Source organism: Azospirillum formosense (assembly GCF_040500525.1).
Classification (GTDB): Bacteria; Pseudomonadota; Alphaproteobacteria; order Azospirillales; family Azospirillaceae; genus Azospirillum; species Azospirillum formosense_A.
On the sequence record NZ_CP159402.1, the window covers coordinates 2,184,174 to 2,239,387 of the forward strand.

Here is a 55,214-nt window from a genome sequence, read left to right on the forward strand (position 1 = left end):
GAGGCGTAAAGCCCGACCTTCGGATCGACGCCCGCGATGATGGAAAAGGCGATCGCTTCGGGGATGAGGGCGAGCGCCACGACGAGTCCGGCCAGGACGTCGCCGCGCGCGTTGCCCAACCACTCCGAGCGGAGTCGTTGCGCGTCGAAAGTCATCGGTTCCTACAGGGAATTCCGTTCGGGGAAAGGCATCGGAAGCCGCGCCCCGGCCGGCACAGGGCGGGGGCGTTCAAAGCCGCGTAGACTTTGCAGGATCAGGGGATCAAGGCGGCGTGTTGCGATGCAGCATGCAAGAACACTAACAAACGGGGCGGACGGGCGCAACCGGCTTGCCTCCTCCCTCCCCCGCCGCGCCGCACAGGGAGCTTTATCCCCTCCCCTGCGCAGCGGGGGAGGGTCAGAGAGGGGGCACGCGATGCATCGCCTTCACTCCCCCTCGGCGATCCACTCGTCGATCAGGCGGCGGGCGATGCTGTCGGGGCGGGCGAGGCGGAAGTCCTCGCTGGGGGCGAAGCTCCGCAGGAAGTCGCGGTCGAACCAGCGGGCCGTCTCCAGTTCCTCCAGGTCCGTCTGGATGTCCAGCGTCACCGCCCGCGCGCTGAAGCCCAGCATCAGCGAGGACGGGAAGGGCCAGGGCTGGGACGAGTGGTAGCGGATGTCCGTCACCTCCAACCCAACCTCCTCCAGCACCTCGCGCCTCACGCTGTCCTCCAGGCTTTCGCCCGGCTCGACGAAGCCGGCCAGCACCGAATGCATGCCCGGCGGAAAGCGGGAGTTGCGGCCCAGCACGACCCGCCCGGCCCCGTCATGGACCAGCATGATGACCGCCGGGTCGGTGCGCGGGAAATGGTGGGTGGCGCAGTCGGGGTTGGTGCAGACGCGCACGTGCCCGCCCTCCGCACCCGCCGCGACGGAGCCGCAGACGCCGCAGAAGCGGTGCCGAGCGTTCCACCAGGTGATGCCGCGGGCATAGGCGCAGAGCCCGGCCTCCGTCGCCTCCATCACCGGGCCGACGGCGCGCAGGTCCTCGAAGCGGCCGAGTCCGGCCAGGGCCGGATGCTCCTCCGGCGCCTCCAGGCCGGTCAGGTCCACGGTGAAGTGCGGAACGCCGTCCAGCAGGCCGAGGAAGACCGGTTCCACCCCCCAGTCGCCGCCGCAGGCCACGGCGACCGCGCGGGCCGAGTCGGCGTCGCCGGTCACGAAGTTGCGGGATTTCGCCACGGGCAGCAGGCGCGCGTCCGGTGAGGCCCAGGCGTCTTTCAGCCAGTCCTTGTCCTTGCGGCGCACGGCGGCGCGGTCGAGCGGAATGCCGGCATAGGCATTCGGGCGGTCGGGCGGGGAGGAGCGGTCGTGCATGGCGAAGAGGCTGCCACAAGCCCGCGGGTCGGGGAAGCGGCGTCCCGCGCAACCCTCCTCCTTCATTGCCCTCCCCCAGCATTGATGGTTTGCGCCGGGAGAGCAGCCGACTAGGATGCCGCCCTCGTCCCAACCACGCGCGATCCGGCGGAGCGACCATGACCGAACCCTGCCCCACCCCCCTGGTGACCCTGGCGGAGCGTCTGGCCGACGCCTCCGGCCCGGTCATCCGCCAGTATTTCCGCACGCCGGTGGCGGTGGACGACAAGGCCGACGCCTCCCCCGTCACCATCGCCGACCGCGAGGCGGAGCGGACCATCCGCGCCATCATCGAGGCCGAGCGCCCCGACGACGGCATCTATGGCGAGGAGTTCGGGACCAAGAACCTGGACGCCGAGTGGGTGTGGGTGATCGATCCCATCGACGGCACCAAGTCCTTCATCACCGGCCGCCCGATCTTCGGCACGCTGATCGCTCTGCTGCACCGCGGGCGGCCGGTGCTCGGCGTCATCGACCAGCCCATCGTCCGCGACCGCTGGCTGGGCGTCGAGGGCCGCCCCACCCTGTTCAACGGCCAGCCGGCCCGCGTGCGCGACTGCGCCGGGGGGCTGGCCGCGGCGACCCTGGGCACCACCTCCCCCGACCTGTTCCCCGGAGCGGACCAGGACGCCTTCCGCCGGGTGGCGGGGACGGCCAAGGTGTCGGTCTATGGCGGTGACTGCTACAGCTACGGCCTGCTGGCGGCGGGCTATTACGACCTCGTCGTCGAGTCGGGGCTGAAGCTCTACGACTTCGCGGCGCTGGTGCCGGTGGTGACCGGGGCCGGCGGGCTGATGACCGACTGGGACGGGCAGCCGCTCGACGCCAAGTCCAATGGGCGCGTGGTCGCCGCGGGAGACGCCCGCACCCACCGCGAGACGCTGGCCGCCCTCGCCGGCTGAGACAGGAGGACCACGCCCATGGCAACCATCGCCACGCCCGCCCGCTCCGTCTTCGAGACCTCGCCGGAGAAGCTGCGCCCCTTCCTGCACTCGCTGGCCGGCCGGGTGTCGGACGGGGCGAACTGGATGGTCCGCAAGAAGACGGTCTGCGACCTGCTGCTGGGGCTGGACGCCTTCTTCGCCCTGCCGGCGGAGGAGCGCCGCGCCCTGATGGGCGCCGGGGACGACGCCGCCCACGGCGGCCAGGACGGCACCGGGCCGGAGGACTTCCGCAACGTCCTGCCGCTCTATGTCGGGGCGATCCTGGAGGGGTTGCAGGAGAAAGCCGTGACGGGGCCGGAGCAGGCGGCGATCTACATGCTGTCGATCCATCCGGAGCACCAGATGGCCGCGGAGGAATGGATGCTGGCCGATCCGCGCAACGGCAAGGCGGTGCGCCGGATGATGCGGTCCGACCGCCGCTACCGTCAGCTCATGGAGCGCATGGCCGACCACTGGAAGAAGGCCCGCGCCGGTCAGGGCAGCAGCGAGACGGCTAGCAGCCCCAGGTAGATGCCGATGAACAGGCCGAGGACGATCCCGTAATCCTCGTCGGTCATCGGGTTTGAATCGGGGTCGAACTGCCGCATGATCTACTCCCTGTGCGTCAACGGATGCCCAGAATAACCGTTGACGCCCGCGAGCCTCCCGCGACAAGGCCGTGACTTCCATCGGGCCGGGGTGACCATCCCCATAAAAAACGGACCGCGCCGGAGGGGCACGGTCCGCTGAGTCGGGAGGGACCCGAAGGGAAAGGGTCAGGAAGGACTCGGGTGGCCAGAACTCAGGTGGCCAGAACTCAGGTGGATGGCCGGGCCTCGCCGGTGATGGCCGGTTTAGGCGGCATCTCCTCGGCCAGCGCGCGGTAGGCCAGCCCGCCGAGCAGCCCGCCCACCAGCGGCGCCACCCAGAAGGCCCAGAGCTGCTGCAGCGCCCAGCCGCCGACGACCAGCGCCGGCCCCGTGCTGCGCGCCGGGTTCACCGAGGTGTTGGTGACCGGGATGCTGATGAGGTGGATCAGGGTCAGCGCCAGACCGATGGCCAGCGGCGCGAAGCCCGCGGGCGCCCGCCGGTCGGTGGAGCCCAGGATGACGATCAGGAACATGAAGGTCAGAACCACCTCGGCCAGCAGGCCGGAGGTGAGGTTGTACGCGCCCGGCGAATGCTCCCCGTACCCGTTGGCGGCCAGCCCCTTGGCGGCCAGCGACCAGTCGGCCTTGCCGGTGGCGATGACGTACAGCACCATCGCCGCCAGGAAGGCGCCGACCACCTGCGCGATGACGTAGGGAAGGATGTCCTTCGCCGGGAAGCGCCCGCCGGCCCACAGCCCCACCGTCACCGCCGGGTTCAGGTGGCAGCCGGAGATGTGGCCGACCGAATAGGCCATGGTCAGCACCGTCAGCCCGAAGGCCAGGGAGACGCCGGTCAGCCCGATCCCGACCTCCGGGAAGGTGGCGGACAGCACGGCGCTGCCGCAGCCGCCGAACACCAGCCAGAAGGTGCCGAGAAACTCCGCGCTCGTGCGCCGGAACATCGACATGTCACCACCTCGTCGGGCTTGCCGCATTTCCGCCTTTTTTGCGCCCCCGGACGGGCCGGCGCCAGCGGACGGGCGTAAGATACCGTTGCGTACGCGGACTTGACGCGCGGCAAGGCGCGTACATGCTAGGGCTGACCCGCCCTATCATCTCAGGCCGACCCCATCAGGCCAAACCACATCAGGACCGACGATGCGCCGAGTTCTCGCTGCCGCCCGGACCACCGCCGTTTTGGCCCTCCTCGCGCTTGCGGCGCCGATCCAGGCGAAGGGGGTCCAAGCGGAAACGGTCACCGTCCCCGCCCTGAAGCAGTTCGGCGAGCCGGAGTTCAAGCCGGGCTTCACCCATTTCCCCCACGCCAATCCCGAGGCCCCCAAGGGCGGACAGATCACCCTGGCCGCGCAGGGCAGCTTCGACAGCCTGAACCCGATCATCCTGCGCGGCGTCACCCCGCGCACGCTGGGGCTGATCGCCGACTCGCTGATGGCCGGCTCCGGCTGGGAGATGGACGCCGCCTACGGGTCGCTGGCGGAAAGCGTGGAGCTGCCCGACGACAGGAGCTGGGCCATCTTCCGCCTTCGCAAGGAGGCGCGCTGGCACGACGGCGTGCCGGTGACCGCCGGCGACGTGGTCTTCGCCTGGGATTCCATCCAGGCGCACGGCAACCCCTTCCTGAAATCCTTCCTCGACCGCGTGGCGACGGTGGAGGCGCTGGACGAGCACCAGCTGAAGATCACCCTGAAGACCACCGGGGAGATGAAGCCGATCATCGACTTCGCCACCAGCATCGCCCCGCAGCCCGAGCATTGGTGGACCGCCAACGGGCGCGACATTTCCAAGACGACGCTGGAGCCGGTGCTGGGCAGCGGCCCCTACCGCATCAGGACCGTCGATCCCGGCCGTTCCATCACCTACGAGCGGGTGGCCGACTGGTGGGGCCGCGACCTGCCCACGGCGCGCGGCTTCTACAACTTCGACACGGTCAAGGTCGATTACTACCGCGACGACGACGTGATGTTCGAGGCCTTCAAGGCCGGCGCCTACGACTTCCGCACCGAGCACCGGGCGCAGCGCTGGACCACCGGCTACGATTTCCCCGCCGCCAAGGACGGCCGGGTGAACCGCGTGGAGGTGAAGAGCGACCTGCCGCTGGGCGCCCAGGGCTTCCGCCTGAACACCCGCCGCGCCAAGTTCGCCGACCCGCGGGTGCGCGAGGCGCTGGGCTATCTGTTCGACTTCGAATGGATCCAGAAGAACATCCTGTACGGCCAGTATCTCCGCACCACCTCCAACTTCCCCAACTCCGACTTCGGCGCCAAGGGGCCGCCGACGCCGGAGGAGCTGGCCCTGCTGGAGCCCTTCCGCGCCCAGCTGCCGGAGCGCGTCTTCACCACCCCCTTCGAGCCGCCGAAGACGGACGGCAGCGGCAACAACCGCAACAACCTGCGCGAGGCCATGCGCCTGTTCCGCGAGGCCGGGTGGGAGCTGAAGAACGGCCGGATGACCAGCGCGAAGACCGGCGAGGTGCTGAGCATCGAGTTCCTCGACGGCACCGGCGCGCTGACCCGCGTGATCCAGCCCTATGTGGAGGCGCTGCGCAAGGCGGGCATCGACGCGGTCCTGCGGGTGGTCGACACCGCCCAGTTCCAGGCGCGCACCGACGAGTTCGACTTCGACGTGGTGGTGGCGAACTTCAACTTCTTCACCCCGCCGGGGACGGAGCTGCGCAGCTATTTCGGCTCCGCCGCCGCGGATGTCCGGGGATCGGCCAACTACGCCGGCATCAAGGAACCGGCGGCCGACGCGATGATCGAAAAGGCGCTGGCGGCGAAGGATCTCGCCTCGGTCCAAGCGGCGACCCGCGCGCTCGACCGCGTGCTGCTGTGGGGCTTCTACATGGTGCCGCACTGGTACAACCCGGACAACTGGATCGCCTATCGGACGACGCTCGGCTTTCCGGAGACGACGCCGAAATACGATCTGGGCTTCCGCAACAGCGGCTTCCCCGAGGCGTGGTGGGTGAAACCCTGATCGCCCGCCTAGCCCCTTAAAGCCGAGGCTCCGCCTTGATTGTGACACAAGGGAGACCCTACCTTACCGGAAACAATAAGGACCGAGAGGGGCATGAGGAAGACCGGTAAAGCGATCCTGGCCGCGGTCATGTGCCTGTATCTGGCGGAGCCCTTCGCCACGGCCCATGCCCAATCCACCCAGCCGGAGGCCGCTCCGGCAACCGGGGGGCACGCCGTCACGGCCCATGGGACGCCCAAATACGGGCCGGACTTCCAGCATTTCGACTACGTCAACCCCGACGCCCCGAAGGGCGGCGAGATCAAGCTGGCGACCTACGGCGGCTTCGACAGCCTGAACCCCTTCATCCTGCGCGGGTCGGTCGCCGCCGGAGCCAGCCTGCCCTTCGACACGCTGACGGTGGAGAGCGGGGACGAGATACTGACCCGCTACGGGCTGCTGGCCGAGACCATCACGGTCGCCGAGGACCGGAGCTGGGTGCGCTTCACGCTGCGCCCGCAGGCGCGCTTCCACGACGGCGCCCCGGTGACCGCCGACGACGTGGTGTGGAGCTTCGAGACGCTGCGCGACAAGGGCCACCCGCTCTACCGCACCTACTACGCCGACGTCGTTAAGGCGGAGAAGACCGGCGAGCGCGCGGTCACTTTCACCTTCCGCGACGGCGGCAACCCCGAGCTGCCGGTCATCATGGGCCAGCTGCCGGTGCTGCCCAAGCACGTCTTCGAGGGTGACGGCAACGGGGTGCGCGACTTCGCCAGCACGACGCTGGACCCCATCGTCGGCAGCGGCCCCTACCGGATCGTCGAGGTGCAGCCCGGCCGCTCCCTCGTCTTCGAGCGGGTGACGGACTGGTGGGCCAAGGACCTGCCGGTCAACCGGGGGCGCTACAATTTCGACCGCATCCGCTTCGACTATTACCGCGACCTCGACGTGGTGTTCGAAGCCTTCAAGGCCGGAGCCATCGATTTCCGGGTGGAGCATTCGTCGAAGAACTGGGTGACCGGCTACGACGTGCCTGCGGTCCGCGACGGCCACATCGTCCGCGAGGAGATCAAGCACCAGGACCCGCAGGGCATGCAGGCCTTCGTCTTCAACAGCCGCCGCCCGGTCTTCGCCGACCGCAAGGTGCGCGAGGCGCTGAATCACCTGTTCGACTACGAATGGACACGGGCGAACCTGTCCTACGGGCTGTTCCAGCGCACCAAGAGCTTCTTCTCCAATTCCGAACTGGCCTCCGCCGGCCTGCCCTCGCCGGAGGAGCTGAAACTGCTGGAGCCGTTTCGGGGCAAGGTGCCGGAGGAGGTCTTCACCAAGCCCTTCGCGCCACCGCAGACCGACGGGTCCGGCAACATCCGCCCGAACCTGCGCACGGCGCTGTCCCTGCTCAAGGAGGCCGGGTGGGAGCTGAAGGGCAACAAGCTGCTGAACGCGAAGACCGGCGAGCCGATGCGCTTCGAGATCCTGCTGGTGCAGCCGGACATGGACCGCATCGTCCAGCCCTTCGTCCGCAACCTGGAGCGCGCCGGGATCGAGGCGGCCATCCGCGTGGTGGACACCGCCCAGTACCAGAACCGGATCGACCGCTACGACTTCGACATGGTCATCCAGCGCATCCTGCAATCGACCTCGCCCGGCAACGAGCAGCGCGACTACTGGCAGTCGGCCCGCGCCGACCAGCCGGGCAGCCGCAATCTGGCCGGCATCAAGGACCCGGTGGTGGACGCGCTGATCGACACGATCATCCAGGCCCCCGACCGCGAGAGCCTGATCACCGCGACCCGTGCGCTCGACCGCGTGCTGCTGTGGGGCTGGTACGTCATCCCGCAATGGCACGACGACGTGCGGCGCGTTGCCTATTGGAACCGTTTCTCCCATCCGGCGGTTGCGCCCAAATACGGCTTGGCCTTCACCGACACCTGGTGGGTCGATCCCGAGAAGAACGCGAAGCTCGCCAACACGGCCCGCCGCGCGGCTCCCTGAGACGGTTGGACTAAGAAAGGCGAACCCGCGCGATGCTGGCCTACATCATCCGCCGTCTGCTGCTGATCATCCCGACGCTTTTCGGGATCATGGTCATCAATTTCCTGATCGTTCAGATCGCCCCCGGCGGTCCCATCGAGCAGATGATCGCCCGCGTCCAGGGCACCGCCGTGGAGGCGACCGCCCGCATCGGCGGCACCGGCGGCGGCGAGACCGGCGGCCCGGCGGCGCAGCAGGCCCAGGGCGGCGACACCGGCAGCCGCTACCGCGGCGCCCAGGGGCTCGACCCGGAGTTCATCAAGCAGCTCGAACGCGAGTTCGGCTTCGACAAGCCGCTGCACGAGCGCTTCATCCACATGATGTCGAACTACCTGATGTTCGACTTCGGCAAGAGCTACTTCCGCGACCGCAGCGTCGTCGATCTGGTGATCGAGAAGATGCCGGTGTCGATCTCGCTGGGCATCTGGACGACGCTGATCGTCTATCTGGTGTCGATCCCGCTGGGCATCGCCAAGGCGGTGCGCGACGGCCAGCCCTTCGACGTCTGGACCTCCGGCGTGGTCATCGTCGGCTACGCCATCCCCAGCTTCCTGTTCGCCGTGCTGCTGATCGTCGTCTTCGCCGGCGGGCGCTATTTCGACCTGTTCCCGCTGAGGGGGCTGGTGTCGGACAACTGGGCGAGCCTGCCCTGGTGGCAACAGGTCCTCGACTACCTGTGGCACATGGTGCTGCCGGTGCTGTCCATGGTGATCGGCGGCTTCGCCGGCCTGACCATGCTGACCAAGAACTCCTTCCTGGAGGAGATCAACAAGCAGTACGTCGTCACCGCCCGCGCCAAGGGTCTGGCGGAGCGGCGGGTGCTCTACGGCCACATTTTCCGCAATGCCATGCTGATCGTCATCGCCGGCTTCCCGGGCGCCTTCATCGGCATCCTGTTCACCGGCGCCCTGCTGATCGAGGTGATCTTCTCGCTGGACGGTCTGGGGCTGCTGGGCTTCGAGGCGGCGATCAACCGCGACTATCCGGTGATGTTCGGCACGCTGTACTTCTTCACGCTGCTGGGGCTCATCATGAACCTCGTCGGCGACGTGACCTATGTCGCCGTCGATCCCCGCATCGACTTCGAAGCGCGGAGGGTGTGATGGCGAGCGCCGCGAACCAGCCCCGCTTCCTCGGCCTGCGCGTCACGCCGCTCACCCGGCGGCGGCTGGCGAATTTCCGGGCGAACCGGCGGGGCTTCTGGTCCTTCTGGATCTTCCTGGTGCTGTTCACCCTGTCGCTGGGCGCGGAGTTCATCGCGAACGACCGCCCGCTGCTCATCAAATACGACAACGCGCTCTACTGGCCCGTCTTCACCGCCTACCCGGAGACCACCTTCGGCGGCGAGTTCGAGACGGAGACCGACTACCGCGACCCCTATGTGCGCCAGCTGATCGAGGAGAAGGGCTGGATCGTCTGGCCGCCGATCCCCTACGGCTACCGCACCATCAACTACAACCTGCCGGTCCCCGCCCCGGCCCCGCCGTCGGCCGACAACTGGCTGGGCACCGACGACCAGGGGCGCGACGTGGTGGCGCGGCTGATCTACGGCTTCCGCATCTCCGTGCTGTTCGGGCTGGTGCTGACCGCCTTCTCCTCGGTCGTCGGCATCATGGCGGGGGCGGTCCAGGGCTACTTCGGCGGCATCACCGACCTGCTGTTCCAGCGCTTCATCGAGATCTGGCAGGGCCTGCCCACGCTGTTCCTGCTCATCATCCTGTCCAGCGTGGTGACGCCGAACTTCTGGTGGCTGCTCGGGCTGCTGCTGCTGTTCTCCTGGACCTCGCTCGTCCATGTGGTGCGGGCGGAGTTCCTGCGGGCGCGCAACTTCGACTATGTGCGCGCCGCCCGCGCGCTGGGCGCCACCGACGCGACGATCATGGTGCGCCATGTGCTGCCCAACGCCATGGTGGCGACGCTGACCTTCCTGCCCTTCATCCTGAACGGCTCCATCACCACCCTGACGGCGCTCGACTTCCTGGGTTTCGGCCTGCCGCCCGGCTCCCCCTCGCTGGGCGAGCTGCTGGCCCAGGGCAAGGCCAACCTCCAGGCGCCCTGGCTGGGCCTGACCGCCTTCTTCGTGCTGGCGATCATGCTGAGCCTGCTGATCTTCATCGGCGAGGCGGTGCGCGACGCCTTCGACCCGCGCAAGACCATCGGCCAGCTCTCCACCGCCACCGGAACCGCCAACGAGGCGGGCGCGGTGGCGCAGAAGGCCGCGGAATGATGTCCCCGACGACCACCAGCCCAAGAAGGCGGAACCGCCCATGACCGACATGATGACCGACATGACGACCAATGGGACCGACGATCTCCTCCAGGTCCGCAACCTCCATGTCGAGTTCCGCTCGGGCGGCGGGGCGATGCACGCGGTGAAGGGCGTGTCCTTCGACATCGCCAAGGGAGAGACCCTGGCGTTGGTCGGCGAGTCCGGCTCGGGCAAGTCGGTCACCGCCCTGTCGATCCTGCAACTGCTGCCCTACCCCATGGCGCGCCACCCGCAGGGCTCCATCCGCTTCCGCGGGACCGAGCTGGTGGGGGCGGAGGAGAAGGTGCTGCGCGACGTGCGCGGCAACCGCATCGCCATGATCTTCCAGGAGCCGATGACCTCGCTGAACCCGCTGCACAGCATCGAGCGGCAGATCAACGAGACGCTGTTCCTGCACAAGGGCCTGTCCCGCGCCGCCGCGCGCAAGCGCACGCTGGAGTTGCTGCGGCTGGTCGGGCTGCCCAACCCGGAAAAGCGGCTGAACGCCTACCCGCACGAGCTGTCGGGCGGCCAGCGCCAGCGCGTGATGATCGCCATGGCGCTGGCCAACGAGCCCGACCTGCTGATCGCCGACGAGCCGACCACCGCGCTGGACGTCACCATCCAGGCGCAGATCCTGGAGCTGCTGAAGGACCTTCAGCGCCGCTTCGGCATGGCGCTGCTGCTCATCACCCACGACCTGGGCGTGGTGCGCAAGATGGCCGACCGGGTCTGCGTGATGAACCAGGGCGAGATCGTCGAGCAGGCCGCCGTCGCCGACATCTTCGCCCGCCCGCAGCACCCCTACACGCGCAAGCTGCTGGCCGCCGAGCCGAAGGGCGACCCGCTGACCCCGCCCGCCGACGCGCCGGAGGTCATGGCCGCCGACAACCTCAAGGTGTGGTTCCCCATCAAGAAGGGCCTGCTGCGCCGCACCGTCGATCACGTCCGCGCCGTGGACGGCGTGTCGGTCAACGTTCGGCAGGGGCACACGGTCGGGGTGGTCGGCGAGTCCGGCTCCGGCAAGACGACGCTTGGGCTGGCCCTGCTGCGCCTGCACGCCAGCGAGGGGGCGATCCGCTTCGACGGCAAGGACATCCAGGGCTGGCAGGCCAAGAAGCTGCGCGGGCTGCGGCGGGAGATGCAGGTGGTCTTCCAGGACCCCTACGGCAGCCTGTCGCCCCGCCTGTCGGTCGGCCAGATCATCGGGGAAGGGCTGACGATCCACGGCATCGGCTCCGGCGCCGAACGCGACGCCATGGTGGCCAAGGCGCTGGAGGAGGTGGGGCTCGACCCGTCCAGCCGCCACCGCTACCCGCACGAGTTCTCCGGCGGTCAGCGCCAGCGCATCGCCATCGCCCGCGCCCTGGTGCTGAAGCCGAAATTCGTCGTCCTGGACGAACCGACCAGCGCGCTCGACATGTCGGTGCAGGCGCAGATCGTGGACCTGCTGCGCGACATCCAGGCGCGCAACAACCTCGCCTACCTCTTCATCAGCCACGACCTGCGGGTGGTGCGGGCGCTCAGCAGCCACGTCATCGTCATGAAGGACGGCAAGGTCGTCGAGCAGGGCCCCACCCGCCGCATCTTCGAGGAGCCGCGGGAGGACTACACCCGCGCCCTGCTCGCCGCCGCGCTGAACCTGGAAGCCGTCAAGTCCGACGCCGTGCGGATGTAGCGGCCCGCGGGCGCTTCGCCTTCGCATTGCCGGGCGGCGCCTTCGGCCGATGCGGCGGCGCCTTCGGGGTTTCCCGCCCCGGCACCGTCACCTCGCGCCATTGGCCCGGCGCCAGACCGTCCAGCGTCCATTCGCCGATGGACCAGCGGATCAGCCTCAGGGTCGGGAAGCCGACCGCGGCGGTCATGCGGCGCACCTGACGGTTCCGCCCCTCCCGCAGGGTCAGGGCGATCCAGCCCGTCGGGATGGCGGCGCGGAAGCGCACGGGCGGGTCGCGCGGCCACAGGCCGTCCGGCTCCTCCATCCGGCGGGCCTCGGCGGGCAGGGTCGGGCCGTCGTTGAGCGTCACCCCGTCGCGCAGGCGCTGCAACGCCTCCTCGGTCGGGACACCCTCCACCTGCACCCAGTAGGTCTTGAGCAGCTTGTGCTTGGGCGAGGCGATGCGGGCGATCAGCGCGCCGTCGTCGCTCAGCGCCAGCAGCCCCTCGCTGTCGCGGTCCAGCCGCCCGGCGGCATAGACTCCCTTCACCGGCACATGGTCGGCCAGCGTCGGACGCCCCTGCTCATCGGTAAACTGGGGCAGCACGCCATAGGGCTTGTTCAGCAGGATCAGACGGGGCACGGTTGGCTCGAACGGGTTTGAGACGAACAACGACAACATTACAGGGGTTTGCGCCGTGACGCTGCTTTTCTGCTCCACCACCGACCGCTCCGACCGCTGGCTGAGCGAGTTGGATGCCCGCCTGCCCGGGCTGGAGGTGCGGGTGTGGCCCGAGATGGGGGACCCGGCGGACATCGAGATGGCGCTGGTGTGGAAGCCGCCGCACGGGCTGCTCGCCACCCTGCCGAACCTGAAGCTGATCGTGTCGCTGGGCGCCGGTGTGGAATCGCTGCTGCTCGACCCCACCCTGCCCGAGGTGCCGCTGGTCCGCATGGTGTCGGAGGGGCTGACGGTGGACATGGCCGGCTATGTGGCGCTCCAGGTTCTGCGCTGGCACCGGCTCCTTGACGAGTACAAGGCGCTCCAGCAGGCCGGGCGGTGGGAGCCGCTGGACCCCTGCCCGGCGTCGGAGGTGAGTGTCGGCATCCTGGGCATGGGCGAGCTGGGCATGGCCTCGGCCAAGACGCTGCTGAGCATGGATTACCGCGTGCTGGGCTGGAGCCGGACGCCGAAGACGCTGCCGGGGGTGGAGAGCTTCTCCGGACCCGACGGGCTGGCGGCGATGCTCGGGCAATGCAACCTGCTGGTCTGCCTGCTGCCGCTGACGGCGGAAACGCGCGGCCTGCTGAACCGCAAGCTGTTCGCCGCCCTGCCCAAGGGTGCGGTGGTCGTCAACGCCGCGCGCGGCGGGCATCTGGTGGAGGAGGACCTGCTGGCGGCGCTGGAGAGCGGGCACATCGCCGGGGCCAGCCTGGACGTGTTCGCGGAGGAGCCGCTGCCCGCCGGCCATCCCTTCTGGACCCACCCGAAGGTTCATGTGACGCCGCACGTCGCCGCCGTCACCCACCCGTCGCGCTCCGCCGCGGTGGTGGCCGAGGCGATCACCGCCTTCCGCGAGGGCCGTCCGCTGCCGAACCTCGTGGACCGCAGCCAGGGCTACTGAGAGAGGCGGCTGAAGGAAGCGGCGGTCAGGCGGGCACCGCCACGGGGCCGGAGGCGCTCAACTGCGCCTCCAGCCGCGCCTTGGCGGAGGCGGCCACCTCCTCCTCGGCGCGGATGACCGCCATGTCCTCCGGCGCCACGGCGCCCGCCGCGACGACCAGCTCGGCGAAGTCGGACAGGAAGACGCTGCCCTTCACGGTGCGCTGGACGAGCACGCTGCGCTTGTCCTCGGCGTCGCGCTTGCGCTTGATGAAGCCGAGCAGCGACAGCCGGTCGAGCGCGCGGGTCACCGCGGGTTTGGAGATGTTGAGCGCCGCCGCCAGCCCGCGCACGGTGTGCGGCGGATCGGTCAGATAGACTTGGAGCATGATGGCCATCTGCCGCGCCGACAGATCCGGCCCGTCCTGCCGGACGCTGGCGATCAACGCCGTCCGCCACAGGCCGAGCGCTTTCAGGTTCCGTGCCATGTTTCCCCCCGCGTGCCGCGCTCCTCGTCCCCGAAGCCCCCGCTTCCGGGACGCGCGGCGAAGGAGTGTCCCCCAACCCGGCCCGGACAGGCAAGCGTTTCGCAGCCGGATCGATCGGTCAGGGTGTCGCGGGGGGAGGAATGCATCGCGGGATGGCGGGGCTTTGCCCCCACCCTGACCCTCCCCCGCTATCGCAGGGGAGGGAACTCCACCGGCTTCGGGAAACGCCCTCCCCTGCGTAGCGGGGAAGGGAGGGGATCCATGCGGCAGCATGGGGAGGGTGGGGGCACCCCCTCCAGGCGCCCGCTCAGTAAATCAACTCGTTCTCGCCGCTGCCTTCGGAGATGACGATCTCGCCGCGGGCGGCCAGATCCTTGGCGAGCTGGACCATGTACATCTGGGATTCGTCCACCTCGCGGACGCGGACCGGACCCATGGCGGCCATGTCCTCGCGCAGGATCTTCGCCGCGCGCTCGGACATGTTGGAGAAGAACAGGTCCTTCAGCGTCTCCGACGCGCCCTTCAGCGCGGTGGCGAGCTTCTGCTTGTCGACGCTGCGCAGCAGGGCCTGGACGCCGGAGGGGTCGAGCTTCGACAGGTCCTCGAAGGTGAACATCAGCGACTTGATGCGCTCGGCGCTGTCGCGGTTGCGCTCCTCCAGGGCGGCCATGAAGCGGTGCTCGGTCGTGCGGTCCAGGCCGTTGAAGATTTCCGCCAGCATCTCGTGGCTGTCGCGGCGGCTGGTGCGGGCGAGGTTGGTCATGAACTCGGTGCGCAGCGTGCGCTCCACATCGTCCAGAACCTCCTTCTGCACGGCCTCCATGCGCAGCATGCGCATGATGACCTCCATCGCGAAGCTCTCCGGAAGCTGGGTCAGCACGCGGCCGGCGTGCTCCGGGCGGATCTTCGACAGCACCACCGCCACGGTCTGCGGGTATTCGTTCTTCAGGTAGTTGGACAGGACCGACTCGTTGACGTTGGCCAGCTTGTCCCACATGGTGCGGCCGGCGGGACCGCGGATCTCCTCCATGATGGAGTCGACCTTGTCCTTGGGCAGAGTCTTCAGCAGCAGGCGCTCGGTGGAGTCGAAGGAGCCGACCAGCGAGCCGGTGGCCGACATCTGCTCGGCGAATTCGACGAACAGGCGCTCGATGATGTTGGCGGAGACGGTGCCGAGGTTCGCCATCACCTGCGACAGCTCCTTGATCTCCTCGTCGTCCATCATCGCGAACAGCTTGGACGAATGCTCGTCGCCCAGCGCCAGCATCAGAATGGCCGCCTTTTCCGGACCAGTGAGGGTGCGATAATCCTCACGAACCTTCAGCGCCATGTATCCGCCTCCAAAAACCCGGCCGGCACCCGAGTCCACCGGTCCTACCCGAAGGTTTTAATCCTTTCCGAATCGGCACGCCACCCCCGCGACGCCCGCGGGGGTGACAATTTTAACCATATGCCGGATGCAGGACCGCTCGATCACCCGAACCGCTTGGCGATGACGGCATAGGCCGCGCGCAGGCCCAGCGCCTCGCCGCCTTCCGGGCGTCCGGGGCGGGCGCCGCTGTTCCAGGCGAAGGTGTCGAGATGCGCCCAGGGCGTGTCCTTCGACACGAATTCCTGGAGGAACAGCCCGGCGGTGATCGCCCCGGCCATGCCGTTGCTGGTCACGTTGCTGAGGTCGGCGACCTTGCTGTCCAGCCCCTTGCGGTAGGGCGCCCACAGCGGCAGGCGCCACAGCGGGTCGCTCTGTTCCTCCCCGGCGGCCAGCAGGTCGTTGGCGAGACCGTCGTCGTTGGCGAACAGCGCCGGCAGGTCCGGCCCCAGCGCGACGCGGGCGGCCCCGGTCAGGGTGGCGAAGTCGATCAGCAGGGCGGGCTTCTCCGAATCCGCCTCGGCCAGCGCGTCGCACAGGATCAGCCGGCCCTCTGCGTCGGTGTTGCCGACCTCGACCGTCAGCCCCTTGCGCGTCTTCAGCACGTCCATCGGCTTGAAGGCGTTGCCGGAGATCACGTTCTCCACCGCCGGCACCAGCACGCGCAACCGCACCGGCAGCCCGGCCATCATCACCATGCGGCCCAGCGCCAGCGCGTGCGCGGCGCCGCCCATGTCCTTCTTCATAAGCAGCATGCCCGACGACGGCTTGATGTCCAGCCCGCCGCTGTCGAAGCAGACGCCCTTGCCGACGATGGTCACCTTCGGGTGCGTCGGGTTGCCCCAGCGCAGGTCGATCAGCCGCGGCGCCCGCGGGCTGGCCCGGCCCACCGCGTGGATGGCCGGATAGTCGCGGTCGAGCAGCCCGTCGCCGACGATGACGTCCAGCCCGGCCTCGAACTCCGACGCCAGAGCGGCGGCGGCGGCGGCCAGCTCCGCCGGGCCGAGGTCGTTGGCCGGCGTGTTGACGAGGTCGCGCAGCAGATAGGTCGCGGTGGCGGTGCGCTGCACCTCGCCCTGGTCGGCGTGCTTCGGCCAGACGAGGTTGGCGAAGGTCTTCTCCGACGCCTTATAGCGCCCGAAGCGGTAGCTGCCGAGCGCCCAGCCCAGCGCCAGACGGGTGGCGGCGCGGCGGTCGAGCGCGGCGTCCACCGCCTCGTCCAGCTGGTAGTTCCCCGGCGGCAGGCCGGAGGGCAGCCCGGCGAGGCCCCACAGGTCGTCCAGCGCCGACACGCCGGCCAGCACGCGGGCGACCGCCCCGCCCTCCCCCGGAAGGAAGGCGCCCGGCAAGAAGGCAATGGAGCCGGCCTCCGCCGTGAAGTTCACGGCCTTCACCCAGGCCGCGGCGGCGGGCGGCTGGCCTTCCAGCCATGTGGCGAGGCCGGCCTTGTTCAGCGGGGTGATGGTCACGGTGCCGGGGCCGGCCGTGGCGAGCAGGGTGGCGAGCAAGGCGGGCGTCCTTCGTCAGGAAACGGAAACGGTGAAGGAAAGCATGGCGCGCCGGGGCGCCCCTGAAAAGGGGGATTGCGGGCCGGCTTGCCGGATCGGCGCGGGGCAGGCATGCTCCGCCACCCTCCCTTCGCAACCGAGGCGCACCCATGGACGACCTGACCCTGGTCATCGGCAACAAGGCCTTCTCCTCCTGGTCCCTGCGGCCCTGGCTGGCGCTGAAGCGGATCGGCCGGCCGTTCCGGGAGATCGTCATCCCGCTGCGCCAGCCCGACACCGCGGCCCGCATCGCGGAGCATTCGCCCTCGGGCCGGGTGCCCTGCCTGCGGCACGGCGACCGGGTGATCTGGGATTCGCTGGCGATCGCCGAGTATCTGGCGGAGACCTTTCCCGAGGCCGCCCTCTGGCCGGCGGACGCCCACGCCCGCGCGGTGGCGCGGTCGGTCTCGGCGGAGATGCATTCGGGCTTCGTCGCCCTGCGCACCCACATGTCGATGGACCTGAAGGCCTTCCGCCCCGGCGTGGGCCGCAACGCCGAGAGCGAGGCCGACATCGCCCGCGTCTTCGCGCTGTGGCGCGACGCGCGGTCCCGCTTCGGGGCGGGCGGCCCCTTCCTGTTCGGCGACTTCTCCATCGCCGACGCCATGTACGCGCCGGTGGTGACGCGCCTCCTCACCTACGGGGTGGAGATGGACGGGCCGTGCGGCGACTACGCGCGGGCGGTGATGGAGTTGCCGGCCATGGTGGAGTGGGTGGCGGCCGCCAAGGCCGAGCCGTGGGACCTCTACGCCGACGAGCGGGACCCCCAATAGTCCGTCAGGGCGTCGCCCCGCCCGTCGGCTCGTTGGCGGCGTTGCCGATCAGCCCGACCTCGCGGTAGTAGCGCTCGGCGCCCGGATGCAGAGGGACGGAGACGTTGGCGACCGCCTTGGTGGCGTCGAAGCTGCGCCCCTTGGGGTGGCCCTCGATCAGCAGACGGCGGGTGTTCTCGTGCCACAGCGCCTTGGTGACGCCGTAGATCAGGGCGGGATCGCGGTCGGCACGGACCAGCAGCTCCGCGCCCACCCCCAGCGTGTGGATCTCCGGCACGCCGGGGTAGGTGTCGGCGGGGATGACCTGGTCCATGTAGAAGCGCTGGCGGATGCGCAGCCGGTCGGCCATCGCGCCGTCGAGCGGGATCAGGCGGATCGGCTCGCGGTTCGCCACGTCGGTGACCGCCGCCACCGGGAAGCCGCCGACCATGAAGAAGGCGTCCAGTTCCTTCTTGGCCAGCCGGTCCGCCGCGGTGCCGGGCTTCAGGTAGGCCGGGGGCCGCAGCTCCCCCTCCTTCACGCCGAAGGCGTCGAGGATGGCCCGCGCCTCCACCAGCACGCCGGAGCCCTCCTCGCCCAGCGAGACGGCCTTGCCCTTCAGGTCGGCCACGCTGTGCAGGTCGCTGTCGGCGCGCACGACGAGCTGGATCGCCTCCGCGTAGAGCATGCCGATGGAGCGCAGCCCCTCGAAGGGCGCCTTGCCATGGAAGATGCCGGAGCCGGTGTAGGCCCAGAAGGCGATGTCGGCCTGGGACATCCCGGCCTCGACCGCGCCGGAGCGCAGCAGCTCGATGTTCTCCACCGAGCCGAGCGTGGCCTGGGCCACCGCGATCAGCCCCGGCACGCCGCAGCTTCCCCCGCGGTCGCAGGGGCGGGAGCCGGGCGGGTTGGAGATGGCGTTGGCGATCAGCCCGCCGATCGGGAAGTAGGTGCCCGACGTGGTGCCCGTGCCGATCCGGAAATAGCGGATGTCCTGCGCCGCCCCGCCCCGCGGCAGCAGCCCCAGCAGCGCGGCCCCCGCCGCACCGGCGAGAACATGGCGGCGGCTGGGCGAACGGCCGGCGTGGCCTTCGGCGGAAAGGCGGGGGTTGGCTCCTGCGCGCGGCACCGGCGGGTCCACCTTTCCTGCTGGCCAGCCGTCCCGGCGGCGTGTGTTGGACACGCTCCTACAAGAATACCCGCAGCCGGGCTTTTTCAAGGCGTCGGGGGCTTAAAAGACGCCCGCCAGATCAAGAACCCCGGCGAGTGCTACCGCGCCGCCACACATTTGCACCACGCGGCCCGACACCGCCTGCCCCAGCACCGCCGACAGGCCCAGCCCGGCGCAGATGACCAGCAGCACGCCGGACGACAGCCCCGCCCAGAACAGCGGCCCGCCCATGTGCACATAGCCGTGGAAGGCCCCCGCCGCGGCGACCGTCAGCACACCCAGGGCCAGGGGAGCCTTCAGCGCGACGGCGACCAGCCCGCCCATCACGATCAGCGACGCCGACAGCCCTTCCGCGGCGTAGGGGAGGCGGATGCCGATCTGCGCGGCCAGCCCGGCGGCCAGCACCGCGGTCAGCGCCGCCACCGGAAGCTGCCAGACGGCGGCGCAGCCGTTCTGCCCGCTCCACAGCCCGATGGCGAGGAAGCCGAGCAGATGCTGCAGCACCCACACGGGTTCGGTCAGGCCGGTGCCGAACGGCCCGGTCACCGTCATCCGCGCCAGCGCGGGCGCGGCCCCGGCGCCCATCAGCAGAATAGCCAGAAGAACCGACCGGATCGCCACCATCCCCTACCCCTTTTCCCCAACGCCTCGCGCGGCACCGGGCCGGTATGGCCGCTGCGCGGGGTGGGGTCAAGTGACCAGGGCGGGGGGCTTGCGGACGCCGGGCGTCAGTACCCCAGCGGGCCGGGTCCGTACTGGCGGAGGTCCTGCTGCTTGCGGAGCAGGTCGCGCTGCTGCAGCGGGTCGAGCCGGCCCATGGCGTCTTCGGTGCGCAGCCGGTCGACCTCCGGGCTCATCAGGTCGCGCTTGGCGCGGTCGGTCAGCCCCTGGGTGGAGCCCGGCGCCGGCAGGGCGGGCGTGGCCGGCTGGTCGATGGCCGGCGGCGGCGGGGACGAGCTGCCGCGGCGGCGGACCGGCGGCGGCTGGTTGGGCTGCTGCGAGGCGTCGGAGAGTTTTTGCGGCGGGGCGGGCGCCGGCTGCGGCCGTGGCGGGGGGATCGGGCGGGCGTTCTCCTCCGCCTGGATCTGGCGCAGCGTCTTCAGTTCCCCGCTTTGAGCGGACGCCGGCGGCGCCGCCTGGGCCCGCCCCGGCATTTCGTCGTGCACCTCCGTCGCGCAGGCCCCCAGCGCGAGAGCGGCGAGCGCGAGGGCGGCGGGCAGAATGGTGGCGGTGGGGCGGAGCGGTCTCATACCAACCATGTCGTGCCCCACGAGGGCGTGACAAGGCCCTCCCCCCATCTCCCCCTTTTTGGCGAGGCCGCAAGGGGACTCCCGCCCGCCGGATTTTGCCGCTAGAATGTTCTTGTTTTGTTCGATGTGGGACGATTGAGGCGGCGAGCGGTGAAGGGAGGGTCGGGCATGGCGGGAGACGGGGCGGAACGGACGGCGCGGCGCATCCTCTCCCTGTGGCTGCCGCGGCTGCCCACCGACGCCCATGGCCGCCACCATCCCGAGCGGCGCGGCCATCCCGAGCGGCGCGGCCATCCCCTGGCCGCCATTCTGGCCGAGCGCGGGCGGCTGGGCGTGGCCGCCGTCAACCGTGCGGCTGAGGAGGCCGGGGTGCGGCCCGGCATGAGTCTGGCCGACGCCCGCGCCATCGAACCCGCTTTGGCCGTCTTCGACGCCGATCCCGAGTCGGACGCCCGCCTGCTGGAGCGGATCGCCGGCTGGTGCACGCGCTACACCCCCTGGACCACCCCGGACGGCCCCGACGGGGTGGCGCTGGACATCACCGGCTGCGCCCATCTGTTCGGCGGCGAGGAGGCCATGGCCGCCGATCTGGCCACCCGCCTGGGTGCGGCGGGCTTCGAGTCGCGGCTGGCGGTGGCGGACACGCCCGCGGCGGCCTGGGCGCTGGCGCGGTTCGGGCGGGAGGCCCCCACCCTCCCGCTTCGCGGGTCCCTCCCTCCCCCGCTCCGCAGGGGAGGGACAGACGGCTCCCTCCCCTGCGGAGCGGGGGAGGGTCGGGGTGGGGGCAACCGGACGGACGCCCTCCTCTCCCCCCTCCCCGTCGCCGCGCTGCGCCTGCCCGCCGCCACGGTGGACGGTCTGGCCGCGGTGGGGCTGCGGCGGATCGGCGACCTGCACGCCGTCCCCCGCGCCACGCTGGCCGCCCGCTTCGGGCCGGGGCTTCTGCGGCGGCTCGACCAGGCCTACGGACGGCTGGACGAGCCGCTGTCCCCCCGCCTGCCGGTGCCGCCGCACAGCGTCCGCCTCGCCCTGCCCGAGCCGATCACCACCGCCGAGGCCATCGCCGAGGCGCTGCGCCGCCTGCTGGCCTCCCTCTGCGCCGGGCTGGAGAAAACCGGCGAGGGCGCCCGCCGGCTGCGGCTGGACCTGCACCGGGTGGACCGCCGGCTGGAGGACGCTCCCCAGACGCTGGCCATCGGCACCGGCCGCCCGGTGCGCCGCCCGGACGCGCTGATGCGGCTGTTCGCCCAGAAGCTCGACCGGGTGGAGCCCGGCCCCGGCCTGGAGCTGATGGTGCTGTCGGCCACCGAGGCCGGCCCGCTCGCCGCCGCGCAGGCCGCGCTGGATGGCACGACGGATGGGGGCATGGGCGGGCAGCCGGAGCTGGGCGAGCTGATGGACCGGCTGGGCAACCGGCTGGGCGAGCGGGCGGTGCTGCGGCTGGTCCCGCGGCAGAGCTGGCTGCCGGAGCGCAGCGTGGCCCCCGCCCCCGCCTTCGCGGATGCCCCCGGCGGTGCGCTGTGGCCCGCCGACCGCCCGCGCCCGGTGCGGCTGCTCGCCCCGCCGGAGCCCATCGAGGCCATGGCCCTGCTTCCCGACGACCCGCCGGCGATGTTCCTCTGGCGCGGCGCCCGGCACCGCGTCCGACGGGCCGACGGGCCGGAGCGGATCGAAGCCGAGTGGTGGCGGCGCGATGGCGAGCCCCGCGACTATTACCGCGTCGAGGACGAGGCCGGCCGGCGCTTCTGGGTCTTCCGCCAGGGCTTGTACCGGCCCGGCGCGACGGCGCTGTGGTTCCTGCACGGCTTCTTCGGGTGACGGGGCCGCGATGATCCCCTACGCCGAACTCCAGGTCTCCACCAGCTTCACCTTCCTGGAGGGCGCGTCCCACCCGGACGAGCTGGCGCTGACCGCCGCCAGCCTCGGCCACGCCGCCGTCGCGGTGACCGACCGCAACTCGCTGGCCGGGGTGGTGCAGGCGCACGCCGCCGCCCGCAAGCACGGGCTGCGGCTGATCGTCGGTTGCCGGCTCGACCTGACCGACGCGGACAGCCTGCTCGCCTACCCCACCGACCGGACGGCCTACGCGCGGCTGTCGCGGCTGCTGACGCTGGGCAAGCGGCGGGCGCCCAAGGGGGCCTGCTTCATCGCCCGTGCCGATGTGCTGGACCATGCGGCGGGGATGCTGTTCCTGCTGGTGCCGCCGGACAACCGCGATCCCGCCTTCGTCCACGCGCTGCGCGGCTGGCGCAACGATCTGGGGGACCGCCTGCACCTCGCCGCCAGCCACCGCTACCGCGGCGACGACCAGCGGCGGCTGTCCTGGCTGGCCGGGCTGGCCGAGGCGGAGCGGGTGCCTCTGGTGGCGACCAACGACGTGCTCTACCACACGCCCGCCCGCCGCCCGCTGGCCGACGTGATGACCTGCATCCGCAGCGGCACGACCATCGACGAGGCGGGCTGGCGCCTGTCCGCCAACGCCGAGCGGCACCTGAAGGCCGGGGTGGAGATGGCCCGCCTGTTCCACCGCCACCCCGAGGCCGTCGCCCGTACGGTGGAGATCGCCGCCGCCTGCCGCTTCTCGCTGGAGGAGCTGCGCTACGAGTATCCGGACGAGGTGGCCGAGGACGGGCGCAGCCCGCAGGAGACACTGACCCGCCTGACCTGGGCCGGCGCCGCCGGCCGCTACCCGGACGGCGTGCCGGACACCGTGACGAAGGCCCTGAACCACGAGTTGGCGCTGATCGGGCAGTTGGGCTACGCGCCCTATTTCCTGACGGTGCACGACATCGTGCGCTACGCCCGCTCGGAGGGCATCCTGTGCCAGGGGCGCGGCTCGGCGGCCAATTCGGTCGTCTGCTACTGCCTGGGCATCACCGCGGTCGATCCGGTGCATTTCGACCTGCTGTTCGAGCGCTTTATCTCCGCCGCCCGCAACGAGCCGCCGGACATCGACGTGGATTTCGAGCATGAGCGGCGCGAGGAGGTCATCCAGTACATCTATCGCAAGTACGGGCGCGGGCGGGCCGGGCTGACCGCCACCGTCATCCGCTACCGCGCGCGGGGCGCCATCCGCGAGGTCGGCAAGGCCATGGGCCTGTCCGCCGATCTAGTGGCGCGGCTGTCCGGCTCCGTCTGGGGGTGGAGCCGCCACGGCGTGGACGAGGAGCGCGCCCGGCAGTACGGCTTCGACCCCGACGACCCGCGGCTCCGCCGGACGCTGGAGCTGGCGCAGGAGCTGATCGGCTTTCCCCGCCACCTGTCGCAGCATGTCGGCGGCTTCGTCATCACCCGCGGCCCCTTGAGCGACCTGTGCCCCGTCGCCAACGCCGCCATGGAGGGCCGCACCACCATCGAATGGGACAAGGACGACATCGACGCGCTGGGCATCCTGAAGGTGGACGTGCTGGCGCTGGGGATGCTGACCTGCCTGCACCGCGGCTTCGATCTGCTGGAGCGGCATTACGGGCGCCCCCTGACGCTGGCGACGGTGCCGCAGGAGGACCCGGCGACCTACGCCATGCTGTGCCGGGCCGACAGTCTGGGCGTCTTCCAGGTGGAAAGCCGGGCACAGATGTCCATGCTGCCCCGCCTGCGGCCCAAGACCTTCTATGATCTGGTGATCGAGGTCGCCATCGTGCGCCCCGGCCCGATCCAGGGCGACATGGTCCACCCCTACCTGCGCCGCCGCACCGGCGAGGAACCGGTCAACTACCCCTCTCCCGAACTGCAAAAGGTGTTGAAGAAGACGCTGGGCGTGCCGCTGTTCCAGGAGCAGGCGATGAAGATCGCCATCGTCGGCGCCGGCTTCAGCCCGGAGGACGCCGACCGGCTGCGCCGCGCCATGGCAACCTTCCGCAAGACCGGGCTGGTCCACACCTTCCGCGACCGCTTCATCGAGGGCATGGTCGGGAAAGGCTACGACCGCGCCTTCGCCGAACGCTGCTTCCAGCAGATCGAAGGGTTCGGCGAGTACGGCTTCCCCGAGAGCCACGCGGCGAGCTTCGCCCTGCTGGCCTATGTGTCGGCCTGGATGAAGTGCCACCACCCGGACGTCTTCGCCGCGGCGCTGCTGAACAGCCAGCCCATGGGCTTCTACGCCCCGGCCCAGATCGTCCGCGACGCCCGCGAGCATGGGGTGACCGTGCTCCCCCCGGACGTGAACGCCTCCGACTGGGACTGCACGCTGGAGCCCCTGTCACCCTCTCCCGGGGCGGGAGAGGGAATAAGGTACGCCCTGCGCCTCGGCCTGCGGCTGGTCCGGGGAATGGACGAGGAGGACGCCCGCCGCATGGTGCTGTGCCGCGGGGCGGGCTACCGCGACCCCTACGACCTGTGGCGCCGCGCGCTCATGCCGGTCGCCGGGCTGGAGCGGCTGGCCAGGGCCGACGCCTTCCGCTCCGTCGGGCTGGACCGGCGGGCCGCGCTGTGGGCGGTGAGGGCGCTGGGGGCGCAGCCGCTGCCGCTGTTCGCCGGCCTTGCCGACTCCGCCCAGGACGAGCCGCAAGCGCTCCTGCCCGCCATGGCGCTGGGCGAGCATGTGGTGATGGATTACGGCAGCCTGTGCCTGTCGCTGAAGGCGCATCCCATGGCGCTGCTGCGCGACGGCTTCGCCGGGGTGGTCCCGACCGACCGGTTGGGAAGGGTGCGGGCCGGCACGCGGCTGACCGTCGCGGGGCTGGCGTTGGTCCGGCAAAGGCCCGGCAGCGCCGAGGGCGTGGTCTTCATCACGCTGGAGGACGAGACCGGCATCGCCAACCTCGTCATCATGCCCGACGTGTTCGAAAAATTCCGCAAGACGATCCTCGGCGCCCGGCTGATCGCCGCCGCCGGCCGGGTGGAGCGCAACGGCAAGCCCAACCCCGAGGGCGGCGAGGTCATCCACCTGCGCGTCGAGCGGCTAACCGACCTGACGCACCGGCTGCGCGACCTGACCGACCCCGACGCGCTCCCCGACCGCTCCGCCGCCGCGGTCTTCCCGGAAGGCCGGAATTTCCGCTGAGGGACGGGGCGGTGCGGCGGTTCAGTCGATCAGGTCCGCGACCTCGCGCACCCGGCCGTTGTCGATCATGAACTGGACCAGATCGGGACGCTCCCGGCCGTAGCTGCGGTGCCGGGCGCGGACGGCGGCCACCAGTTCGCCCCGGCGCCCCAGGATCTCGTCGGCGAACTCGATCATGCGCAGGTTCGGCCACGCCTTGTGGCGGATGTTGACCACGGCCGCCATCGCCTCGGCGGCGGGACGGTCGGGGCTGGCCTGGGCCAGGATCATGGTCAGGGCGGCGGTCGAGCGCGAGATGCCGGCGTGGCAATGGACCAGCAGCCCGCCCACCCCGGTCGGCTCGGTCATCAGGTCGCGCCCGAAGGCCAGGATGCGCTCGACGTCCGCGCGCTCCGGAAGGGACTGCCCCATGTAGGGGTCGATGATGTCGTGGAAGCGCAGTTCCAGCCGCGTGTGCTCGCCGTAGGAGCCGAAGGCGGTCGGCTCCGGGTGGCCGGGGTCGAGGATCGACAGGACGTGGGTCACGCCGGCCTCGCAGAAGCCGTTCAGCTCCTCGATGCCGCAGACGGTCAGTCCGAAGGGAACGAAATCGCGAGCCATGATCCTCGTCTCTTGCCGTGCGCGCGGAGGGCGGCGCGGTTCGCATGTGGCGCCGCCGGTCCGTGCCGTCAAGCCGATCTGAGGCCCGATCAGAGGACGTTGAACAGATACAGCAGAAGAATGATCGGAATGGGAATCCCGACAAGCCACAGCAAAACGCCCTTCATGGATCGCTCCCTTGGTTGAGGCCCGCTTGCGTTGAGGCCCAAGCGGCCGATGCAATCCCAAACAGCGCAACAGCGCATTGGTTGCCACGGCCGCCCTGGTCGAGGGGGGCTTACCCGGAAAGGGCGATCCCGGAAGAGGCGCGGATTATTCCGCCCCGTTCTGACTCGGGGCTTGATCCGGAGCCGGCTCCGCAACCGGTTCGGCCGTCTCCGCGCGGGGCGGCGGGACGGGGCGCGGGCGCGGGGCGCGCAGCTTCTTCAGCAGCAGGGCGAAGGGCTTCAGCGCGCGGTCGAGGACCGCCGGTTCGGCCTCCAGCCGCGACAGCAGGAAGGCGGCGGCCTCCAGGGTCGACACGCTGTCGCGCCGCGGCTCCTTGCGCGCCTGCCCGTAGAGGGAGCGGAACTGCGGGTTCAGCACGATGCGGCGGCACTTCAGGAGCCACGGGTTGCGCCACCACAGCGTCTTGGCCTGGCTCCAGGTGCCGTCCAGGACGATGACGCCCTCCAGGTCGCCCAGCACCAGCTCGCTGTCCTTCTGCGGGACGCCGGCCTTGTCCACCACGGACACCTCCGGCAGCGGGGCGGCGCCCTGCTTGACCGGGCCGAGATAGAGCACGCCCCAGCGCTTGTAATCGACCTCGCGCCCCAGGATGCGCTTCAGGTTCGACCAGCTCAGCCCCACCTTCAGCGCGGAGTTTTTGAACTGGAGATGGGCGATCTGCGCGGTGCCCAGCGTCTCGCGCTTTTCCTGCGGGTGCTGGAGGATGAGCAGGAAGACGGCGTTGTCGATCGGCTCCACCGCCTCGCAAACGCACAAATGCATAGGTTTTAGGCAGGTGGGGCAGGGTTCGGCGTGCATGGTCGGTCTCGGAAGAAGGAACATCGGCGGAAAAAGCGGGAGGCGGGGACTATGAGCTTCCCATCCGAAAAAAGAAACGGGGCCTGAAAAAGAAACCGGGCGCATTAAAGCGGATTGTCGCTGAGTATAGACGGAATTTTGGCTGGCCTGAGCGGTTGGAGGAAGACACAGCTGAAGGACCGCGCGCCATGGGCCAGCCATATTCCTCCGATCTGCGCGAACGGGTTCTGCTGGCTTATGAGCGCCACGAGGGCGGCCCCGAGTTGCTGGCGCGGCGCTTCCAGATCAGCCGAGCCTGCGCGTACAACTGGGTGCGGGCCGCACGCCTTGAGGGGCGGCGGGTCGCCAAGCCGCATGCCGGCGGCGTACCAGCCAAACTGGACGCGGAGGGCGTGAGCGTGCTGCGGGCCTTGGTGCGGGAGGATAATGACGCGACACTGGCACAGTACCGCGACCGGTTGGCCGCACGCACCGGCATCGCGCTGAGCCCGGCGGTGGTGTGCCGCACCTTGAAGCGGCTGGGGTTGGCGCGCAAAAAAAGACGCTGAGGGCCAGCGAGCAAGAGCGCGCGGATATCGCCGCGGAACGCGCGGCCTACCGGGACGATGCGGTGGTCCATGAACCGGCGCGTTTGGTTTTCCTCGATGAAACCGGCATCAACACCCAGATGACGCCCACCCAGGCCCGGGCGCCGCGCGGCCAGCGGGCGCTCGGATCCGTGCCCTGTGGGTCGTGGCACCGCGTCACGGTGCTCGGGGCGTTGAGCGCCGAAGGCATGCTGGCCGCCATGAGCATCGAGGCGTCCACCTCCTCGGCCGTGTTTCTCGCCTTTGTCGAGCAGGTGCTCTTGCCCGTGCTTCGGCGCGACAAACCCGGCGCCGTGGTCGTGATGGACAACCTTTCCGCTCACAAGCGGGCCGATATCCTCGCCGCCTTTGAGACGGCGGGGATCCGTGTCCGCTTCCTCCCGCGCTACTCGCCCGACCTCTCGCCCATCGAGCCCGGCTGGGCCAAGCTCAAAGGAATCCTGCGCGCCAAGGAAGCCCGCACCGTCGAGGCCCTCAACGAGGAACTCGGCCCAGCCCTCAATGCGATCACCGCTACCGACGCCAAAGCGTGGTTTAAGCTATGCGGCTACCCGAATCTAAACTGAACCGAAATCCGCTTTAAAGTTTGCATAACGCGTGATCTGCATCACTTAGAGGCCTGGACCTTGCATGATAGCGTCCAGACACACAGGACGGGTTGGGCCGAGGGCGGCCGACAGGACCGCTCCCCAGGCTCTCCCGACGCTCAGAAGGAGGCTTGCCATGCTGCCCGCTCATTTGGCCGCCCGCTTGCTGGAGCAACGCCGGGCCCAGGAATCGGCGGAATTCGCCCGGCAACTGCCGCTCTACGCGGACGACGCGCCCTTTCCGCCCGACGCCGATCCGGATGCCGAGACCGGGCATCCCCTGCCCGACTGGGCCACCAACTACTGATCGGAAGCCGACGGGTGGCTGTCGTGTAAGCGACATCACCGCCCGTCTGTCCGTCCGCATCACGCCACCTCGGCCCAGGACGGTCCGTATCCGCCCGCCGGAGCCGGACGCCGAACCGTGGTGGACGCGGAGGCCGGGGCGGGAACGGCCCGCTCCGACGCCTGCGCCGGGACCAGGGCGCCGTCGCGCCAGTCCAGAAGCCACGCTCCGGGGCGCCCGCCCCGGCAGCGCTCCAGTTCGGCGCGCCAGCGCGGAGCGCCCACGCCCGGCTCCGCCGTCCAGCTGGGGGCCGGCGCGATCCGCCAGCGGGTGACCGCCGCGCTCGCCGCCGAGCGGCGGGCGGCGCTCTGCAACAGGAATCCCGTCACACCCGACGACTCCGCGGCCAGTTGCAGCCGGCGGCTCGCCGTCAGGTCCAGCCCCCCGACCTCCCCCAGCACGGCGGACAGCCGCCGGCAGCGCAACGCCTCCTCCATCGCCCACAGGGCGTCGGCGTCGCGGGTCGCGCGCACGGCGATCAGCCGGTCCGGCGTCAGCCCATAGGCGGCCAGCCCGGCGGCGTGCAGGTCGCGCCCGCGCACGATCCACAGCGCGGGCGCCGCCACGCTGGCGAGGCGGGCCAGCAGATGCGCGGCGAAGGCCGTGCCGCCCCCCGGCTCCTCCCCCGCCACCTCGTGCAGGCAGCCGAGCGGCAGCCCTCCCGCCGGAAAGACCCCGTCGAGGTCCGGCAGTCCGAAGGGCAGCACCCGCGCCCCCTCCCCGCCAAGCCCTTCCAGACCCCGGATGCGGGCGCGCAGACCGGCCAGAACGGACGCGCGGTCCGGCGGGGGCGCTTCGATGCTAGACCCAGGCACAGGCATAGGCGCAGGCAGTTCGGGCATGACTCGCTTCCGCTGGGCAGGTATTTGTTCCTGATATGTTCTATCATGTCCCATCCGCCCAGGGGAGTCCGGAAATGCGAAAGGGGGTGCCCTTTCGGACACCCCCTCGCAAGACCGGTTGAGGAGTGGAGAGTGGATCAGCCGGCCTGTTGGATCGCCGACAGGACCCAGCGCCCGCCGCGCGGACGGGTGAAGGTCCAGATTTCCGTGGCTTCGACCGAACGGTTCGGGTCGCCCTCGACCACGCGGTTGCTCGCGCGGTCCACCGTCACGTCGGTCAGCGAGAAGCGCATCGCCACGGTGGCGTATTCCGCGTTGCCCTCGCGCCACGCCTCGGCCAGGTCGCCCTGGAGCAGGCGGACGTCGGACAGGCGGTTGACCACGCCGCGGTTGTGGTTGGCCGCCAGTTCCTCGGTGAAGTAGGAGGCCATCTCCGGCGTCACGGCGCCGCGCAGGGCCGTCAGATCCTCGTTGCCGTAGGCGGTCTGGACCGCGACCAGCGTCTGCTCGAACGCCTGATAGTCGGCCGGGCCGATGCCCACGTCGTCACGGCGCACGCCCGGACGGCCGGAAGAGGCCGGACCCGCCGCCGCACCACCGCGGGCGCCGCCCAGCGGGTTCGAGCGCGCGTCCATCGCCTCGCGGTTCATGGCAGCCGGATTCGGGCCGGCGTAGGCGGCGCCCATGCCCGCCGGCCGCGCAGCACCCGCCGAACGGTTGCGGAAGAAGCGCATGGCCAGCCGGACCAGGAAGACGACCAGCAGGATCTGGAGGATGAAGCCCAGGATGCCCGCGAAGCTGCCCAGCCCGTCGAGGAAGCCGCCGCCGAACAGCATGCCGGCGATGCCGGCGCCGATCAGGCCGCCCATCAGGGCCGGCATGAAGCCGCCGCGCGAGAAGAAGCCGCCGCGCTGCGCCGCCGCCGGCGACGCCATGCCCGGCTGCTGCATGCCCGGCTGCTGCGCGCCCGGAGTCTGCGCCGGGGCGGCCGAGCGCTCCATCGGCGCGGCGCGCGGCGCGGTGTTGGTCTGGGCCGGCGCCTCGTAGGTGCGCGAGCCGCGGCTGCCCACGGAGCTGCTCTTGCCCGCGCGGGCATCGGCGGTGCCGGCGGTCAGCGCCACGGCCAGCGCCAGAGCGACGGCGCCAAAGGCGCGGGCCGGAGTGCGGGAAACGGTGCGGGGGGATCGCGTGTTCTGGGTCATGGCCGTGTTCGGAAAAGCCCTCGGTTCAGGGGACGCTCACTCATGTAGCGTCCTCCTATATGGTATGGCAGCCCTGCTGTTTTAGAGGGGGCCGCAACCAAACCGGCCAAAAAAGCGCGGAGCGCGCGTTGCGCCCGCATCGCCGGCGCTCAGGCGGAGGCGCGCTCCCACACCGTTTCCACCCTGTGGAAAGAGCCAGCACCGACCGGGACCACCGGCGGCAGCGGTGCCGCGCCCTGCCGTTCCGCCGTCTGCAGCGACGCCCAGACGCGGCGGCGCACCTCGATCTGGCGACGGCAATCGCGCGAGCAGTAGAGCGGCGCCGGTCCGCGCGGCGAGCTGCGGCGGAACGGCTGTCCGCAGCAGGCGCAGTAAAGCGTGGTCATGATGATCCTCCCTGTTTTCCGGCTTGTTTTTCCGATGACTGGTGCCCCGCCCATCACCCTGTGGAGCGGGTGCCCGTTCGGTTCTTTTCGGTCCAAAGCTTCGACCTGCGCGCACCATTATTGTGCCTAGGGACGCCCCATACCAGAGACGCCTTCGGCATATGGCCGCTCGAAAGCCCGGCGATTCACAAAAAAATCCCTGAAACAACAATCGTTTGACCTTCGACGCATCCGGATCGCGCGTCCATTCGCCGCATCCGGTTGTCAACCCCCCCTCTCCATTCGGACGATGACCCTGCGTCGGCCCGATCATCCGTATGACGGCACGCGCGCCCGGACCGTGAGCGCGTCCGTGGTGCCGGACACCCGATGGAGATAGGCCGGGAACCGTGGGGCACAGCTGCGGGTTGCTCAACCCGACACGCCCGACCGGCTCCGCCCACGGCTTCCTCCGCCGGCGGCTCCCCACGGCGGCTCTCCTGCTCCGGTGAAGCCCCATGAGCGACATCCGCACGCGTCCCGCCCCCGCCACCACCCTCTCGGGCGTCGCCACGGCGCCGCCGGTCATTTCCATCGACCTGGATCGGCTGGAACGGCTGCGCCGGCTGACCCGGCTGATGGACACGCGCTGGCGCATTCCCGGCACGCGCATCCCCTTCGGGCTGGACGGCATCGCCGCTTTGGTTCCGGTCGCCGGCAGCGCGGCGACCAGCGTGGTGGCCGCCTACATCATCATGGAGGCCGCCCGCTTCGACCTTCCGAAAGGCCTGATCGCGCGGATGGTCGCCAACATGGCCGTGGATTGGGCCGGCGGCTCGGTCCCGGTGGTCGGCGCCCTCTTCGACATCGGCTTCAAGGCCAACCGCCGCAACCTGAACCTGCTGCTGGAGCATCTGGAGAACCGTCTGGCCACCCCCCACTGACGGGCCGGCCGGAAGGGCGGGCGTTCGAACGCTTGACTTGTGTCAAAGCGGCGGACGGCGGTCTGCACGATCCTCCCCGCCATGAACGCGATCTCCCCCGTGGCCTGCGCCACCGCCGCCCCGACCGCCCCGCTGAACGCCGCCCTGCTCGCCAAGTACGACGGGCTGCGGGTGCCCCGCTACACCAGCTACCCGACGGCGCCGCACTTCACCGCCGCCGTGGGGGCGGAGCGCTACGCGGGCTGGCTGGCGGAGCTGGACACGGCGGCGCACACGGGGTCGCTGTACCTGCACGTGCCCTTCTGCGCGAAGATGTGCTGGTACTGCGGCTGCCACACCAAGATCGTCGCCCGCTACGCCCCCATCGCCGAGTATCTCGGCCATCTGCGGCGCGAGATCGGCATGGTCGCCGACCGCATTTCCGGACGGCTGCGGGTGCGGCACATCCATTTCGGCGGCGGCACCCCGACCATGATGGCGCCGGACGACTTCGAATCGCTGATCGCCCTGCTGCGCGCGCGCTACGACGTGACGCCGGACGCGGAGATCGCGGTGGAGATCGACCCGCGCACCCTGACCCGCGACATGGCGGAGGCGCTGGGCCGCGCCGGGGTCAACCGCGCCTCGCTCGGCGTGCAGGACTTCGACGCCGGGGTGCAGGCCGCCATCAACCGCATCCAGCCGCGGGAGCAGACCGAGCAGGCGCTGGAGTGGCTGCGCGCCAACGGTATCCGCCACATCAACCTGGACCTGATGTACGGCCTGCCCGGCCAGTCGGTGGAGAGCGTTGCGCGCTCCGCGGAGATCGCCCTGACCATGGCGCCGGACCGGCTGTCGGTCTTCGGCTACGCCCATGTGCCGTGGATGAAGACGCACCAGAAGAAGATCGACGAGTCGGCGCTCGCCGGCACGCTCGGCCGGTGGGAGCAGTTCGCGGCCATCGCCGGGGTGCTGACCGACGCCGGCTTCCAGCCCATCGGCCTGGACCACTTCGCCCGGCCCGACGACGAACTGGCCGTGCAGCAGACCGAGGGGCGGCTCAGCCGCAACTTCCAGGGCTACACGACCGACGACGCGGAGGTGCTCCTGGGCTTCGGCGCCTCCTCCATCGGGGCGCTGCCGCAGGGCTATGTGCAGAACGCGGTTCCCTTCGACCAGTACGCCCAGGCCGTCGAGGCTGGGACCTTCCCGACCGGCAAGGGGCTGACGCTGACCGCCGACGACCGGCTGCGCCGCGACCTGATCGTGCGGCTGATGTGCGACCTGTCGGTGGACGTCGGCACGGTGGCCGAGGCCCACGGGCTGGCCGCCGGGGCCTTCGATGCCGACCTGGAGGCCATGGCCGATCTGGTGGCCGACGGGGTCGCCGTGGTCGAGGGCCGCCGCGTCCATGTGCCGGAGCCCGCCCGCCCGCTGATGCGCATCGTCGCCGCGCGCTTCGACACCTACCTGTCCACCGGCGCCGGAAAGCACAGCCGCGCGGTGTGAGGGTCCGGCCCCTGTGACCGGCAGGAAAAGGATGTGATCGGCAGGAAAAAGGACGCTTTTTCCTGCCTCTGGCCTTCCGCGCGCAAATCGGCGAGACTGGCGCCTGTTGAACATCTTTGCGGACGCGGCAAAGGAACAGGCTCCAGGGACGGGCACCGATGATCACGCTCTACACCTTCGCCTCGCCGAACGGGCAAAAGGCTTCGATCCTGCTGGAAGAGCTGGGTCTCACCTATAAGGTCCACAAGGTCGATCTCGTGGCCGGCGAAGGGCGTCAGCCCGACTATCTGGCGGTCAGCCCGATCGGCAAGATCCCGGCCACCGTCGAGGATCTGCCCGGCGGCCGGAAGCGCCGCCTGTTCGGGTCGGGCGCCATCCTGCTGCACTATGCAGAGCGCACCGGCCGCTTGATCCCCGAGGACGAGGACGAGCGCGCGGAGGCGATGAGCTGGCTGATGCTGGGCGTCAGCGACCTCGGCCCCTCGGGCTTGAGCAAGTTCCGCTTCGCGGTCATGGCGCCGGAGAAGATCCCCTACGCCATCGACTATTTCAAAAGCGAGCTGCAGCGCATCCACGCCGCGATGGAGGAGCGTCTGGGCGGGTCGGCGTATCTGGCCGGCGGCACCTACTCCATCGCCGACATCGCCTGCTTCCCCTTCGTGGCCGTGGCCGCCAAGGCGGAAGGCAACGTGCTCGACCGCTACCCCAACCTGAAGCGCTGGCACGACGCGGTCGCCGAACGCCCGGCGGTCAAGCGCGGCATGGCGGTGCCGGAGTGAGCCGCAGCATGAATCGCCCCACCACCACGCTTCTCGCCCTCGCCCTCACGCTTCCCCTTCTCGGCGCCTGCCAGACCGCCCCCGACGGGGCCGAGCCGCAAGCCCTGCTCCCCGCCGACGCCGATCCCGGCACCTATTGGCAGGGCGACCGCAGCCAGGCCTACGAGCGCGCCTATGTCGTCGCGCGCAACCCGCAGGAATGGAACGACCTGTGGGCCCGTGTCGGCGAAGCCGCGCCGGGTCCTCTGCCCGGCGACCGCATGGCCGCGGCGGTCTTCCTCGGCCCGCGCGACACCGGCGGCTACGGCGTGTCCATCGTCAGCGCGCGACCGGCCGGCGGCGACGTGGTCGTCGGCTACCGCGAGCGCGTTCCGGGTCCGGCCCAGGCGGTGGCACAGATGCAGACGTCGCCTTATGCGGTGCGGCTGATCCCGATGGCGGCGGGGGCGGCGAAGTTTCAAAGGGAGAAGTGAGGGGACACTTGCCCCCACCCTTCCCACGGCTTCGCCGCGGGCCCCTTCCCTCCCCCGCTGACGCAGGAGAGGGTTAGGGTGGGGGGCAGCAATGACTACCGCTTCCCCACAACCCGCGGGTCCAGAGCGTCCTGCAGCCCGTCGCCCAGCAGGTTGACGGCGATCACCGTCAGGAAGATCAACAGCCCCGGCCACACCGCCAGCAGCGGCGCGGTCCCCACCAGCTCCTGCGCGTTGGTCAGCATGTTGCCCCAGGAGGGCAGCGGCGGCTGGATGCCCAGCCCGAGGAAGCTCAGCACCGACTCCAGCAGGATCACGTTGCCGACCGTCAGCGTCGTCGCCACCACGGCGGGGGCGGCGACGTTCGGCAGGATGTGGGCCAGCATGATGCGGCGGCTGCCCGCCCCCATCGCCACCGCCGCCCGCACATAGTCGCGCCGCCGCGCCGACAGGGTGGCCCCGCGCACCAGCCGCGCCACCGTCGTCCAGCCGAACAGAGCCACCAGAACGACGATGCGCAGCAGGCTGGCGTCCTCCGCCCCCGCCACCTCCGGCGGGATGCCCAGCCGCGTCAGGTCGATGGCGCCCAGCACGATCAGCAGCGGCAGCAGCGGCAGCGCGATCAGCCCATCGGTGACGCGCATCAGAAGATCGTCGAGCCGCCCGCCGAAATAGCCGGCCAGCAGCCCGATTCCCGTGCCGATGACGGCGGAGGCCAGCGCCGCCGCCACGCCGACGAACAGCGACACCCGCCCGCCGTAGAGCAGCCGCACCAGCACGTCGCGCCCCAGCTCGTCCGTGCCCAGCGGGTGCAGGGCCGACGGCGGGCCGAAGCGGTCGAGCAGGCTGATGCCCGTCGCCTCCACCCCCAGCCACTGTTCCACCCAGGGTGCGGCGGCCGCCGCGACCGCCAGGACCAGCAGCAGCAGGGCGCTGGCCACCGCCAGCCGGTGGCGGGCGAAGCGCCGCAGGAAGCGCCCGGCCCTCAAGCGCCCGGCCCTCACGCCCCGTCCCCCTTGAAGGAGATGCGCGGGTCCAGCCCGGCGTAGGCGGCGTCGGCCAGCAGGTTGCCGGCCAACGTCGTCAGCGTGGCGAACAGCAGCGCCACCAGCGCCACGTTCAGGTCGTTGCCCATGATGCTGTCGTAGATCAGCTTGCCCATGCCCGGCCAGGCGAACATGGTCTCGGTGACCAGCGCGCCGGAGAAGAGGGCGCCGAACTCCAGCGCCACGATGGTCACGATGGGGATGGTCGCGTTGCGCAGCGCGTGGCGCCAGACCACCCGCCCCTCCCCCAGCCCCTTGGCGCGGGCGGTGCGGACATAGTCCTGCCGAAGCTCCCCCATCATCGCGGCGCGGACGTAGCGCGTGTAGCCGCCGATGCTCGCCAGCGTCAGCGAGGCCACCGGCAGCACGAGGTAGGGCAGCCGCTCCCACCAGCCCTCCCCGCCGACGGGACCGAGGCCGGAGGCGGGCAGCCATTGCAGCTCCACCGCGAAGAGCAGGATCAGCAGCAGCGCCAGCCAGAAGGCCGGGACCGAGATGCCGGCGAAGCAGAACAGGTTGATGGCGTTGTCCGCCCAGCCGTAGGGCCGCCGCGCCGCGTAGACGCCGAGCGGCAGCGCCACCGCCAGGGTCAGTGCCATCGCCGCGCCGAGCAGCAGCAGCGTGTTGCCCAGCCGCGGCAGCAGGATCGTCAGCACCGGCTGCGCGTAGAGCCGGGAGAAGCCGAAATCCCCCGTCAGCGCCGCCTGGAGCCAATGCCAGTAACGGTCCAGCAACGGCTTGTCGAGGCCGTAGAGCGCCTTCAGCCGCGCCGCGTCGGCCGGGGTGGCGCGCGGGTTGCCGGCCAGCATCATGTCCACCGGATCGCCCGGCATCAGCGTCATCAGCACGGTGATGACGAAGCTCATCAGCAGCAGGACGACCAGCGCCTGGAGCAGCCGGGAGGCGAGGAAGCGGGTCATCGAGTGTTGCGAGCGTCGCTGAGCGGAGCCCCCCTCCCAACCTCCCCCCGCTGCGCAGGGGGAGGAGCCATCCCCTCCCCTGCGCAGCGGGGGAGGGTTAGGGTGGGGGCAATCGCCGGTATGACTTTTCTCACTCCTTCGCCTTCCACGTCTCGATCCACAGCGTGCTGGAATCCAGATGCCCGGTCGGCACCACGCCCTCCAGCCAGGGCGGCAGGATGAACGGGTCGGCGCGGAAGAACAGCGGCAGGTTCGGCAGGTCCTGGGCGTAGAGCGTCTGCAGCTTCGCCCACAGCGCGCGGTTGGCGTCGGGCTCGCAGACATGCTCCAGGTCCTCCAGGACCTTGTCCATCTCCGGGTTCCGGTAGCCGGTGTAGTTCTGGCCCGCCCAGTTGTTGGCCTCCGTCGGGATCATGCTGGAATGCAGGATGGTGCGCGGGATGTTCTCGGGCGCGCTGATCCAGGCGAACAGCGCCATCGACTTGAAGCGGCGCTTCTCCAGCGTGTCACCGAACAGGACCCGGGCCGGCTCGTTGACGATGCGCACCTCGATCCCCGCCTGCCGCCATTGCGCCTGGAGCACCTGCTGCAGCACCTCGCGGGAGCGGTTGCCGGCGGTTGTCATGATCTCCAGCGACAGCCGCTCCCCCTTGGCGTTGTGGCGCACCCCGGCGCGCCGCTCGCTCCAGCCCGCCTCGTCCAGCAGCTTGGCCGCCAGCGCCGGGTCGAAGGCGTAGGTCGGGTAGCCCGGCGCGTGCACGCGGTCGAGCGGGCTGATCTCGTTGTGGGCGACCGGCTGGCGCCCGTCGTAGAGCTGCTTGGAGATCGCCTCGCGGTCGATGGCGTGGAGCAGCGCCCGGCGCACCCGCAGATCGGCCAGCGCCGGGTTGTCGAGGTTCAGCTCCACATGCTCGAAGAACAGGCCGGGCTTGTAGAAGACGTTGTAGCGGCTGCCGTGCCGCTTCTCGAAGGCGAGCACCTGGTCGAGCGGCAGGCCGGTCTCCCCCGGCACCATGTCGACCTGCCCGGCCAGCAGGTTGGCCTCCAGCGCGGCGGTGTTCTCGATGGACTTCACGACCACCCGCTTGAAGGCCGGCTTCGCCCCCCACCAGGTCGGGTTGGGCTCCAGCACCACATGGCTGCCCGGCTCGACCTGGGCGATCCGGTAGGGGCCGAACCACAGGCCGGGATTCGTCGTGTCGGTCTCGTACTTGGAGCGGTTGCGGTAGGTCGCCGGGTCGGCCTCGAACACCGCGCGCTCCAGATGGGCGGGCAGGATCTCGAAGTCGTTGATCTCGGCGTAGCTGCACACCGCCTTGTCGCGGTGGATGGTGAAGGTGCGCTCGTCCTTGGCGTCGATCGCCACGATGTCGCGGGCGAACAGGTCGAAGTTGCTGTAGCCGCTCTGCGGGTGCTTGCCGACCGCCCAGGTGAACAGCACGTCCTCGGTCGTCACCGGCGTGCCATCGCCCCAGGTCGCCTTGGGGTTGATGGTGTAGGTGACCTTGATGCCCTTCTTGCCGTCGGGCCGCGTCTCGTATTCCGCGGTGCCCTTGTCCAGCGCCGGCAGCTCGGTGCAGAGCAGGCAGGTCAGCCGCCAGTCGGGATCGTAGGCGGTGAAGGGCCGGCGCGCCATGGAGAGGACGTAGCTCTTGGCCATCATCGCTTCCATGGAGGGGTGCCAGTTGGACGGGAACTGGGTCATGCCGATCACCAGCTCGTCCTTCGCGGCTTGCGCGGGCGAGCCCATGGGGGCGGCGGCCAGAGCGGCGGCCAGGGTGAAAGCGGCCAATCCCGTTCGCGCCAATCCCGTTCGCATCGCGGCGTCATCTCCCGTCCGGTGAAGTCCCGGCTACGAACTATGGGGACCCGCGGGCCTCCGGTCCAGAGTGGAAGCGGGGTCTGCGAAGTCCTTGACGGAATGGGGCCGCGGGTGTTTGTGGTCTGCCCCATACGCAACCGAATGGATGGGGAGCCCGACACGCCATGGCCGGCACCGTGACCCTGACGCGCGACGGCGTCGTCGCCACGCTGACGCTCAGCAACCCCGAGAAGCTGAACGCCTTCGACAAACCGATGTGGCAGGCGCTGATCCCGCTGCTGCGCCGGCTCGGCGCGGACGGCACGGTGCGCGCGGTGGTGCTGCGCGGCGCCGGCGGGCGGGCCTTCAGCCCCGGCGCCGACATCTCCGAATTCGAGACGGAGCGCAACAGCCCCGAGCAGGGCGCCGACTACGGCGTGCTGATGGACGAGGGGCTGACCCTGCTGCGCGAGCTGCCGCACCCGACGCTGGCGGCCATCCAGGGCGCCTGCTGCGGCATCGGGCTGGCGGTGGCGCTGGCCTGCGACCTGCGGGTCTGCACGGCGGGAAGCCGCTTCGGCGTGCCGGTCAGCCGGCTCGGCATCTCCATGGCGCTGCCCGAGCTGAAGCTGCTCCACGACATCGCGGGCGGCCCGGCGGCGCTGGAGATCCTGCTGGAGGGCCGCGTCTTCGGCGCGGAGGAGGCCAGGGACAAGCGGCTGGTCAACCGCCTCGTCGCCGACGAGGCCTTCGAAGGCGAGATCGCCGCGACCTGCGAGCGCATCGCCGGGGGGGCGCCGCTGGCCGCCCGCCTGCACAAGCAGTTCGTTCGCCGCCTGTCCGATCCCGCCCCGCTGTCGGAGGCGGAGATCGCCGAATGCTACCACTGCTTCGCCACGGAGGATTTCCGCGAGGGCTACCGGGCGTTCCTGGAGAAACGCAAACCGGTGTTCCAGGGGCGGTGAGCGCCCGCGCATGCCAGGGTTCGCGCCATAGCGGTGGTTTCCGGACGGGGGAAGTCCAGATTGGGAAAACCGCACCCCCCGTCCCACCGCCTCATCCCCGCCATGCCTCCCGCCATGCCCCGCGCCACCCGCTACATTCCCTTCATCATCGCCTGCGCCCTGTTCATGGAGAATCTGGACGCGACGGTGATCGCCACGGCGCTGCCGGAGATCGCGCGGTCGATGGGCGAGGACCCGCTGCGGCTCAGCCTCGCCATGACCTCCTACATGCTGGCGCTGGCGGTGTTCCTGCCGGTCAGCGGCTGGATGGCCGACCGCTACGGCACGCGGACGGTCTTCGCGGCGGCCATCGGGGTGTTCACCGTCGGCTCGATCCTCTGCGGCCAGGCGGACGGGCTGTACGAGCTGGTGGGAGCGCGCATCGTCCAGGGGCTGGGCGGGGCGATGATGGTGCCGGTCGGGCGGCTGATCCTGCTGAAGACGGTGCCCAAGGAGAAGCTGGTCGCCGCCATGGCCCAGATGACCCTGCCGGCGCTGATCGGCCCGGCGCTGGGTCCGCTGGTCGGCGGTTTCATCGCCACCTACGCCTCCTGGCGCTGGATCTTCTACATCAACGTGCCGATCGGGCTAATCGGGATCGCGCTGGTGCTGACCCTGATCCCCAACGTGCGGGAGACCGAGCGCGACCCCTTCGACGGCCGCGGCTTCATGCTGAGCGCGCTGGCCCTGGCCGCGCTGATGTTCGGGCTGGAGAATGTGGGGCGCGGGGTGCTGCCGCCCGCCGCGGTCGCCGGGGTGCTGGGGCTGGGCTTCGCCGCCGCCTGGCTCTACCTGCGCCACGCCCGCGGGATGGAGCGGCCGGTGCTCGACCCCTCGCTGCTGCGGCTGCCGACCTACTTTGCCTCCGTCATGGGCGGCACGCTGTTCCGCATCGGCATCGGCGCCGTGCCCTTCCTGATGCCGCTGATGCTCCAGGTCGGCTTCGGGCGCACGCCCTTCGAGTCCGGGGCGCTGACCTTCGCCGGGGCCGCCGGGGCGCTGACCATGAAGGCGCTGGCCGGTCCCATCCTGCGCCGGCTGGGCTTCCGCCGGGTGCTGACCGCCAACGCGCTGCTCAGCGGCCTGATCCTGGCGAGCTACGCCGCCTTCCGCCCCGAGACGGCGCATTGGGTCATCCTGGGCGCGCTGCTGATGGGCGGTTTCTTCCGCTCGCTGCAGTTCACCGGGCTGAACAGCCTGGCCTACGCCGAGGTGCCCAAGGAATGCCTGAGCCGCGCCAACACGCTGGCCAGCGTGATGCAGCAGGTCTCGCTCAGCCTGGGCGTGGCGGTCGGGGCGACGGTGCTGCACCTGACGCAGAGCGTCAACGGCGGCCCCGGTGCCGCGCTGACGCCCACCGACTTCGTGCCGGCCTTCCTGACGGTCGGCGGGATGGCCTGCGTGTCGGCCCTGTTCTTCCTGCGGCTGCCGCCCGACGCCGGCGCCGAGATCAGCGGCCACCGCGCCCGCGCGCGGGCCAAGGAGCCGCCCCGCGCGCTCGAAGCGGCCGACTGAGCCGAGGCCTGACCCAACGCAGCCGGTTCAGGCGCAGCCGGATCAGGGGTCTTCCCAATCCGGCTCGTCGGCCTTGAGAAGCTCCAGGAGGCGGGCGACCCGACCCGAGGGGGGATGCCGCGTCGCCTCCCCCATGTAATCGTCGGCGCCGGTCCAGCTGGTGGCCTCCATCAGTTCGGCGGGCGTCGCGCCCGTCCCGATGATGCTGGCGATGCGCATGTCGTCCAGACGCCCGCAGATGTCGATCACCTGATCGCGGCTGAGCGCCGGCTGATGCTGATCGGGCATTCGGAACCCCTCCTTCCCAAATCCGCGTCACACCCGATTTGCCGCCCGTCCGCCGCCCGGCGCAACGGCGCAAGGGTGGAGGCCCCGCCGCAACAAGGAGGAGGCGCTTGCCCCGAGTCCCCAGTGTCCGAGCCGGCCCTCGATTGTCGTCCGAGCAAATCCAGCGCAGCGAAGTCGTCCTTCGGTTGCGGCAACGGCAAAAATCCCACAATGCGGGATAAACAAATGTGCGCTCTTCGCAGCACATCGGAAAATTCTTACCAAGCTTGGCTCTTTTTCATGCGGTGCGCCTTTGGTTGGGGGTGCGTTCGCCGCGCGTTCCCGGTATAAATGAGCATGGCGGCTATGCGCCGTCTTCAAGAATGAACGGGAGGCTTCCCGCCAGGGCGCGGGCAGCAAGACAGGCATGATGGACTGGGACAAGCTTCGGGTCTTCCACGCCGTGGCCGAGGCTGGAAGTTTCACGCACGCCGGCGAGACGCTGAACCTCAGCCAGTCGGCGGTCAGCCGCCAGATCAGCGCGCTGGAGGAAAGCCTCGGCGTGCCGCTGTTTCACCGGCACGCGCGCGGCCTGATCCTGACCGAGCAGGGCGAGCTTCTGCACCGCACCGCCCGCGACGTCTTCGCCAAGCTGTCGATGACCGAGGCGATGCTGACCGAAAGCCGGGAGCATCCGAAGGGGCCGCTGCGCGTGACCACCACGGTCGCCTTCGGCTCGACCTGGCTGACCCCGCGCGTCAACGAGTTCCTGTCGATCTACCCGGACATCCAGCTCACCCTGCTGATCGACGACAACGAGCTGGATCTGGCGATGCGCGAGGCGGACATCGCCATCCGCATGAACACGCCGCGCCAGCCCGACCTGATCCAGCGCCACCTGATGTCGGTGCATTTCCATCTCTACGCCCACCAGGAGTATCTGAAGAAGCGCGGCGTGCCGAAGATCGGCGCCGACCTGGACGGGCACGACATCGTCGCCTATCCGCCGGACGTCCGCGCGCCCATTGCCAACGTCAACTGGATCAACGAGGTGGGTGATCCGCCCCCGGGCGCGCGCAAGCCGATCCTCCAGGTGAACAGCATCTACGCCATGTACCGCGCCGTGGAGAGCGGCCTGGGCATCGCCGCCCTGCCCGACTTCCTGGTGGACGGCAGCAAGGAGCTGACGCGCGTCCTGCCGGACGTGGACGGCCCGAAGGTCGACGCCTACTTCGTCTATGCCGAGGAATTGCGCCATTCCAAGCGCATCGCGGTGTTCCGCGACTTCCTGGTCAAGAAGGTGGCGGAGTCGGCCTTCTGACCCAGCCCAGCTATTGTGCAGGCAAGGTGTTTGCCTGTTTTTGTTGCACAGGCGCCCGTCCAGCCATGCCGGGCGCCTTTCTTTTTGTACGGATTGTACCGAAACCCGTCCCGCATCTTTGCAATCCGATTGCCGCTTTGCCGGCGGGACCACCCACTCTTCAGTTCCATACGCCCCCGCACGCGAATTTTTCGCGTTTCTTCAATCCCTTACAAGCTATGCGGTTCTCGCATGGCCGAATTGGATATTTGGGGATGGAATCCTTTGGGCAGAATGGTCAAATCTTGGGCGTTGGATGTTGCGCCGCAGCATCCGGCGTTTCGTCCCGGAAGCCCGCTTCCGGGGTTGGGTCCTCGGACCCAGCGTCTCCCAGACGTGAAGCCTCCCTGTTCAACTCGCCGGCTAATCAACAGGTTAGCCGGCAGTTTTTTGCCTAGGCGCAACTTGGGGTCCCATAGGGGTCCCAAAGCGGCGAGGTTGGGGCGGCTCCAAAGACTCACTCAGGCGCCGGCAAAGTTGATGCTGTCCGCACCTGATGCCTTGCTCCTTCGTGCTGATGCCGCTGATGCTGGACATCATGTGGGCACCCGCCGAAGGTTCACTCAACTTCTCGGCAGGCGTTCCGATGACCGCCAGCGGGGAGGGCGAACCCTCCCCAGTCCAGTACAGCAACCTTGGAAGTTTAGAGAATGACACTCCCCGTTTACGTACGGATCGGGTGTTCGCAACTGCCCCGCGCGCCCGATCACATAACATCAGTTGTAATCAGAAATAACTTGCCTCATTTTGGCGATAGGGGCGCTCTTTCTAAAGCTCTTTTTGGTGACAGACATCTGCGTCCGAAGTAGTGGAGAGAACTCATCTCCTTTACCAAGTTTGTCGGATTTGAGGAATGCGTTCAAATCCTTGAGTTTATTGAATTCCGATTCATTAAACAAGCAATCCTCGTTGCCATCTGTAAGATAGTCATCAACAAGCTGCAAAGCAGCCTCTCCAATCTCGTTGAGCAAGCCGCCCTTATCAAGAGCGATGATCGCCTTGGAAATGCTTGCACTTCCATATCCACTACCGCTGTTTATAAGGATATCTTTCACAAGATCAACGGCAACCATTATGAACAGATAGCGCGTTTGCCCTCTGGTCGGCTGCTTTGCACCCCTACCGAAACCATATCCTGTTGCGAGCTTCTGCATGAGGTGTGCGGCGTAAAGAGATTCGACGCCGAACTCTGGCTCGTTCACGATTTTGTTAAACAACGTTCCGCCAGGAGCGAATGGCGGGTTCTTTCCATAGGCTATTCCTGGTTCACAGAGCCAGCCAGCCGCGTAAGCTTTTAGAAGCTCAAAGGCGTTAGCGGATTCGGCGTATTTAGGCAACGCCAGGGGATGCTGCCGCTGATAGGCTTTCCTTGCCTCCCACGCTCCGCGTTGAATTTCTAGGAACACACCAAAGCGGGAATTAAAGGCAGGCGCCCACGACCGAAAGTCCTTCTCCAGTGCGATGAAATCCTTTTCTCCAACAGTATTTTGAGAGTTTGTATATCTTGTTGTCTCTGTTAGTAGCTCATCACCCTCTGTACCAACCACTACGATTTTTGTAACTGCAACAGCATTGCCAAGTCGAGTTTCCCAAGCCGTTTGCTCAGGCGTCGGGGCACTTCCCCCTGAATTTAAGCGCCGCTGTAGAACTGACCAGATTGAGCGAGTGGTTTGGCAGCCATTAACGATAAACGGGTTAACTAACGTTACCTCGCTGTCGTCAGTAGAGCTGCGGATAACATCCTCAACAACAATGGTTATTCCATTGTTGTACAGTCCAAATCGTTCAGGGTGAGATTCAATAGTTTGCTCAATGCCTTTGTTAACTTTCTTTTTACTACCAAGGAACTTTCTAACGTTCTTCTCATACAGAAGGTCGAGGTCACCCGACATAATCCTGTAATCATTCATAAATTTATATATATCAGTAAGCTTGGCAGCACCGATGAGGAGGATGTCTCCCGCGCTTGCGACATTAGTTCGCAATTTCACATTGATCTTTTCCGGTCCAAATGCATCTTCTTCTGCAAGTTTATTGTAGATAGTTTCGATAGAAACAGCATCAACATCGAAAAGCCAATCAAATTTTGATCGCCCTATTACTTTAATATTCTGAAGGTATTCTTGCTCTCCGGGGCTGAGCTTTCTATTTGTAGCTAGCACATACTCCAAGCGGTCCTTCGGGCCGCTATTCGCGATAAAGTTACGAAGCCGATCAACAAGCTCCTTCGACATTGACGATAAGCTATCCCTCTTCCCTTCGAGGGTAGCAAACAGTTTTTGAGCTTCCACAGAGATAGTTTCCCCCCCAGAGTATGCCGTGCCATACTTACTCTGGACCAAAATCCATGTATCTCCCTCAACCCCCTCAGCCAAATCTTCTTTAATAAAAATAGCGGCGTCTATGCCGCCATCGCCAGCACCATCACACAGAATAATCTCTGATGACGATGCGTCGATTTCGTGCCAATCGCGCAGGATTTTTTCCGCAAAGCGATGACCTAATTCCGTCGTACTCGGCTCCCCAGCACGCACTTCCTCAAGCCATTGTTGTTCAAAATCTTCGAAGGGAATCATGGCAGGTATCCTTATTTACGACGGGAGCACAGAAGATAGCATAAAATACGCACTAATACAACTTCACCGCATTCGTAGCCCCTCTCGCACACCGCTATCCAACTACATTGGCTCGACATTTCGCAGATTGACGGCCCATTTGCCCATCTCGGGACGTAGTGCCTCCGCTCCAACGTGGTATGAAGGTGGGTGCCGCTGGGCATAATCCCTCCCTGCGGGCTTCGAACTTTCCTGGCTTGCGTCAATGCAGCCAGCGTATCCGCCAGCCCTCCTTCCTGATTTCCGCGCATTGCGGCAAGTCAAGAGCGATTCACCACCATTCCACGCCGAGCATCACACGTCGCATGGCGGAACGTAGCTTGCCCGGATTGGCCGACCGGCGCAGCCCCCGGCGGGTGTATGATGGCAGCCCAGTAGTTGGAGCGTGCGGACGCCTGGACTGCCGGGGGTGCGAGCCCCGGCCTCGATGCCGGGGCAAGCCGGGCGATTGCCAATCCGAGGTGAGCGGCGGTCGAGCACGATCATTTCAGGCAGGGTGCCGCCCAGGCGCTTACCTCCGACGCGGCGTTGCTGGCGGCGGGTTCCCTCTGAAATGATCGCTGCGAGTCACTACTTCCCAGTGAGGTCGCCATGCGTTGGGTGATGCTTGCAACGGTGTTGCTGTTGGGGGCTTGCGCCACCAACCATCAAGAAGCTTGTGCAGCCTACGGATTTAAGCCGGGCACAGATGCCTTCGCCAACTGCCTTATGACGCGCGAAGCTCAACTGAACGATGCGATCAGCCAAACACTTCGGGACAACGAGATGCGCACCAACGCCTGGGCTCAGCAATTGCGCTCACGCACCTGCATTCCAATGGGATATGACTTTAGTTGTTATTAACAAATTCTTTGGAGGGCTTCCGCATGGAAGTTCTCATATTCCAAATTGTGATCATTTTCAGCCTTAATGTGGCTTATTGGTTTGGGAGCGACGTAGAAACCGGCCTTCACTATGTGATGATAGTTGCATGTTGCTGGACCGTCGAAACTCTCCTTCTTTTATTTTTTCCGCCGCTCATTGTGGTTCAGCTTGCTGTTATTTGGGGAACGGTGCTTCATATTCGCCGCCGGGCTCAAGGGAAGGTATTACATTGAAGGCTTGGCTAGTGCGGCAGTTCTGCCCGCATTTGCTGCTCATCCTGAAGCACATGCCCGTGGCCTAGCGCAAAGGGCGCCGCTGCCTTTGCGCTGATTGACATCAGTTGCGGCAAGCCTGGGAGTCCGCTGGATGCGGCCTGAAGGGTGGGGAGCTACTGCCCCAGCGGCCAACGTCTGGGGCGACTCCATGGACTCCCAACGGGCTGCCAGAGGCATGCTTCCGCAGGTTGGATGCCGGCATGCGAATGCACCATCGCACCGCCTGCGGTCTGCGGTCAGGGGTGAGGTGCAGGATGGGGGCCCCGGCCCTGTCCGCACCGTGTGCTGGGCCAGCACAAGACACCCCCCTACCCTTCGGCTTGGAGGGGGTGGGGGTTGAAAACCGCGGCCCTGCCGCGGGGGGAGGGATCGCTCCCGTAAAATTTCCGCGAAAGGTTCGGTGTCCTCCAGCTTTCCCCGAAGCCTACCCAACAGAAACCATCCGATAGCGGATGCTTTTCAGTTATAATCCCACCCGCTCCCGATCTGGTGCGGAGCGTCGAAGCTGACGGAGGAACGAATGAGCACGCTGCCCGCCAAGCCCGGTTCCGGTCCGGTGAACGTGGAACGGGAACGGCCCCGGCACCGCGGGATTTCGCGCAAATTGAGCGCCGGCCTCGACGCCCTGGTACACGGCGCCCGCACAATCACCGATGCAGCCGAAAGCGCTGGGATGCGCCGGGAAGCTCTTTCGTTGGCGCTGCGGAAGCCGCACGTTCAAGAGGAACTGGACCGGCGTGTGCGTGATGCGATGAAGCGCAGGGGCGTCAAGGCGCTCGCCAACATCGAATTCCTGGGCGACATGGCGAAGTCGGAGTACGTGCGGCTGGAGGCCAGTAAGGACTTGGCGAACCGGGCCGGCTACATCCCGCCGAAGGAGCAGCCGTCTTCCGATGGCGTGCTGATCGTCAACATCGACCTTGGCGACGGGCGGGGTCCCTTCGTGCTGCACGATGGGTCGCAGGACGGTGCCGGGAGCCACGGCCCCCGTCTCGAAGGGCGGGTGTCGCCGTGACGGGGCGTCACGATCTGTGGACGGGCGACCTGCTGCCGCAGTTGATCGCGCGGCGCCAGCAGTTGGGCCTTACGCAAGACGAGCTTGGGGACCGCATCGGCGTCACGGATGCCCTGGTCGGCAAGTACGAAGCCAGGATGAGGGCGCCGGGCTCCTTCCTGCTGGCCTGCTGGGTGGAGGCGCTGGACGCGCGTCTGGTGCTGGAGCCCCGGACCGGCATCGTGCAAGGGATCAAGCCCGGCACCCGTTCTTGATGCCCCGTGCCGGGTCAGCGGGCGGCGTGGCGGCCTGCGTGAAGGGCGGCGTAGGCGGAGAGTGCGTCGCACCGCGGGCGGGCCGGCAGGGCGTCGAACAGGGCCAACGCCTCGTCCGCGGCCTGGGCATCGCATTCCAGACGGTGGAGAGCGGCCACCAGCGGGCCGGAGGCGGGGCCGGCGAAGACCCGCACCAGCGCGGCCAGCGCACGGGATCGGGCGGCGCGCTCGGCGGGTTGAGGTTGCGGACTAAGGGACCGAAACCGGCGTCAATCATCGCCGCCCCAGCGGGGTCGCCTGCCACGCCCATGTTCCGTTCCGGCATCGTCACGGGAGGCGGAGAGTTCGGATATGTCGGAATACCGCCCCGTCACCGTGTCGTAGGCCAGCGTCACCATGCCCAGGCGGCCCACCGACTTGAAGCGGCACTTGCGAATGTGGATTTCGGTGCGGGGCGGGTACGCTTCGGGAACACGATGCACCACCACCCCCAGGTCGGCCTTGTTCGCGAAGTTGGCGGACCCGGAAATGTCGTAAAGGGTGGGCACCGGGAACTTCCCTGCCTCCCGCTGCATCTTCGCCGGGTGCGCTACGAGCCACACATGCACGCCGTGCCGTGCCGCGAACCGCTTGATCTTGCCAAGCGCCTGACTGACGTACTCCGTCTCCGTCATGTTGGCGGGCCGGTGGTGCTCGATCTCGTTCCACGGGTCGATGACCAACCCACGGATGCCGTAGCGCATCACCGCGGCGGCGGCGGCCTCCAGCACCCATTCCAGTGTTGGGGCCACGTCGTCGGCCCGGATGAAGACGAAGCGTTCCCGAAGCCAGTCCAGAGTGCGGGCCAGCACGGCTTCGGTCATGCGCGGTCGCGGCCCATCCCAGAAGGGCGTTATGGTGTACTTCTCGGCCAGCTTGGACAGATGCTCGTCCGGCGGGTTCTCGAAGCTGCACAAGGCGAACCGCCATCCGTGATCGCACGCGAGGTTGACCATCAGGGCGTCGATGAACTCCGACTTGCCGCTGTTGGGGATGCCGGTCACCACCGACAGTTCGCCTTCCCGGATCGTCATGTAAGGGTCGAGGCTCGTCCAGCCGGTGGAGCGCGCCCGCTTCCGCCCGTCGCGGTAGAGGCTCAGAACCGCTTCCCGGAAGTCGTCGGTGTCATGAAGGGACCGGATCGGCCACGGCTTGGCGCTCGCAATGGCATCCCGCAGGGCGGCGGGACCATCGTTCGCCAGCACCTCGTTGGCGTCCTTGCGCAGGGTCCCATCGGCAGCCAGCCATTCGACGCGCAAGCAGCGTTCCCGACCGAAGCGGCGGGCCAGTTCCTCGGCCAGCGCCTTGCCCGGCTCGTCCGCATCAGTGGCGATGACGATCTTATCCACTCCTGCCAGTTCAGTGCGGCAATTCCACACGTAGGCGAACTTCGCGTCGTCCTCAGGGTCGATGTCGCCTTCCCTCACCCGCTGCGGGGCGCCATCGGGCACGGACAGGACGTTGACGAACCCGGCTTCGAGCAGGCTCAGGGCGTCGATCTCGCCTTCTACGATGATGACTTCCCTGGCTCCGGCGATGCCGTCGAGGTTGTAGAAGACCTTCTCCGCGTCCTTTTCCTGCCTGAACCGCTTGCCGCGGGTCCGGTACTTCACGTTGACCACCTCGCCGTTCCGGCGGTAGGGGAAGGCGATGGCGCCGACCGTGGCGCCGGGCGCGCAGCCGGGCATCCAGGTCTGGACGCAGGTGACGCCCGCGGCTTCCAGGGTGGCGCGGCTGATGCCGCGGCTGGCGAACCACTCCACCACCCCCTCCGGCAAGGTGCCGGGCGTGAAGGCCAGCTTGACCGGCTTCGGCTTGCGGGGCCGGGGGCTCGGGACAGGGGCGTCATGATCCTGGGCGCCCACGTTGCCGGTCCAGCCGCAATGGTGGCAGTTCCAGACGGCGCCGTCGTCGTCCACCGTCACGGACAGGCAGGGGTCGGCCTTGTGGCGGCGGCGGGTGTGGCTGCACCGCGGGCAGACGATCTTGTGCCCGCCCTGGCCGTAGGAGGAGAGGCGGATGCCGTGTTCAAGAAGGCGTTCAGCGAGGGTCATGGTCAGCACAGTCCATCGTCCCGCCGGACCGGATCGGGCCGGCGCTGGTATTCGGTCCAGCGTTCTTGACGCAGCCACGTCACGGCCTGCGCGACGTAGCGGGGGTCCGTCCCCTGCTGGTCCACGAGCACGGCATAGTTCTCGGCGCCACGGATGATCGCTTCGGGATCGGCTCCACGCCTGACCGCGGCAGCGAACGCCTCGCGTGCCGGCTTGACGGGATTGCCGTGGTCCGCCCGGCTCGGGTAATGGTCCCTGAACTCGGCAAAGGCCGCGTCGATCTTCGCCGCCGACCCGGCCTTCTTCCGGGAGGCTGCCCCGGCTCGATGGGGTTGGCTGCCAGACGCAGCGGACGCGTGGGCCTGACCGGGAGGCGAACCGCTGGCCCCAATACCGTTGGCAGACCCAATCCCAAGCCCATCCACACCGTCTATGATGGTTCCTTGATGGTTCCTTGATGGTTCGGGTGAACGCCTGTTCAGGGGTGGGGTGAACACCTGTTCGGGGGTAGGGGTGAACACCTGTTCAGGGGTGAACGCTTGTTCAGGGGTGAACAGGCGTTCGGGGGTGCCGCAGGTGATGCGATAGACGGTCACCCCGCGCGGCCCGATCCTGACGGGGGTGATTTCCCCATCTGCCTCCAGCCGGCGCAGCAATTTCTGCACCCCACGGTTGGTCAGCCTCGCCCGTTGGGCGAGGGTGGGAACGGAAGGCCACGCCTCGAAATCTTCGTTCGCGTGGTCGGCCAGCGCCAGCAGGATCACCAGGGCGCTCCCGGTCGCCTTGGAATGCCGCCAGACCAGCTTCGAGGCGTCGAGGCTCATCGCCCACCTCCGAGGTGCCGGCGGTAAACCCGCGTAAGGGTGGCGGCCTGCCGTTCGGAAAGCGGCTTCCCCGACCTCAGCCGGTCCAGGATGGAAGAGACGAAAACGCGCTCCCAGTCGTTCAACAGGGCGGGGTTCTCCCACAGCCGGCGAGCGGCGCCCCACGAGGTGACGGGGCCTGGACGCGGCGCGGGCGCTGCCCCCTGGTGCGGGGTGGCGCCCTGCGGCGGAGCAGGCGCCGCCGTGAGCAAGGCGGTGAGGTCGTGCCAATCCGTGCCGGCGGCTGTCAGCGCGCGGGTGATTGCGGCGGCGGCGTTGACCACCTCGCCCGGCTTATCGGAACTTAGGACGGGCAGCAGCTTCGCCAGCTTCGGTGCGATCAGCCTCAACGAGGTGGGGTACGCGGGCTCACGCATCGCTGAGCCCCCCGCGCTGGATGAGCCAGTCGCCCAGCCACAGGGGGATCAGCCCCTTCATGCCGAGCCACACCACCACCGCCTTCATCCAGCGGCGGATGAAGTCGGGCGGGCGGCGCACTACTCGTCCTCCAGGCTTTCCGCCAAGGCACGGATGCTCTCCATGGTGATGAGGGTTTTGGCACCGAGTTTGACCCTCTTCAGCCGCCCCGCATTGATCAAAGCGTGCAAGGTCGTGTTGCCGATGTCGCCCAGCAAGCGGCGGGCGGTGGAACGGTCGACAAAGGACGGTTCGGGCGCGCTCATGCTTTCCTCGCAATTCGTGAAGATCCTTGCGGACTCGGAACTGCGTGATGATCGCGCATAGCCGGGAGGCTATTCGCCCCAGAAAAGTCGGCTCGATTGGGTGGTTTTATTCAGGGCTAAGGAAACAACTCGCGCGCTTTTGTGATTTTGCCTTGCAGCGTTTTGGGCTCCATTGCTCCCACGAACGGTTTAATGGTTGCGGCGATGAATGCGGGGCGACCGCGCTCTCCACCTTTGAGACGGTCAAAGGTGCGGTCTGCCTCACGGATCAAGTAAAGCTGGAGTTTGGTGTGTGGGGGTCCAAGGGGTGGTCCACCCAGGTCATTTTCTCTAAAAAGCGCGGTCCGAAGAGCGCATGTTTTCCGGTAATGCTCATACGGATTGTCCACCCTATTGGATGGGTTTTGCAGGCCGAGCAAGGACAACTCGCCAGCCGCGCGCATTACTTCCCGCCTTGTTTCAAATGACAGGTTCTCGAAGGCCAGTTCCATTTCGCGCAGTGCGCTTTCGTACCGCTGCATCTCCGCTCTTGGGTTCGGCGTCTTCCGGCTTTGGCTCGACCGTTGGTAGACTGCAAAGCGGCGCGCCGCCTTTAGGAGCGGTTCAAGGTCGGTGGGGTCGGGCGCCCCAGAAAGGTGGTTTCGAATGCGCTCCCACTCGGCAGGCGTGTACGGCCACGTTGGGTCTTCCAGAGTCCCATTGTCGATCAGCGAAATCAGATCGTTGTATTTTGCCGGCAAATCTGGAAGCCGGAGGACGGGGCGTGCGCGGCTGGACATAGTGCCCCCTGCGGGCGGCCCTGCTGGGGAAGACGGCGCGGCGGGCCGGGGCAGGGACCCGGCGTTCGGCGGCCAAACCTAGCCGCGCCTGAGGTGAAGGTCGGTGCTGCATGACACCGGGGCAAGGCCGGGCTGACAGTCACCCACGCTTGGCGCGTCCGGCCAGCGCAACCACCTTCGCCTCCTTCCCGGTGACGAGGCTATCCACATGATGAGCCCACGCCTCCAGCGCTACGCGCTTCTCGTCCCGGTACTGGTGGACGTTGTAGGTCTTCTCCAGGATGCCGCGCCCGTGGTTCAGCACCCGTTCAATCACGTCCTGGGCAACGCCGAGTCGGCCAAGCCCGGTTGCCACCGTGCGGCGGATATCGTGAAGGGTCCAGTCCTTCACGCCGCTCTCCCGGTCCAGGATCATCTTCAGGCGCTTCATGCCGGCGTAGGGCCTCTTCCCCTCCGAGTCGCACGAGAAGACAAAGGGGCCAATCTGCGAGCGCCCCTTCAGCGTTCCCGTCAGCAATTCGACCGCGGCAGCGGGAAGCGGAATTTCGTGATCGCGCCGGCCCTTGTTCCTGGCGCCGGGCAGCACCCACAGGTCGGCGCGCAACTCTACCCATGGGAGGCACCTCACTTCGTCGCGGCGCTGCCCGGTGAGGATCATCAGCTTGACGATCTGTTTGCTCGGATACGTGAGGGAGTCAGCCGCCCGCCAGATCGCGACCAATTCCACGTCCTCCAGGATACGCGCCCGTGGCGTTTCGATCTTCTTGCGCTTCTTCACCGTGGCGGCGGGGTTCACGTCGATGAAATCGCGCTCCACAGCCCAATTGAAGGCAGCCATCACCTGTGACCGCACCCGGTTGACCTGGGCGTTCAGCCCTTTCCTGTTCTGGAGGTCGTCCAGCAGTTCCACGATGTCGGCACGGCGCACCTCATCCAGCGCCTTCGTTCCGATAGCCGGGACAACATGCGCCGTGAAGAGACGGTCGGTCTGTTCCCATCGGCGCTGGTTGGCCTTGCAATAGTCGTTCACATAGCGCGTCAGCAGGTCGGCCACCGTCTTCGGGCGCTGCTCGGCACGCTTGGCCTCTTCCTCGTCACGCTTCTCCCGCTCGGGCAGATCGATGCCCTTCTTGGCGGCGCTGGTGATGGCGTGTGCACGGTCGCGGGCATCGGCAAGGGAGAAGGTCGGGTATGGCCCTATCGTCTCGACCTTGCGGCCAGCAACGCCCTTCACGCGATAGCGGACGCGCCACGACCTGGAACCTCCGGCAGAGATACGGAACTCCAAGCCGGGTTCGCGAAGGTCGGTGATCGACAGGCGCCCGGTGGCTGGGGGAGTCAGCGAACCCAACAGGGGGTCGGTGAGAAACTTCTGCATGGCATAGCTCTGGGGTCCCAACGGGGTCCCATTCTATACCGGCTTGGCACGAACGGCCACGAACCCCAACGAACTACTACCATCATGAATATCAATGAGTTATCCTATGATTTGTCATTTTCGTGAACCGCTGCGAACCGTGGAGAATGCAGAGCTTCGCGTCTCCCAGACGTGAAGCCTCCCTGTTCAACTCGCCGCTAGCCCCCTGGGTTAGTGGCAGTTTTTTTATCCGGGCTTTTTCATCCGGGACGCAGGGACGGAGCAAAGGGGAGCGGCCGGCGCGTCATCGGGCGTCGGGCAGCCGGGCGCCCTCGCGCGCGTAGATCTGGCGCGGCGTGCAGACTTCGTCGAGTTGCACCACCACGGCGCCGGGCTGGCTGTTCAAACCCACCCACGCATCGTAGCCGACGATGTCCCCGGGTATGTTGCGATACAGGCCATAGGCGAGATAGCGGACGTCGGACACCGGTATCCGCACCCCGGCGAGGGAGGAGGCGACGGCCCCGTTGCAGCGGCTCGGGCTCAGCCGGTCGAGGGCGCTCACCGCGCCGGGCTCGGGAGCGGCCTGGGGCGGCGGGCTCAGCCCGGCACAGGCGGCCACGAGGACCGCCGACGCCATGGCCCCACCCCTCAGTGACGACCGCAGACACATCGCCATTGTCCCTGTTCCGCCCGGCATCGGACGCCCCTCCCTCACGCCGTGTCCTCGCTCCATCGGCTCAACAGGCGGAAGGATGCCTTGTGCCGGGGCGTCGGCACCCAGCGCCCGGCCTCAATCCACCACTGCGATGCCCTTCGGGCGGCTCGTTTCGGTCGGCAGATGATCGGCGGACAGGACGCGCTGGTAGGTGCCGTTCGCCTGCACCATCACGCGCTGGCCGGGGGCGAAGACCGGCTCGTTGGCCGCCTGCTCCTGCACAATGGTGATGGTGCGGCCGGTGGCCAGCGTCACCACATACTCGATCCCCGTGCGGTCCGAGATCGCCTGTTCCGCCACGGCGCCGGCCACGGCGCCCACCAGCGCGCCGCCCAGGATTGCCGCCACGTTGCCGGAGCCCTTGCCGACGTTGGACATCGCAAGGCCGCCGGCGGCGGCGCCGACAAGCCCGCCGGCCCCCGTGTTCTGACCCTGGATGTCCACCGGACGGCTTGCCATCACGGTGCCGAAATCGACCGAGGTCGCGCGGCCGACGTCCCGGTGGCTGTAACGGTTCTGGCTCTGGCTGGCGCAGGCGCCGAGCGTCAGGGCCGCCACCCCCAGCACCGCCACGGCCAAGCCGCGCGTCAAGGTCCGCGGAATATAGGTTGGCCGGACATTCGTTGGCCGGGCATTCCTTGCTTGCCGAACATATGATTCTTGATTGGAGAAGGACATCGCACCCTCATGCACGCACGGCGCGGCGCCGGAAACTAGGCGCCACCGCGGCGAGCATGGCCGCGCAACAGGGTGATGTCCATGCGAGAATGCGTCGTTGCGGTGCCGATCACGGGAAGCCCGTCCCCTCCGGAGCGGCCGGCCTCAACCGGACCGGGCCGTCACCAGCCCCGGCCCGCGGACCAGCCGCCGTAGAACTGCACGCTTGGTCCCGGATAGGGGCGCGGCCCCCAATCGTTCCGCCATCCGCGATGGTGATGATGACGGGGCGGCGGCCCCCAATAGGGGGGCGGGGCGACCACGATGGGCGGCGGCGGACGGTAGCCGGGCACGACGATCACCCGGCTTCCCGGCGGCGGCACGATCACCGACGGACCGCCGTAGGGAGGACCGCCATACCAGGACCCGCGATCGCGCGGGCCGTGCGCGTCCGCCGCCGTCGGCAGAACGGCCAGCGCCAGCGCCCCGGCGATGCCCAGCACCGCCATGCGGGCCGCCGGACGGAACACCGCGGCGGCGCCCGAAGGACGCATGCGGTGGAGGAACGTGGAAATCAGCGCGCTCATGCCGGCCTTCCTTCGCAGGTCCGGCGGCGCCCGTCGACCAAAGTCCTTCGGCCGAAGCCCGGCGCCGCCACACTGGGATGAACAGGCGGCCCCGCCGGACTATTCCCAGGCGACCGGACGACCGGATGGCCTCAATGGCTCATCAGGACCGGAACCGTCATGTGCTCCAGCATGTAGCGGGTCATGCCGCCCAGCACCTGCTCGCGCAGCCGCGACCGCCCATAGGCGCCCATGACCAGCAGATCGCAAGACTCGTCGGCGACCGTGTTCAGTAGCGTGTCGCCCGGATCGA

General features: G+C 68.5%; 57 protein-coding genes (2 of these 57 cut by a window edge). 25 read left to right on the forward strand and 32 right to left on the reverse strand.

Annotated features, from left to right (window positions below):
- Window positions 1-155, reverse strand: the 5' end (the start) of a protein-coding gene (locus ABVN73_RS10425) for a SulP family inorganic anion transporter (protein WP_353857925.1). Its footprint begins 1,336 nt before the window's first position; 155 of the gene's 1,491 nt are visible here — the first part of the coding sequence; the start codon lies at window positions 153-155; its stop codon lies beyond the left edge, outside the window.
- A gap of 270 nt (window positions 156-425) precedes the next feature.
- The gene (gene nudC, locus ABVN73_RS10430) at window positions 426-1,355 is read right to left on the reverse strand and encodes an NAD(+) diphosphatase (protein ID WP_353859479.1); all 930 of its coding nucleotides are present in this window, start codon (window positions 1,353-1,355) and stop codon (window positions 426-428) included.
- A 158-nt stretch (window positions 1,356-1,513) separates the two neighbouring features.
- Here nudC and hisN point away from each other — a divergent pair, with 158 nt between their 5' ends.
- Together hisN and ABVN73_RS10440 are read left to right on the forward strand one after the other, a co-directional pair.
- The gene (gene hisN, locus ABVN73_RS10435; RefSeq protein WP_353857926.1) at window positions 1,514-2,296 is read left to right on the forward strand and encodes a histidinol-phosphatase; all 783 of its coding nucleotides are present in this window, start codon (window positions 1,514-1,516) and stop codon (window positions 2,294-2,296) included.
- A gap of 18 nt (window positions 2,297-2,314) precedes the next feature.
- Window positions 2,315-2,848: a hypothetical protein gene (locus ABVN73_RS10440; RefSeq protein ID WP_353857927.1), complete on the forward strand. Its 534-nt coding sequence runs from the start codon at window positions 2,315-2,317 to the stop codon at window positions 2,846-2,848.
- 286 nt (window positions 2,849-3,134) lie between these two features.
- Here ABVN73_RS10440 and aqpZ read toward each other — a convergent pair whose 3' ends face one another.
- Complete coding sequence (gene aqpZ, locus ABVN73_RS10445; RefSeq protein WP_353857928.1) at window positions 3,135-3,875, reverse strand: aquaporin Z; 741 nt, start codon at window positions 3,873-3,875, stop codon at window positions 3,135-3,137.
- 190 nt (window positions 3,876-4,065) lie between these two features.
- Between aqpZ and ABVN73_RS10450 the strand changes: the two genes are divergently transcribed.
- From ABVN73_RS10450 to ABVN73_RS10470, 5 genes are all read left to right on the forward strand, one after another.
- On the forward strand, window positions 4,066-5,904 hold the full coding sequence (locus tag ABVN73_RS10450) for an extracellular solute-binding protein (protein ID WP_353857929.1): 1,839 nt from the start codon (window positions 4,066-4,068) through the stop codon (window positions 5,902-5,904).
- A 93-nt stretch (window positions 5,905-5,997) separates the two neighbouring features.
- Entirely contained in the window at window positions 5,998-7,884 is a 1,887-nt protein-coding gene (locus ABVN73_RS10455) for an extracellular solute-binding protein (protein WP_353857930.1), read from the forward strand.
- 32 nt (window positions 7,885-7,916) lie between these two features.
- Entirely contained in the window at window positions 7,917-9,026 is a 1,110-nt protein-coding gene (locus ABVN73_RS10460; protein WP_353857931.1) for a microcin C ABC transporter permease YejB, read from the forward strand.
- 35 nt (window positions 9,027-9,061) lie between these two features.
- The gene (locus tag ABVN73_RS10465) at window positions 9,062-10,150 is read left to right on the forward strand and encodes an ABC transporter permease (protein WP_343068884.1); all 1,089 of its coding nucleotides are present in this window, start codon (window positions 9,062-9,064) and stop codon (window positions 10,148-10,150) included.
- Window positions 10,151-10,190: 40 nt separating this feature from the next.
- Window positions 10,191-11,849 (forward strand): ABC transporter ATP-binding protein, encoded by a 1,659-nt coding sequence (locus ABVN73_RS10470; protein ID WP_353857932.1) that lies wholly within the window; start codon window positions 10,191-10,193, stop codon window positions 11,847-11,849.
- Here ABVN73_RS10470 and ABVN73_RS10475 read toward each other — a convergent pair.
- Window positions 11,824-12,471 (reverse strand): pseudouridine synthase, encoded by a 648-nt coding sequence (locus ABVN73_RS10475; protein ID WP_353857933.1) that lies wholly within the window; start codon window positions 12,469-12,471, stop codon window positions 11,824-11,826. The genes ABVN73_RS10470 and ABVN73_RS10475 overlap by 26 nt on opposite strands.
- A 55-nt stretch (window positions 12,472-12,526) precedes the next feature.
- Between ABVN73_RS10475 and ABVN73_RS10480 the strand changes: the two genes are divergently transcribed.
- Window positions 12,527-13,453: a glyoxylate/hydroxypyruvate reductase A gene (locus tag ABVN73_RS10480; RefSeq protein WP_353857934.1), complete on the forward strand. Its 927-nt coding sequence runs from the start codon at window positions 12,527-12,529 to the stop codon at window positions 13,451-13,453.
- A 25-nt stretch (window positions 13,454-13,478) separates the two neighbouring features.
- Here ABVN73_RS10480 and ABVN73_RS10485 read toward each other — a convergent pair whose 3' ends face one another.
- The 3 genes from ABVN73_RS10485 to ABVN73_RS10495 all read right to left on the reverse strand — a co-directional run bounded on the left by ABVN73_RS10485 (window position 13,479) and on the right by ABVN73_RS10495 (window position 16,796).
- Window positions 13,479-13,919, reverse strand: a complete 441-nt coding sequence (locus tag ABVN73_RS10485; RefSeq protein ID WP_353857935.1) for a MarR family transcriptional regulator — start codon at window positions 13,917-13,919, stop codon at window positions 13,479-13,481.
- A 307-nt stretch (window positions 13,920-14,226) separates the two neighbouring features.
- Entirely contained in the window at window positions 14,227-15,249 is a 1,023-nt protein-coding gene (fliG, locus tag ABVN73_RS10490; protein ID WP_137139259.1) for a flagellar motor switch protein FliG, read from the reverse strand.
- Between the two features lie 143 nt (window positions 15,250-15,392).
- Entirely contained in the window at window positions 15,393-16,796 is a 1,404-nt protein-coding gene (locus ABVN73_RS10495) for a leucyl aminopeptidase family protein (RefSeq protein WP_353857936.1), read from the reverse strand.
- 149 nt (window positions 16,797-16,945) lie between these two features.
- On the opposite strand from ABVN73_RS10495, the gene ABVN73_RS10500 reads away from it, so the two are divergent.
- On the forward strand, window positions 16,946-17,608 hold the full coding sequence (locus ABVN73_RS10500; protein WP_353857937.1) for a glutathione S-transferase family protein: 663 nt from the start codon (window positions 16,946-16,948) through the stop codon (window positions 17,606-17,608).
- 4 nt (window positions 17,609-17,612) lie between these two features.
- Here ABVN73_RS10500 and ABVN73_RS10505 read toward each other — a convergent pair whose 3' ends face one another.
- The 3 genes from ABVN73_RS10505 to ABVN73_RS10515 all read right to left on the reverse strand — a co-directional run bounded on the left by ABVN73_RS10505 (window position 17,613) and on the right by ABVN73_RS10515 (window position 20,008).
- Window positions 17,613-18,716, reverse strand: coding sequence for a TAXI family TRAP transporter solute-binding subunit (locus ABVN73_RS10505; RefSeq protein WP_353857938.1), 1,104 nt, complete (start codon window positions 18,714-18,716; stop codon window positions 17,613-17,615).
- 102 nt (window positions 18,717-18,818) lie between these two features.
- Entirely contained in the window at window positions 18,819-19,382 is a 564-nt protein-coding gene (locus ABVN73_RS10510; protein WP_353857939.1) for a HupE/UreJ family protein, read from the reverse strand.
- A gap of 104 nt (window positions 19,383-19,486) precedes the next feature.
- A complete protein-coding gene (locus ABVN73_RS10515; protein ID WP_353857940.1) occupies window positions 19,487-20,008 on the reverse strand; it encodes a hypothetical protein in 522 nt (173 codons plus the stop codon).
- 168 nt (window positions 20,009-20,176) lie between these two features.
- Here ABVN73_RS10515 and ABVN73_RS10520 point away from each other — a divergent pair, with 168 nt between their 5' ends.
- A complete protein-coding gene (locus tag ABVN73_RS10520) occupies window positions 20,177-21,826 on the forward strand; it encodes a DNA polymerase Y family protein (protein ID WP_353857941.1) in 1,650 nt (549 codons plus the stop codon).
- 10 nt (window positions 21,827-21,836) lie between these two features.
- Window positions 21,837-25,010 (forward strand): error-prone DNA polymerase, encoded by a 3,174-nt coding sequence (locus ABVN73_RS10525; protein ID WP_353857942.1) that lies wholly within the window; start codon window positions 21,837-21,839, stop codon window positions 25,008-25,010.
- A gap of 21 nt (window positions 25,011-25,031) precedes the next feature.
- On the opposite strand, the gene ABVN73_RS10530 is transcribed toward ABVN73_RS10525, so the two are convergent.
- Both ABVN73_RS10530 and ABVN73_RS10535 read right to left on the reverse strand, forming a co-directional pair.
- Complete coding sequence (locus tag ABVN73_RS10530) at window positions 25,032-25,610, reverse strand: protein-tyrosine-phosphatase (protein ID WP_353857943.1); 579 nt, start codon at window positions 25,608-25,610, stop codon at window positions 25,032-25,034.
- 312 nt (window positions 25,611-25,922) lie between these two features.
- Window positions 25,923-26,837 (reverse strand): tRNA-uridine aminocarboxypropyltransferase, encoded by a 915-nt coding sequence (locus tag ABVN73_RS10535; RefSeq protein WP_353857944.1) that lies wholly within the window; start codon window positions 26,835-26,837, stop codon window positions 25,923-25,925.
- Between ABVN73_RS10535 and ABVN73_RS10540 the strand changes: the two genes are divergently transcribed.
- The 3 genes from ABVN73_RS10540 (at window position 26,825) to ABVN73_RS10550 (ending at window position 28,117) form a co-directional block, all read left to right on the forward strand.
- Window positions 26,825-27,184 carry an IS630 transposase-related protein gene (locus ABVN73_RS10540; protein WP_353857512.1) on the forward strand — a complete coding sequence of 120 codons (360 nt, stop codon included), beginning with the start codon at window positions 26,825-26,827 and terminating at the stop codon, window positions 27,182-27,184. The genes ABVN73_RS10535 and ABVN73_RS10540 overlap by 13 nt on opposite strands.
- Window positions 27,136-27,789 carry an IS630 family transposase gene (locus ABVN73_RS10545; protein ID WP_353857768.1) on the forward strand — a complete coding sequence of 218 codons (654 nt, stop codon included), beginning with the start codon at window positions 27,136-27,138 and terminating at the stop codon, window positions 27,787-27,789. Before ABVN73_RS10540 ends, ABVN73_RS10545 begins: the two co-directional genes overlap by 49 nt.
- Window positions 27,790-27,946: 157 nt before the next feature.
- Complete coding sequence (locus ABVN73_RS10550) at window positions 27,947-28,117, forward strand: hypothetical protein (protein ID WP_353857945.1); 171 nt, start codon at window positions 27,947-27,949, stop codon at window positions 28,115-28,117.
- A 59-nt stretch (window positions 28,118-28,176) separates the two neighbouring features.
- Here the strand turns inward: ABVN73_RS10550 and ABVN73_RS10555 are convergent, their stop codons facing one another.
- The 3 genes from ABVN73_RS10555 to ABVN73_RS10565 all read right to left on the reverse strand — a co-directional run bounded on the left by ABVN73_RS10555 (window position 28,177) and on the right by ABVN73_RS10565 (window position 30,586).
- Entirely contained in the window at window positions 28,177-28,998 is an 822-nt protein-coding gene (locus ABVN73_RS10555; protein ID WP_353857946.1) for a hypothetical protein, read from the reverse strand.
- A gap of 137 nt (window positions 28,999-29,135) precedes the next feature.
- The gene (locus ABVN73_RS10560) at window positions 29,136-30,200 is read right to left on the reverse strand and encodes a TIM44-like domain-containing protein (RefSeq protein ID WP_353857947.1); all 1,065 of its coding nucleotides are present in this window, start codon (window positions 30,198-30,200) and stop codon (window positions 29,136-29,138) included.
- Window positions 30,201-30,349: 149 nt separating this feature from the next.
- Window positions 30,350-30,586: a hypothetical protein gene (locus ABVN73_RS10565; RefSeq protein ID WP_353857948.1), complete on the reverse strand. Its 237-nt coding sequence runs from the start codon at window positions 30,584-30,586 to the stop codon at window positions 30,350-30,352.
- A gap of 497 nt (window positions 30,587-31,083) precedes the next feature.
- Between ABVN73_RS10565 and ABVN73_RS10570 the strand changes: the two genes are divergently transcribed.
- The 4 genes from ABVN73_RS10570 to ABVN73_RS10585 all read left to right on the forward strand — a co-directional run bounded on the left by ABVN73_RS10570 (window position 31,084) and on the right by ABVN73_RS10585 (window position 34,249).
- Complete coding sequence (locus ABVN73_RS10570; protein ID WP_353857949.1) at window positions 31,084-31,509, forward strand: DUF4112 domain-containing protein; 426 nt, start codon at window positions 31,084-31,086, stop codon at window positions 31,507-31,509.
- An 81-nt stretch (window positions 31,510-31,590) separates the two neighbouring features.
- The gene (gene hemN, locus ABVN73_RS10575) at window positions 31,591-32,997 is read left to right on the forward strand and encodes an oxygen-independent coproporphyrinogen III oxidase (RefSeq protein ID WP_353857950.1); all 1,407 of its coding nucleotides are present in this window, start codon (window positions 31,591-31,593) and stop codon (window positions 32,995-32,997) included.
- Between the two features lie 158 nt (window positions 32,998-33,155).
- Window positions 33,156-33,776, forward strand: a complete 621-nt coding sequence (locus tag ABVN73_RS10580; RefSeq protein ID WP_353857951.1) for a glutathione binding-like protein — start codon at window positions 33,156-33,158, stop codon at window positions 33,774-33,776.
- Between the two features lie 8 nt (window positions 33,777-33,784).
- Window positions 33,785-34,249, forward strand: coding sequence for a protease complex subunit PrcB family protein (locus ABVN73_RS10585; protein WP_353857952.1), 465 nt, complete (start codon window positions 33,785-33,787; stop codon window positions 34,247-34,249).
- 95 nt (window positions 34,250-34,344) lie between these two features.
- Here the strand turns inward: ABVN73_RS10585 and ABVN73_RS10590 are convergent, their stop codons facing one another.
- The 3 genes from ABVN73_RS10590 to ABVN73_RS10600 form a co-directional block, all read right to left on the reverse strand.
- Complete coding sequence (locus ABVN73_RS10590; RefSeq protein WP_353857953.1) at window positions 34,345-35,253, reverse strand: ABC transporter permease; 909 nt, start codon at window positions 35,251-35,253, stop codon at window positions 34,345-34,347.
- Window positions 35,250-36,215, reverse strand: a complete 966-nt coding sequence (locus tag ABVN73_RS10595; RefSeq protein WP_353857954.1) for an ABC transporter permease — start codon at window positions 36,213-36,215, stop codon at window positions 35,250-35,252. Before ABVN73_RS10595 ends, ABVN73_RS10590 begins: the two co-directional genes overlap by 4 nt.
- 130 nt (window positions 36,216-36,345) lie before the next feature.
- Window positions 36,346-38,007: a peptide ABC transporter substrate-binding protein gene (locus ABVN73_RS10600; protein ID WP_353857955.1), complete on the reverse strand. Its 1,662-nt coding sequence runs from the start codon at window positions 38,005-38,007 to the stop codon at window positions 36,346-36,348.
- Window positions 38,008-38,201: 194 nt separating this feature from the next.
- Between ABVN73_RS10600 and ABVN73_RS10605 the strand changes: the two genes are divergently transcribed.
- Entirely contained in the window at window positions 38,202-38,981 is a 780-nt protein-coding gene (locus tag ABVN73_RS10605) for an enoyl-CoA hydratase-related protein (protein WP_353857956.1), read from the forward strand.
- A gap of 114 nt (window positions 38,982-39,095) precedes the next feature.
- Window positions 39,096-40,535 (forward strand): DHA2 family efflux MFS transporter permease subunit, encoded by a 1,440-nt coding sequence (locus ABVN73_RS10610; protein WP_353857957.1) that lies wholly within the window; start codon window positions 39,096-39,098, stop codon window positions 40,533-40,535.
- 42 nt (window positions 40,536-40,577) lie between these two features.
- Here the strand turns inward: ABVN73_RS10610 and ABVN73_RS10615 are convergent, their stop codons facing one another.
- Window positions 40,578-40,823 (reverse strand): hypothetical protein, encoded by a 246-nt coding sequence (locus tag ABVN73_RS10615; protein WP_353857958.1) that lies wholly within the window; start codon window positions 40,821-40,823, stop codon window positions 40,578-40,580.
- Window positions 40,824-41,232: 409 nt separating this feature from the next.
- Between ABVN73_RS10615 and ABVN73_RS10620 the strand changes: the two genes are divergently transcribed.
- Window positions 41,233-42,123: a LysR family transcriptional regulator gene (locus ABVN73_RS10620; RefSeq protein WP_353859480.1), complete on the forward strand. Its 891-nt coding sequence runs from the start codon at window positions 41,233-41,235 to the stop codon at window positions 42,121-42,123.
- Between the two features lie 755 nt (window positions 42,124-42,878).
- Here the strand turns inward: ABVN73_RS10620 and ABVN73_RS10625 are convergent.
- Window positions 42,879-44,738, reverse strand: coding sequence for an AIPR family protein (locus ABVN73_RS10625; RefSeq protein ID WP_353857959.1), 1,860 nt, complete (start codon window positions 44,736-44,738; stop codon window positions 42,879-42,881).
- 630 nt (window positions 44,739-45,368) lie between these two features.
- Here ABVN73_RS10625 and ABVN73_RS10630 point away from each other — a divergent pair.
- The 4 genes from ABVN73_RS10630 (at window position 45,369) to ABVN73_RS10645 (ending at window position 47,185) form a co-directional block, all read left to right on the forward strand.
- On the forward strand, window positions 45,369-45,620 hold the full coding sequence (locus tag ABVN73_RS10630) for a hypothetical protein (protein ID WP_353857960.1): 252 nt from the start codon (window positions 45,369-45,371) through the stop codon (window positions 45,618-45,620).
- A gap of 23 nt (window positions 45,621-45,643) precedes the next feature.
- Complete coding sequence (locus tag ABVN73_RS10635) at window positions 45,644-45,874, forward strand: hypothetical protein (RefSeq protein ID WP_353857961.1); 231 nt, start codon at window positions 45,644-45,646, stop codon at window positions 45,872-45,874.
- A 562-nt stretch (window positions 45,875-46,436) separates the two neighbouring features.
- Entirely contained in the window at window positions 46,437-46,931 is a 495-nt protein-coding gene (locus tag ABVN73_RS10640) for a hypothetical protein (protein WP_353857962.1), read from the forward strand.
- The gene (locus ABVN73_RS10645) at window positions 46,928-47,185 is read left to right on the forward strand and encodes a helix-turn-helix transcriptional regulator (protein ID WP_353857963.1); all 258 of its coding nucleotides are present in this window, start codon (window positions 46,928-46,930) and stop codon (window positions 47,183-47,185) included. Before ABVN73_RS10640 ends, ABVN73_RS10645 begins: the two co-directional genes overlap by 4 nt.
- Window positions 47,186-47,199: 14 nt before the next feature.
- Here ABVN73_RS10645 and ABVN73_RS10650 read toward each other — a convergent pair whose 3' ends face one another.
- From ABVN73_RS10650 to ABVN73_RS10705, 12 genes are all read right to left on the reverse strand, one after another.
- Window positions 47,200-47,379, reverse strand: coding sequence for a hypothetical protein (locus ABVN73_RS10650; protein WP_353857964.1), 180 nt, complete (start codon window positions 47,377-47,379; stop codon window positions 47,200-47,202).
- A gap of 75 nt (window positions 47,380-47,454) precedes the next feature.
- Window positions 47,455-49,278 (reverse strand): AAA family ATPase, encoded by a 1,824-nt coding sequence (locus ABVN73_RS10655; RefSeq protein WP_353857965.1) that lies wholly within the window; start codon window positions 49,276-49,278, stop codon window positions 47,455-47,457.
- Between the two features lie 2 nt (window positions 49,279-49,280).
- The gene (locus ABVN73_RS10660) at window positions 49,281-50,102 is read right to left on the reverse strand and encodes a helix-turn-helix domain-containing protein (protein WP_353857966.1); all 822 of its coding nucleotides are present in this window, start codon (window positions 50,100-50,102) and stop codon (window positions 49,281-49,283) included.
- A complete protein-coding gene (locus ABVN73_RS10665) occupies window positions 50,099-50,518 on the reverse strand; it encodes a hypothetical protein (RefSeq protein ID WP_353857967.1) in 420 nt (139 codons plus the stop codon). Before ABVN73_RS10665 ends, ABVN73_RS10660 begins: the two co-directional genes overlap by 4 nt.
- Entirely contained in the window at window positions 50,511-50,639 is a 129-nt protein-coding gene (locus tag ABVN73_RS10670; protein ID WP_353857968.1) for a hypothetical protein, read from the reverse strand. Before ABVN73_RS10670 ends, ABVN73_RS10665 begins: the two co-directional genes overlap by 8 nt.
- On the reverse strand, window positions 50,639-50,824 hold the full coding sequence (locus ABVN73_RS10675; protein ID WP_353857969.1) for a hypothetical protein: 186 nt from the start codon (window positions 50,822-50,824) through the stop codon (window positions 50,639-50,641). Before ABVN73_RS10675 ends, ABVN73_RS10670 begins: the two co-directional genes overlap by 1 nt.
- Before the next feature lie 116 nt (window positions 50,825-50,940).
- The gene (locus tag ABVN73_RS10680; protein WP_353857970.1) at window positions 50,941-51,603 is read right to left on the reverse strand and encodes a hypothetical protein; all 663 of its coding nucleotides are present in this window, start codon (window positions 51,601-51,603) and stop codon (window positions 50,941-50,943) included.
- Between the two features lie 139 nt (window positions 51,604-51,742).
- Complete coding sequence (locus ABVN73_RS10685) at window positions 51,743-52,981, reverse strand: integrase arm-type DNA-binding domain-containing protein (protein ID WP_353857971.1); 1,239 nt, start codon at window positions 52,979-52,981, stop codon at window positions 51,743-51,745.
- A gap of 283 nt (window positions 52,982-53,264) precedes the next feature.
- Complete coding sequence (locus ABVN73_RS10690; RefSeq protein WP_353857972.1) at window positions 53,265-53,600, reverse strand: hypothetical protein; 336 nt, start codon at window positions 53,598-53,600, stop codon at window positions 53,265-53,267.
- 153 nt (window positions 53,601-53,753) lie between these two features.
- A complete protein-coding gene (locus tag ABVN73_RS10695; protein WP_353857973.1) occupies window positions 53,754-54,269 on the reverse strand; it encodes a hypothetical protein in 516 nt (171 codons plus the stop codon).
- A gap of 248 nt (window positions 54,270-54,517) precedes the next feature.
- On the reverse strand, window positions 54,518-54,922 hold the full coding sequence (locus ABVN73_RS10700) for a hypothetical protein (RefSeq protein ID WP_353857974.1): 405 nt from the start codon (window positions 54,920-54,922) through the stop codon (window positions 54,518-54,520).
- Between the two features lie 131 nt (window positions 54,923-55,053).
- A protein-coding gene (locus ABVN73_RS10705) for a universal stress protein (protein WP_353857975.1) crosses the window boundary here: on the reverse strand, window positions 55,054-55,214 show its final stretch. The gene runs 679 nt beyond the window's last position; 161 of the gene's 840 nt are visible here — the last part of the coding sequence; its start codon lies off the right edge, out of view; it ends in the stop codon at window positions 55,054-55,056.

Coding starts and splice junctions, on each gene's coding strand:
- ABVN73_RS10555 (WP_353857946.1), bottom strand. CDS start 28,998: ATGCCCGAACTGCCTGCGCCTATGCCTGTGCCTGGGTCTAGCATCGAA.
- ABVN73_RS10525 (WP_353857942.1), top strand. CDS start 21,837: ATGATCCCCTACGCCGAACTCCAGGTCTCCACCAGCTTCACCTTCCTG.
- ABVN73_RS10485 (WP_353857935.1), bottom strand. CDS start 13,919: ATGGCACGGAACCTGAAAGCGCTCGGCCTGTGGCGGACGGCGTTGATC.
- ABVN73_RS10610 (WP_353857957.1), top strand. CDS start 39,096: ATGCCCCGCGCCACCCGCTACATTCCCTTCATCATCGCCTGCGCCCTG.
- ABVN73_RS10515 (WP_353857940.1), bottom strand. CDS start 20,008: ATGAGACCGCTCCGCCCCACCGCCACCATTCTGCCCGCCGCCCTCGCG.
- ABVN73_RS10665 (WP_353857967.1), bottom strand. CDS start 50,518: ATGCGTGAGCCCGCGTACCCCACCTCGTTGAGGCTGATCGCACCGAAG.
- ABVN73_RS10625 (WP_353857959.1), bottom strand. CDS start 44,738: ATGATTCCCTTCGAAGATTTTGAACAACAATGGCTTGAGGAAGTGCGT.
- nudC (WP_353859479.1), bottom strand. CDS start 1,355: ATGCACGACCGCTCCTCCCCGCCCGACCGCCCGAATGCCTATGCCGGC.
- ABVN73_RS10540 (WP_353857512.1), top strand. CDS start 26,825: ATGGGCCAGCCATATTCCTCCGATCTGCGCGAACGGGTTCTGCTGGCT.
- ABVN73_RS10450 (WP_353857929.1), top strand. CDS start 4,066: ATGCGCCGAGTTCTCGCTGCCGCCCGGACCACCGCCGTTTTGGCCCTC.
- fliG (WP_137139259.1), bottom strand. CDS start 15,249: ATGGCGCTGAAGGTTCGTGAGGATTATCGCACCCTCACTGGTCCGGAA.
- ABVN73_RS10655 (WP_353857965.1), bottom strand. CDS start 49,278: ATGACCCTCGCTGAACGCCTTCTTGAACACGGCATCCGCCTCTCCTCC.
- ABVN73_RS10550 (WP_353857945.1), top strand. CDS start 27,947: ATGCTGCCCGCTCATTTGGCCGCCCGCTTGCTGGAGCAACGCCGGGCC.
- ABVN73_RS10455 (WP_353857930.1), top strand. CDS start 5,998: ATGAGGAAGACCGGTAAAGCGATCCTGGCCGCGGTCATGTGCCTGTAT.
- ABVN73_RS10620 (WP_353859480.1), top strand. CDS start 41,233: ATGGACTGGGACAAGCTTCGGGTCTTCCACGCCGTGGCCGAGGCTGGA.
- aqpZ (WP_353857928.1), bottom strand. CDS start 3,875: ATGTCGATGTTCCGGCGCACGAGCGCGGAGTTTCTCGGCACCTTCTGG.
- ABVN73_RS10520 (WP_353857941.1), top strand. CDS start 20,177: ATGGCGGGAGACGGGGCGGAACGGACGGCGCGGCGCATCCTCTCCCTG.
- ABVN73_RS10685 (WP_353857971.1), bottom strand. CDS start 52,981: ATGCAGAAGTTTCTCACCGACCCCCTGTTGGGTTCGCTGACTCCCCCA.
- ABVN73_RS10580 (WP_353857951.1), top strand. CDS start 33,156: ATGATCACGCTCTACACCTTCGCCTCGCCGAACGGGCAAAAGGCTTCG.
- ABVN73_RS10605 (WP_353857956.1), top strand. CDS start 38,202: ATGGCCGGCACCGTGACCCTGACGCGCGACGGCGTCGTCGCCACGCTG.
- ABVN73_RS10570 (WP_353857949.1), top strand. CDS start 31,084: ATGAGCGACATCCGCACGCGTCCCGCCCCCGCCACCACCCTCTCGGGC.
- ABVN73_RS10700 (WP_353857974.1), bottom strand. CDS start 54,922: ATGAGCGCGCTGATTTCCACGTTCCTCCACCGCATGCGTCCTTCGGGC.
- hisN (WP_353857926.1), top strand. CDS start 1,514: ATGACCGAACCCTGCCCCACCCCCCTGGTGACCCTGGCGGAGCGTCTG.
- ABVN73_RS10630 (WP_353857960.1), top strand. CDS start 45,369: ATGCGTTGGGTGATGCTTGCAACGGTGTTGCTGTTGGGGGCTTGCGCC.
- ABVN73_RS10680 (WP_353857970.1), bottom strand. CDS start 51,603: ATGTCCAGCCGCGCACGCCCCGTCCTCCGGCTTCCAGATTTGCCGGCA.
- ABVN73_RS10660 (WP_353857966.1), bottom strand. CDS start 50,102: ATGAGCCTCGACGCCTCGAAGCTGGTCTGGCGGCATTCCAAGGCGACC.
- ABVN73_RS10560 (WP_353857947.1), bottom strand. CDS start 30,200: ATGACCCAGAACACGCGATCCCCCCGCACCGTTTCCCGCACTCCGGCC.
- ABVN73_RS10535 (WP_353857944.1), bottom strand. CDS start 26,837: ATGGCTGGCCCATGGCGCGCGGTCCTTCAGCTGTGTCTTCCTCCAACC.
- ABVN73_RS10565 (WP_353857948.1), bottom strand. CDS start 30,586: ATGACCACGCTTTACTGCGCCTGCTGCGGACAGCCGTTCCGCCGCAGC.
- ABVN73_RS10640 (WP_353857962.1), top strand. CDS start 46,437: ATGAGCACGCTGCCCGCCAAGCCCGGTTCCGGTCCGGTGAACGTGGAA.
- ABVN73_RS10440 (WP_353857927.1), top strand. CDS start 2,315: ATGGCAACCATCGCCACGCCCGCCCGCTCCGTCTTCGAGACCTCGCCG.
- ABVN73_RS10595 (WP_353857954.1), bottom strand. CDS start 36,215: ATGACCCGCTTCCTCGCCTCCCGGCTGCTCCAGGCGCTGGTCGTCCTG.
- ABVN73_RS10500 (WP_353857937.1), top strand. CDS start 16,946: ATGGACGACCTGACCCTGGTCATCGGCAACAAGGCCTTCTCCTCCTGG.
- ABVN73_RS10530 (WP_353857943.1), bottom strand. CDS start 25,610: ATGGCTCGCGATTTCGTTCCCTTCGGACTGACCGTCTGCGGCATCGAG.
- ABVN73_RS10510 (WP_353857939.1), bottom strand. CDS start 19,382: ATGGTGGCGATCCGGTCGGTTCTTCTGGCTATTCTGCTGATGGGCGCC.
- ABVN73_RS10460 (WP_353857931.1), top strand. CDS start 7,917: ATGCTGGCCTACATCATCCGCCGTCTGCTGCTGATCATCCCGACGCTT.
- ABVN73_RS10690 (WP_353857972.1), bottom strand. CDS start 53,600: ATGGCGTCGGCGGTCCTCGTGGCCGCCTGTGCCGGGCTGAGCCCGCCG.
- ABVN73_RS10675 (WP_353857969.1), bottom strand. CDS start 50,824: ATGAGCGCGCCCGAACCGTCCTTTGTCGACCGTTCCACCGCCCGCCGC.
- hemN (WP_353857950.1), top strand. CDS start 31,591: ATGAACGCGATCTCCCCCGTGGCCTGCGCCACCGCCGCCCCGACCGCC.
- ABVN73_RS10635 (WP_353857961.1), top strand. CDS start 45,644: ATGGAAGTTCTCATATTCCAAATTGTGATCATTTTCAGCCTTAATGTG.
- ABVN73_RS10470 (WP_353857932.1), top strand. CDS start 10,191: ATGACCGACATGATGACCGACATGACGACCAATGGGACCGACGATCTC.
- ABVN73_RS10585 (WP_353857952.1), top strand. CDS start 33,785: ATGAATCGCCCCACCACCACGCTTCTCGCCCTCGCCCTCACGCTTCCC.
- ABVN73_RS10615 (WP_353857958.1), bottom strand. CDS start 40,823: ATGCCCGATCAGCATCAGCCGGCGCTCAGCCGCGATCAGGTGATCGAC.